52 protein-coding genes, 1 tRNA gene and 1 pseudogene (1 of these 54 running past the window's edge) are annotated in these 55,619 nt (G+C 68.7%); 34 read left to right on the top strand and 20 right to left on the bottom strand.

Going from position 1 to position 55,619, the window contains the following annotated elements; translation table 11 throughout:
- The 4 genes in view from ACSF8R_RS05575 to ACSF8R_RS05560 are tightly spaced (at most 26 nt apart) and all read right to left on the bottom strand, a layout consistent with a single transcriptional unit that may run on beyond the window.
- Positions 1-718, bottom strand: partial view of an ABC transporter permease gene (locus ACSF8R_RS05575; protein WP_434810867.1) — the 5' portion only. The gene continues 185 nt to the left of window position 1, outside the view; only the first 718 of its 903 coding nucleotides appear in the window; it begins with the start codon at positions 716-718; its stop codon lies beyond the left edge, outside the window.
- Complete coding sequence (locus ACSF8R_RS05570; protein ID WP_434810866.1) at positions 715-1,611, bottom strand: ABC transporter permease; 897 nt, start codon at positions 1,609-1,611, stop codon at positions 715-717. The genes ACSF8R_RS05575 and ACSF8R_RS05570 overlap by 4 nt, the downstream gene beginning before the upstream one ends.
- Entirely contained in the window at positions 1,604-2,791 is a 1,188-nt protein-coding gene (locus ACSF8R_RS05565) for an extracellular solute-binding protein (protein WP_434810865.1), read from the bottom strand. Before ACSF8R_RS05565 ends, ACSF8R_RS05570 begins: the two co-directional genes overlap by 8 nt.
- Positions 2,792-2,817: 26 nt before the next feature.
- Entirely contained in the window at positions 2,818-3,987 is a 1,170-nt protein-coding gene (locus ACSF8R_RS05560) for an ABC transporter ATP-binding protein (RefSeq protein ID WP_434810864.1), read from the bottom strand.
- Between the two features lie 242 nt (positions 3,988-4,229).
- Between ACSF8R_RS05560 and ACSF8R_RS05555 the strand changes: the two genes are divergently transcribed.
- On the top strand, positions 4,230-5,402 hold the full coding sequence (locus tag ACSF8R_RS05555) for a PQQ-dependent sugar dehydrogenase (protein ID WP_434810863.1): 1,173 nt from the start codon (positions 4,230-4,232) through the stop codon (positions 5,400-5,402).
- Between the two features lie 87 nt (positions 5,403-5,489).
- On the opposite strand, the gene ACSF8R_RS05550 is transcribed toward ACSF8R_RS05555, so the two are convergent.
- Positions 5,490-6,026 carry a hypothetical protein gene (locus ACSF8R_RS05550; RefSeq protein WP_434810862.1) on the bottom strand — a complete coding sequence of 179 codons (537 nt, stop codon included), beginning with the start codon at positions 6,024-6,026 and terminating at the stop codon, positions 5,490-5,492.
- Positions 6,027-6,194: 168 nt separating this feature from the next.
- Between ACSF8R_RS05550 and ACSF8R_RS05545 the strand changes: the two genes are divergently transcribed.
- The 5 genes from ACSF8R_RS05545 (at position 6,195) to mmsB (ending at position 12,230) form a co-directional block, all read left to right on the top strand.
- Entirely contained in the window at positions 6,195-7,214 is a 1,020-nt protein-coding gene (locus ACSF8R_RS05545) for a LacI family DNA-binding transcriptional regulator (protein WP_434810861.1), read from the top strand.
- A gap of 173 nt (positions 7,215-7,387) precedes the next feature.
- A complete protein-coding gene (locus ACSF8R_RS05540; RefSeq protein WP_434810860.1) occupies positions 7,388-8,122 on the top strand; it encodes an L-ribulose-5-phosphate 4-epimerase in 735 nt (244 codons plus the stop codon).
- A gap of 84 nt (positions 8,123-8,206) precedes the next feature.
- Entirely contained in the window at positions 8,207-9,328 is a 1,122-nt protein-coding gene (chvE, locus tag ACSF8R_RS05535) for a multiple monosaccharide ABC transporter substrate-binding protein (protein WP_434810859.1), read from the top strand.
- 126 nt (positions 9,329-9,454) lie between these two features.
- On the top strand, positions 9,455-10,981 hold the full coding sequence (gene mmsA, locus ACSF8R_RS05530) for a multiple monosaccharide ABC transporter ATP-binding protein (RefSeq protein ID WP_434810858.1): 1,527 nt from the start codon (positions 9,455-9,457) through the stop codon (positions 10,979-10,981).
- 16 nt (positions 10,982-10,997) lie between these two features.
- Positions 10,998-12,230, top strand: coding sequence for a multiple monosaccharide ABC transporter permease (gene mmsB / locus ACSF8R_RS05525; RefSeq protein WP_434810857.1), 1,233 nt, complete (start codon positions 10,998-11,000; stop codon positions 12,228-12,230).
- Positions 12,231-12,256: 26 nt separating this feature from the next.
- On the opposite strand, the gene ACSF8R_RS05520 is transcribed toward mmsB, so the two are convergent.
- Positions 12,257-12,529 carry a metal-sensitive transcriptional regulator gene (locus tag ACSF8R_RS05520; RefSeq protein WP_434810856.1) on the bottom strand — a complete coding sequence of 91 codons (273 nt, stop codon included), beginning with the start codon at positions 12,527-12,529 and terminating at the stop codon, positions 12,257-12,259.
- Positions 12,526-14,190 (bottom strand): FAD-dependent oxidoreductase, encoded by a 1,665-nt coding sequence (locus ACSF8R_RS05515; RefSeq protein ID WP_434810855.1) that lies wholly within the window; start codon positions 14,188-14,190, stop codon positions 12,526-12,528. Before ACSF8R_RS05515 ends, ACSF8R_RS05520 begins: the two co-directional genes overlap by 4 nt.
- A gap of 62 nt (positions 14,191-14,252) precedes the next feature.
- Between ACSF8R_RS05515 and ACSF8R_RS05510 the strand changes: the two genes are divergently transcribed.
- Entirely contained in the window at positions 14,253-14,378 is a 126-nt protein-coding gene (locus ACSF8R_RS05510; RefSeq protein WP_434810854.1) for a hypothetical protein, read from the top strand.
- Positions 14,379-14,387: 9 nt separating this feature from the next.
- Here ACSF8R_RS05510 and ACSF8R_RS05505 read toward each other — a convergent pair whose 3' ends face one another.
- Positions 14,388-15,095: a GTP pyrophosphokinase gene (locus ACSF8R_RS05505; RefSeq protein WP_434810853.1), complete on the bottom strand. Its 708-nt coding sequence runs from the start codon at positions 15,093-15,095 to the stop codon at positions 14,388-14,390.
- Between the two features lie 123 nt (positions 15,096-15,218).
- Between ACSF8R_RS05505 and ACSF8R_RS05500 the strand changes: the two genes are divergently transcribed.
- The gene (locus ACSF8R_RS05500; RefSeq protein ID WP_434810852.1) at positions 15,219-16,091 is read left to right on the top strand and encodes a siderophore-interacting protein; all 873 of its coding nucleotides are present in this window, start codon (positions 15,219-15,221) and stop codon (positions 16,089-16,091) included.
- Between the two features lie 112 nt (positions 16,092-16,203).
- Here the strand turns inward: ACSF8R_RS05500 and ACSF8R_RS05495 are convergent.
- Positions 16,204-17,214 (bottom strand): annotated as a pseudogene (locus ACSF8R_RS05495) (IS481 family transposase).
- 19 nt (positions 17,215-17,233) lie between these two features.
- The gene (locus tag ACSF8R_RS05490) at positions 17,234-18,352 is read right to left on the bottom strand and encodes a hypothetical protein (protein ID WP_434810851.1); all 1,119 of its coding nucleotides are present in this window, start codon (positions 18,350-18,352) and stop codon (positions 17,234-17,236) included.
- A 312-nt stretch (positions 18,353-18,664) separates the two neighbouring features.
- Between ACSF8R_RS05490 and ACSF8R_RS05485 the strand changes: the two genes are divergently transcribed.
- Complete coding sequence (locus ACSF8R_RS05485; RefSeq protein ID WP_434810850.1) at positions 18,665-18,952, top strand: hypothetical protein; 288 nt, start codon at positions 18,665-18,667, stop codon at positions 18,950-18,952.
- Between the two features lie 9 nt (positions 18,953-18,961).
- Here the strand turns inward: ACSF8R_RS05485 and ACSF8R_RS05480 are convergent, their stop codons facing one another.
- Positions 18,962-19,276 (bottom strand): hypothetical protein, encoded by a 315-nt coding sequence (locus tag ACSF8R_RS05480; protein WP_434810849.1) that lies wholly within the window; start codon positions 19,274-19,276, stop codon positions 18,962-18,964.
- A gap of 59 nt (positions 19,277-19,335) precedes the next feature.
- Here ACSF8R_RS05480 and ACSF8R_RS05475 point away from each other — a divergent pair, with 59 nt between their 5' ends.
- Both ACSF8R_RS05475 and ACSF8R_RS05470 read left to right on the top strand, forming a co-directional pair.
- On the top strand, positions 19,336-19,665 hold the full coding sequence (locus ACSF8R_RS05475; RefSeq protein WP_434810848.1) for an ATP-dependent DNA ligase: 330 nt from the start codon (positions 19,336-19,338) through the stop codon (positions 19,663-19,665).
- Positions 19,666-19,669: 4 nt separating this feature from the next.
- A complete protein-coding gene (locus ACSF8R_RS05470) occupies positions 19,670-20,614 on the top strand; it encodes a hypothetical protein (RefSeq protein ID WP_434810847.1) in 945 nt (314 codons plus the stop codon).
- Here ACSF8R_RS05470 and ACSF8R_RS05465 read toward each other — a convergent pair.
- Complete coding sequence (locus ACSF8R_RS05465) at positions 20,592-21,608, bottom strand: magnesium and cobalt transport protein CorA (protein ID WP_434810846.1); 1,017 nt, start codon at positions 21,606-21,608, stop codon at positions 20,592-20,594. The two genes, ACSF8R_RS05470 and ACSF8R_RS05465, sit on opposite strands and share 23 nt — an antisense overlap.
- A 257-nt stretch (positions 21,609-21,865) precedes the next feature.
- Entirely contained in the window at positions 21,866-22,438 is a 573-nt protein-coding gene (locus tag ACSF8R_RS05460; RefSeq protein ID WP_434810845.1) for a DnaJ family domain-containing protein, read from the bottom strand.
- A 96-nt stretch (positions 22,439-22,534) separates the two neighbouring features.
- Here ACSF8R_RS05460 and ACSF8R_RS05455 point away from each other — a divergent pair, with 96 nt between their 5' ends.
- From ACSF8R_RS05455 to ACSF8R_RS05405, 11 genes are all read left to right on the top strand, one after another.
- Complete coding sequence (locus ACSF8R_RS05455) at positions 22,535-23,158, top strand: PadR family transcriptional regulator (protein ID WP_434810844.1); 624 nt, start codon at positions 22,535-22,537, stop codon at positions 23,156-23,158.
- A complete protein-coding gene (locus ACSF8R_RS05450; protein ID WP_434810843.1) occupies positions 23,155-23,871 on the top strand; it encodes an ABC transporter ATP-binding protein in 717 nt (238 codons plus the stop codon). Before ACSF8R_RS05455 ends, ACSF8R_RS05450 begins: the two co-directional genes overlap by 4 nt.
- Positions 23,868-26,732 (top strand): FtsX-like permease family protein, encoded by a 2,865-nt coding sequence (locus ACSF8R_RS05445; RefSeq protein ID WP_434810842.1) that lies wholly within the window; start codon positions 23,868-23,870, stop codon positions 26,730-26,732. The genes ACSF8R_RS05450 and ACSF8R_RS05445 overlap by 4 nt, the downstream gene beginning before the upstream one ends.
- Before the next feature lie 323 nt (positions 26,733-27,055).
- Positions 27,056-27,898, top strand: a complete 843-nt coding sequence (locus ACSF8R_RS05440) for a sulfurtransferase (protein WP_434810841.1) — start codon at positions 27,056-27,058, stop codon at positions 27,896-27,898.
- 99 nt (positions 27,899-27,997) lie between these two features.
- Positions 27,998-28,996 (top strand): Gfo/Idh/MocA family protein, encoded by a 999-nt coding sequence (locus ACSF8R_RS05435; RefSeq protein WP_434810840.1) that lies wholly within the window; start codon positions 27,998-28,000, stop codon positions 28,994-28,996.
- 142 nt (positions 28,997-29,138) lie between these two features.
- A complete protein-coding gene (locus tag ACSF8R_RS05430; RefSeq protein WP_434810839.1) occupies positions 29,139-29,429 on the top strand; it encodes a hypothetical protein in 291 nt (96 codons plus the stop codon).
- A 43-nt stretch (positions 29,430-29,472) separates the two neighbouring features.
- Positions 29,473-31,221 carry a glycoside hydrolase family 35 protein gene (locus ACSF8R_RS05425; RefSeq protein ID WP_434810838.1) on the top strand — a complete coding sequence of 583 codons (1,749 nt, stop codon included), beginning with the start codon at positions 29,473-29,475 and terminating at the stop codon, positions 31,219-31,221.
- Between the two features lie 337 nt (positions 31,222-31,558).
- Complete coding sequence (locus ACSF8R_RS05420; protein ID WP_434810837.1) at positions 31,559-32,551, top strand: LacI family DNA-binding transcriptional regulator; 993 nt, start codon at positions 31,559-31,561, stop codon at positions 32,549-32,551.
- Positions 32,552-32,637: 86 nt separating this feature from the next.
- Entirely contained in the window at positions 32,638-34,227 is a 1,590-nt protein-coding gene (locus ACSF8R_RS05415; RefSeq protein WP_434810836.1) for a xylulokinase, read from the top strand.
- A 19-nt stretch (positions 34,228-34,246) separates the two neighbouring features.
- Positions 34,247-35,749, top strand: a complete 1,503-nt coding sequence (gene araA / locus ACSF8R_RS05410; RefSeq protein ID WP_434810835.1) for an L-arabinose isomerase — start codon at positions 34,247-34,249, stop codon at positions 35,747-35,749.
- Positions 35,749-36,687, top strand: coding sequence for an aldose 1-epimerase family protein (locus ACSF8R_RS05405; protein WP_434810834.1), 939 nt, complete (start codon positions 35,749-35,751; stop codon positions 36,685-36,687). Before araA ends, ACSF8R_RS05405 begins: the two co-directional genes overlap by 1 nt.
- Before the next feature lie 8 nt (positions 36,688-36,695).
- On the opposite strand, the gene ACSF8R_RS05400 is transcribed toward ACSF8R_RS05405, so the two are convergent.
- The 5 genes from ACSF8R_RS05400 to ACSF8R_RS05380 all read right to left on the bottom strand — a co-directional run bounded on the left by ACSF8R_RS05400 (position 36,696) and on the right by ACSF8R_RS05380 (position 40,081).
- A complete protein-coding gene (locus ACSF8R_RS05400; protein WP_434810833.1) occupies positions 36,696-37,238 on the bottom strand; it encodes a hypothetical protein in 543 nt (180 codons plus the stop codon).
- The gene (locus ACSF8R_RS05395) at positions 37,235-37,645 is read right to left on the bottom strand and encodes a DUF4383 domain-containing protein (protein ID WP_434810832.1); all 411 of its coding nucleotides are present in this window, start codon (positions 37,643-37,645) and stop codon (positions 37,235-37,237) included. Before ACSF8R_RS05395 ends, ACSF8R_RS05400 begins: the two co-directional genes overlap by 4 nt.
- A 60-nt stretch (positions 37,646-37,705) precedes the next feature.
- Positions 37,706-38,485, bottom strand: coding sequence for a polyphosphate polymerase domain-containing protein (locus ACSF8R_RS05390; protein ID WP_434810831.1), 780 nt, complete (start codon positions 38,483-38,485; stop codon positions 37,706-37,708).
- Positions 38,482-39,156: a DUF4956 domain-containing protein gene (locus ACSF8R_RS05385; RefSeq protein ID WP_434810830.1), complete on the bottom strand. Its 675-nt coding sequence runs from the start codon at positions 39,154-39,156 to the stop codon at positions 38,482-38,484. The genes ACSF8R_RS05390 and ACSF8R_RS05385 overlap by 4 nt, the downstream gene beginning before the upstream one ends.
- Before the next feature lie 88 nt (positions 39,157-39,244).
- Positions 39,245-40,081 (bottom strand): SDR family NAD(P)-dependent oxidoreductase, encoded by an 837-nt coding sequence (locus tag ACSF8R_RS05380; RefSeq protein WP_434810829.1) that lies wholly within the window; start codon positions 40,079-40,081, stop codon positions 39,245-39,247.
- A 16-nt stretch (positions 40,082-40,097) separates the two neighbouring features.
- Here ACSF8R_RS05380 and ACSF8R_RS05375 point away from each other — a divergent pair, with 16 nt between their 5' ends.
- Complete coding sequence (locus ACSF8R_RS05375; protein ID WP_434810828.1) at positions 40,098-40,778, top strand: asparagine synthase; 681 nt, start codon at positions 40,098-40,100, stop codon at positions 40,776-40,778.
- A 76-nt stretch (positions 40,779-40,854) separates the two neighbouring features.
- Positions 40,855-40,927, top strand: a tRNA-Arg gene (locus tag ACSF8R_RS05370).
- Positions 40,928-40,998: 71 nt separating this feature from the next.
- On the opposite strand, the gene ACSF8R_RS05365 is transcribed toward ACSF8R_RS05370, so the two are convergent.
- The gene (locus ACSF8R_RS05365) at positions 40,999-42,891 is read right to left on the bottom strand and encodes an alpha-amylase family protein (protein ID WP_434810827.1); all 1,893 of its coding nucleotides are present in this window, start codon (positions 42,889-42,891) and stop codon (positions 40,999-41,001) included.
- 86 nt (positions 42,892-42,977) lie between these two features.
- On the opposite strand from ACSF8R_RS05365, the gene ACSF8R_RS05360 reads away from it, so the two are divergent.
- The 3 genes from ACSF8R_RS05360 to ACSF8R_RS05350 all read left to right on the top strand — a co-directional run bounded on the left by ACSF8R_RS05360 (position 42,978) and on the right by ACSF8R_RS05350 (position 45,343).
- Positions 42,978-43,343 carry a VOC family protein gene (locus ACSF8R_RS05360; protein WP_434810826.1) on the top strand — a complete coding sequence of 122 codons (366 nt, stop codon included), beginning with the start codon at positions 42,978-42,980 and terminating at the stop codon, positions 43,341-43,343.
- 77 nt (positions 43,344-43,420) lie between these two features.
- Positions 43,421-43,792, top strand: coding sequence for a hypothetical protein (locus tag ACSF8R_RS05355; protein WP_434810825.1), 372 nt, complete (start codon positions 43,421-43,423; stop codon positions 43,790-43,792).
- Between the two features lie 42 nt (positions 43,793-43,834).
- On the top strand, positions 43,835-45,343 hold the full coding sequence (locus ACSF8R_RS05350) for an L-serine ammonia-lyase, iron-sulfur-dependent, subunit alpha (RefSeq protein ID WP_434810824.1): 1,509 nt from the start codon (positions 43,835-43,837) through the stop codon (positions 45,341-45,343).
- Here ACSF8R_RS05350 and ACSF8R_RS05345 read toward each other — a convergent pair.
- The gene (locus ACSF8R_RS05345; protein ID WP_434810823.1) at positions 45,330-45,770 is read right to left on the bottom strand and encodes a MarR family winged helix-turn-helix transcriptional regulator; all 441 of its coding nucleotides are present in this window, start codon (positions 45,768-45,770) and stop codon (positions 45,330-45,332) included. The two genes, ACSF8R_RS05350 and ACSF8R_RS05345, sit on opposite strands and share 14 nt — an antisense overlap.
- Positions 45,771-45,820: 50 nt before the next feature.
- Between ACSF8R_RS05345 and ACSF8R_RS05340 the strand changes: the two genes are divergently transcribed.
- From ACSF8R_RS05340 to ACSF8R_RS05310, 7 genes are all read left to right on the top strand, one after another.
- Positions 45,821-47,635, top strand: a complete 1,815-nt coding sequence (locus ACSF8R_RS05340) for a DUF2207 family protein (RefSeq protein ID WP_434810822.1) — start codon at positions 45,821-45,823, stop codon at positions 47,633-47,635.
- 539 nt (positions 47,636-48,174) lie between these two features.
- Entirely contained in the window at positions 48,175-48,813 is a 639-nt protein-coding gene (locus ACSF8R_RS05335) for a TnsA-like heteromeric transposase endonuclease subunit (protein ID WP_434810821.1), read from the top strand.
- 2 nt (positions 48,814-48,815) lie between these two features.
- The gene (locus ACSF8R_RS05330) at positions 48,816-50,798 is read left to right on the top strand and encodes a Mu transposase C-terminal domain-containing protein (protein ID WP_193599396.1); all 1,983 of its coding nucleotides are present in this window, start codon (positions 48,816-48,818) and stop codon (positions 50,796-50,798) included.
- Complete coding sequence (locus ACSF8R_RS05325; protein ID WP_193599397.1) at positions 50,795-51,781, top strand: ATP-binding protein; 987 nt, start codon at positions 50,795-50,797, stop codon at positions 51,779-51,781. The genes ACSF8R_RS05330 and ACSF8R_RS05325 overlap by 4 nt, the downstream gene beginning before the upstream one ends.
- 375 nt (positions 51,782-52,156) lie before the next feature.
- Positions 52,157-52,852: a hypothetical protein gene (locus ACSF8R_RS05320; RefSeq protein WP_434810820.1), complete on the top strand. Its 696-nt coding sequence runs from the start codon at positions 52,157-52,159 to the stop codon at positions 52,850-52,852.
- Positions 52,853-53,173: 321 nt separating this feature from the next.
- Positions 53,174-54,514 carry a hypothetical protein gene (locus ACSF8R_RS05315; RefSeq protein ID WP_193599399.1) on the top strand — a complete coding sequence of 447 codons (1,341 nt, stop codon included), beginning with the start codon at positions 53,174-53,176 and terminating at the stop codon, positions 54,512-54,514.
- 72 nt (positions 54,515-54,586) lie between these two features.
- Positions 54,587-54,916: a hypothetical protein gene (locus ACSF8R_RS05310; RefSeq protein WP_434810819.1), complete on the top strand. Its 330-nt coding sequence runs from the start codon at positions 54,587-54,589 to the stop codon at positions 54,914-54,916.
- Positions 54,917-55,619: the final 703 nt, after the last annotated feature.

Raw genomic sequence — 55,619 nt, 5'->3', positions numbered from 1 at the left:
AGACCTGCACGAACGCGGCGATGATCGTGTTGTCGAGGCTCAGCGTGAACGCCAGCAAGAAGCCGGCCAGCACGGCGGGCATCGCCAGCGGCAGCGTCACCTTGAAGAACGTCTTCAGCGGGCGGGCGTAGAGGTCGGCGGATGCCTCTTCGAGGTTCGCCTCCTGCCCGACCAGGCGTGCCCGCACGATGTACGACACGACGGCCGTCGCGAACAGCGACGAACCGATCGACAGGCGCACGATGCCGTCGTTGAACGCGGTGATGCCCATGTCTTGACCGAGGAAGACGTACCAGGGGAGCAGCGAGACGGCGTCGACGATCTCGGGTGTGACCGACACGAGCAGTAGCAGGACGAGGAACCAGCCCACCCATTTGCCGGGGAAGCGTGCCATCGCGATACCGGCGAGCGTGCCCAGCACGGTGGCGATGATCGCCGAGATGACGGCGACGATGAGCGAGATGCGCACCGCGTTCTGCACGGCCGGCTTATTGAGGATCGTCGCGAACGCGTCGAGCCCGAAGCCGTCGAACGACACGAGGAGCCTGCCGGTGTTGAACGAATACACGACGATGACGATGATCGGCGCGAACAGGAACAGCATCACGAGGACGCCCCACACGTTCAGCGCGACGTCCGACCACGAACGGCCCGACGTGCGGCGCACCTTCGTGGTCGAGCGCTCGCGGGCGATCGCCTCGGTGACGGTCTGCGTCATGCGGAGGCCTCCTGTCCGAGCACGAGCCGCTGCCGGGCGCGGAACGGCAGACTCACCAGCCACAGGATGAGCGCGGCGACGCCGATGGTCAGCGCGATCACGAGCATGAGGATGACGGCCATCGCCGATCCGAGCGCCCAGTTCTGCGCCGTCTGGAACTGGCTGGCGACGAGCTGGCCGATCATGTTGCCGCGCGCGCCGCCGAGCACGGTGGCGGTGATGTAGTCACCCATGAGCGGAATGAACACCAGCAGCACGCCGGCGATGATGCCGGGTCGCGAGAGCGGCAGCGTCACGCGCATCAGGGTCGACAGCCGCCCGGCGCCGAGGTCCTTCGACGCTTCGCGGACGGCGGGGCCGACCCGGTCGAACGCGACGAACAGCGGCAGGATCATGAGCGGCAGGTAGTTGTAGACGACACCGATCAGCACAGCCTCGCGGGTGTACAGCAGGTCGAGCGGGCCGTTCGCGAGCCCGATCGACTGCAGCAGCGTCGAAAGCCACCCCTCGGGCGCGATGATCACCTGCCAGCCGATGGTGCGTACCAGGAAGTTCGTCCAGAACGGCACGAGCACGAGCGCGATCAGCAGTCCGCGACGTTCGGGACGCACCTTGAACGCCATCCAGTACGCGACCGGCGCGCCGATCGCGAAGCACAGGATGGTGCCCAGCACGCCCACCCACAGCGTGTTCAGGAACACGCTGAAGAAGGTGGGCGTGAGCGCTTCGGCGTACCGGTCGAACGACAGCACATCGGTGGCGTGCGTGCCGAAGATGCCCGGCTTGTAGCCGAAGCTGAAGTACACCACCATCCCGACCGGGACGATGAAGAAGATGACGAGCCACACCCACGCCGGAACGGCGAGAGCGGCTCCGAAGGAGCGTCTACGCACCCGCAGCGGCCTTCATCTCGTTCCAGATCGCCACACGCGTGGTCTGCGAGTCGTTGAGTTCCTGCTCGTGCATCGCGGCGAGCTGCTCGTCGCTGAAGAAGATCAGCTCGGGCAGGTCGAGCCCGTTCGCCTCTGCTTCGCCTTCCATGTCGGCGCCGCCGACGTTGTAGCCGATGTAGTCGAGGTTGAGGTAGAGGTTCTCGGGCGTCATGGAGTGGTTGATGAACGCGTGCGCGGCCTCGGGGTGCGGAGCGCCCTCCGCGATGGCCCAGTTGTCCATCCACAGTTCGGTCACGGGGCCGGGCAGCACCCACTGCCAGCGCTCGGGCTCGCTCGATTCGAGTAGGCCGAGTCGGGCGTCTCCGTTCCACGCCTGCATGAGCACCTGGGTGCCCTGCGGGATCGCGTTCGTGCCGGGGTAGGAGTCGAACGCCGAGATGTGCGGGGCGATCTCCTCGACGAGGAACTTGCGGCAGGCCTCGAGCTCGTCGGCATCCTCGGTGTTCCAGTCCATGTCGTTGGCCCAGAAGTAGGCGCCGATGATCCCGGCCGGGTCGTCCGACATCGACGTCTTGCCGCTGGCCTCGTTCTTGGCGGCGTCGAAGAAGTCGCCCCACGTCGCCAGTTCGCGGGTGATGATGTTCTTGTCGTAGACGAATCCGGTCGTGCCCCACGCCTTGCACACCGAGTAGTCGTTGTTCGGGTCCCAGGCGCGCCCGAGTGCGGTGGGGTCCATGTTCTCGAGGTTCGGGAGCAGGTCCTTGTTGAACTTCATCAGCAGGCCGTTCTCGATCATCTGCGGAATGAAAACGCCGGTGGGCACGACGATGTCGTAGCCCGACGTGCCCTTGGCCGCGATGAGCTTCGCGATCAGCTCTTCGTTCGAGCTGTATGAGTCGAGGGTGACCTTCGGGCCGAGCTCGGAGGTGAACGACGAGACGACGTCGGGGGAGTCGTAGTCGCCCCACGTGTACACCGACAGGGCGTTCTCGAGTGCGCCTCCCGTCGCCCCGGCGGACGGGGCGGTCTGACCGCCGCCGGTGGAGCAGGCGGCGAGCAGTGCGGTACCGCCGGCGACCGCCGCGAGGCTCAGGAGCCTGCGACGCGAGAGTTCTTTCGCGATGATCGGCACCGAAGCGGAGGGCGCGATGATGCGGATGGGGGTACGGGACTCGGACATGCGGTGCCTCCTGGTCGGGTTCGGGATCACGCGGTGGGTGGTGCGACGTAGCCGCCGGCTTCGGCGGCGGTGTCGGCGGGGAACAGCAGGACGTGCTCGGGCGCCCAGCGGCACACGACGCGGTCGCCGACCGACAGCCCGAGCGCTTCGGGTGTGGGGCGGCGCGCGATGATGCTCTGCGCCTCGCCGGCGGGGCCGGTGAGTTGTACGAGGTACTGCATCGTCTCGCCGAGGTGCGAGATGCCGATCAGTTCGCCGACGGGGGTGTTGACGTCGGTGGTGGCGTCGGATGCCGCGCGCTCCACGCGCACGTTCTCGGGGCGGACCGCTGCTTCGGCGTTGCCCGCGGCGGCCAGCGGCGCGTTCGCCTTGACGACGACGTGGGGCGATTCGACCGCCGAGCCACCCGCGGCGAGCGGGCCGCGGAAGAAGTTCTGCTGGCCGACGAAGGCGGCGACGTATGCGGATGCCGGGCGCGCGTAGACCGTGTCGGCATCGGCGAGCTGTTCGATGCGGCCGCTGCGCATGATCGCGATCCGGTCGCTCATCGAGAGCGCTTCGCCCTGATCGTGCGTGACGAACACGAAGGTGATCCCGAGTCGCGCCTGCAGCAGCTTCAGCTCGAGCTGCATCTCTTCGCGCAGCTGCCGGTCGAGTGCGCCGAGCGGCTCGTCGAGCAGCAGCACCGAGGGGCGGTTGACGAGGGCTCGGGCGAGCGCGACGCGCTGCTGCTGACCGCCCGAGAGCTGCGTGGGCTTGCGGTCGGCGAAACGGCGCATCTGCACCATGTCGAGGGCTGCGGTGACCCGCTCCCGCACCTCCGACTTCGGTGTGCGGCGCTGCTGCAGCCCGTACGCGACGTTCTCGGCGATGGACATGTGCGGAAACAGCGCGTACGCCTGGAAGACGGTGTTCACGTCGCGCTTGAACGGCTGCGTGCCGAGCACGCTGGTGCCCGAGATGCGGATGTCACCGGCATCCGGGTGCTCGAAGCCGGCGATCATGCGCAGGGTCGTGGTCTTGCCGCAGCCGGACGGCCCGAGCAGCGAGAGGAACTCACCCGCTTCGATCTCGAGGGAGAGGTCGTCGACGGCCGTCTGGTCGCCGTAGCGCTTGGTCACGCCGGTGAGGACCACCGTGCCCGTGCTGTCTGGGCCGGACGGCCGTTCGATCGTCGTTTCGGGTGCCGACGTCACGCGTACTCCGCTTCTGCTTCACCATGTCGCCTTGGGGTGATGCGTGTCGGCCATTCAATACGTCCGGGTCGGGGTGCGCAATGGTCACGTGGGTTCACCGGACGGAGTCTCCCGTCGAATCGGCGCGCCCGACAGTCTGTCCGAACGTGCGTAACGGTGCGGAAACACCGTTGTCTCGCGCTCGCCGTCGCGCTATGGCATCGGGGGTTCCGCAGCGAGTGGATGCACGTGAGGATGGGCGTATGCGACGTGCGTGGGCGGGTGCGGTCGCGGTGATCGCCGCGTTCGCGCTCGCCGCGTGCACGACCGAGGCGGAGCCCGTGCCGCGGGGTCCGGATGTTCCGGAGCCTTCGGCATCGGCGACCGCCGATCCTGCCGACACGACATCGTTTGCGGTCGAAGAGATCGATCGCTTCGACGATCCGTGGGCGATGGCGTTCCTGCCCGACGGTGCGCTGCTGATCACCGAACGCACCGGCGCGTTGCATCTGCGCGACATGGATGCCGGGACGCTCGTGTCCGTCTCGGGTGCGCCCGAGGTCGTCGTGGCGGGGCAGGGTGGCCTCGGCGATGTCGTGCCGTCGCCGACGTTCGAGGCCGACGGCGTCGTGTACCTCAGTTGGGTCGAAGCGGGCGACGGCGGCACGGGCGCTGTCGTCGGGCGCGCGGTGCTCGAACGTGCCGGCGATGCCGCCGCGCTCCAGGGCCTCGAAGTCATTTGGCGGCAGCAGCCCAAGACGACGGGCGACGGGCACTTCAGTCACCGCATCGCGTTCAGTCCCGACGGTCGGCACCTGTTCGTCACGTCGGGGGATCGGCAGCAGATGGACCCGGCGCAGGACCGCTCCAACACCCTCGGCACGATCGTGCGGCTCACCCTCGACGGCGAGGCCGCGGCGGATAACCCCTGGAACGACGAGGGCGGGGTGACGGCGCAGATCCACAGCTACGGGCACCGCAATCCGCTCGGCATCGCCTTCGCGCCCGACGGCACGCTGTGGTCGACCGAGATGGGACCGCAGGGCGGCGACGAGCTCAATCTCATCGAAGCGGGCGGCAATTACGGCTGGCCGCTCGCGTCGAACGGCAGCCACTACGGCGGCGGCGAGATCCCCGACCACGCTGCCGGCGACGGATTCGTGGCGCCGAGCGTGTGGTGGAATCCGAGCATTTCACCCGGTTCGCTGCACATCTATCGCGGCGACCTGTTCGCGGGATGGACGGGCGACGCCGTCATCGGCGCGCTGTCGGGGGAGTCGCTCATCCGCGTCGATCTCGAGGGCGAGACGGCGGGCATCGTGGTCGATTGGCCGATGGGCGCCCGCATCCGCGCCGTCACCGAAGACGCCGACGGTGCCATCTGGGTACTGGAGGATGCCGGGTCGGGGCGGCTTCTGCGGCTGACGCCCGAATGACGTGCGTGGTGGGGATGTCGGCGCGACGCGCGGGTGGGCGCACGTAGACTTCGAGGCGTGGCAGCACCCGATGGCAAAGAGCCGACCTCACCCGCGCGGATCGCGATCTGGGTGGTCGTCGGCGCCATCGGCGCGTACATGCTCATCAGCGGCCTGCTTGGCGCGCTGACCTGACGCCTCATCGGTCGCGGGAACAGGCGCGACGTCTGAGACCCCGAGCAGGAACCGCACGATCTGGATCGCCGGCGCTTCGAGCGCCGGGCCGCGCCCCAGTGTCCAATCGGTATCGCTCGCCCTGATGGTGTGCCCTGAGACGACGGCTCGCCGATCGAACGGCAGCCGCGCAGAGGCGAGCATCGCGGTCGTGCCCAGCGCGGCATCCGACAGCGAGACCGGAACGCCTGCAGCATCCGATGCGCGCAGCAGTATCGTCATCGCGCGCAGCAGTTCGGCGGTCGTCCGGCCACGGCCTGCCGCGGCGGCGACGGCTTCGCGGTCGCCGGCAGGCAGCACGCGCGCAGCGGCGACGACCTGCGCGATGAGCGCACGCCGGTCTGTCGTCAGGCCGGACTCGTCGTCGTCCGACCGTTGACTCAGCGGAAGGAAGCGGGCGAAGTCGGGCACGAGCACAGTGTCGCACGACCGCGATCGGCGCGGTGGATGCCGCCCGACGCATGTGACAGTCACATCGCCGCGTCTGCCGGGGCGCGCTCGGAGTCGTTCCTGCGTCATAATCGCAGGACAGCCCCGTGTGACCGTGCACACGGCGAACGTGCGAAGTGAGCCTCATCGATGAGCGGAGACGTCTCCGGACGACGCCCCAGCATTCGCGATGTCGCGCGCGTCGCCGACGTGTCGCATCAGACCGTCTCTCGCGTGCTCAACGACCACCCGAGCATCCGCGAAGAGACGAAGCAGCGCGTACTCGAGGCGATGGAACAGCTCGCCTACCGACCGAATCGCGCGGCACGGGTGCTCGTGACGAGTCGCTCGCAGACGATCGGCATCCTCGCGGCGTCCAGTTCGATGTACGGGCCGGCGTCGTCGATCGCAGCCATCGAGGCCGCGGCACGGGAGCGCGGGTACTGGGTCAGCACCGCCAACATCGATCCGCGCGACCCGAAATCGATCCCCGAGGGGCTCGCGCACCTGATGGCCCAATTGATCGAAGGTCTCGTGGTCATCGCACCGCAGGCCCGCGTCATCCGGACCCTGGCCGCGCAGTCGATCGACATCCCGTACGTGACGCTGCAGTCCGCCGACCTCGATGTCGACCACGTGCTCAACGTCGACCAGATCGCCGGTGCGCGCATGGCCACGCGGCATCTGATCGACCTCGGGCACCGTGACATCTACCACCTGGCGGGGCCGCAGGACTGGATCGAGGCGGAAGGGCGAATGCGCGGATTCCTCGAGGAGATGAGCGCGCGAGACGTCTCGACGACGGCGCCGATCCTCGGCGACTGGACGGCAGACTTCGGGTTCTACGCCGGCCGCGAGATGCTCGGCATGCGCGACTTCACGGCGGTCTTCTGCTCGAACGACCAGATGGCGCTCGGGTTCGTGCACGCCGTCCACGATGCGGGGCTCCGGGTGCCGCACGACGTGAGTGTGATCGGCTTCGACGACATTCCCGAGGCCGCGCATTTCTGGCCGCCGCTGACCACGATCCGCCAGGACTTTCCCGAGCTCGGCAGGCGGTGCGTCGACCTGCTGCTTGGCCCGTCGGACCCGGCGACGACGGCGCGCAGAGCCCCGATCACCCCCGAGTTGATCGTGCGTGGATCGACCGGCGCACCTGCGTGGCGCTGACCGGGCGCACGCAGCGTCGATCGACGGGTCCATCGGATGCCGTGATCATTCCGTGACCTGACGATGTTGGCGTGCTCGCCGACGATGTGGCTATCATCGCCATGTGAACGGTCACATCGCGTGACCATCGATCGCAGCAGACGATCCCGCACCCAGACGAAGGAGTCGACCCCGTGTCAGGCGAAGCCACCGAGCAGGACCGCTACGTGAGCGGTGTGAAGACCGAGGTGGCCATCGCCCGGGTGCGTGAAGAGGTCGCAGCCCTGCACGCAGAGCTCGTCCGCTACGGCCTCGTGGTGTGGACCGGCGGCAACGTCTCGGGTCGCGTGCCCGGCGCCGATCTGTTCGTGATCAAGCCTTCCGGCGTCTCATACGACGACCTCGCGCCGGAGAACATGATCCTCTGCGACCTCGACGGCAACGTCATCGCGGGCACCCCCGGCAGCGAGCGCGCACCGTCGTCCGACACGGCCGCGCACGCCTACGTGTACCGCAACATGCCCGAAGTCGGCGGTGTCGTGCACACCCACTCCACCTACGCCGTCGCGTGGGCCGCGCGGGGCGAAGAGATCCCCTGCGTCATCACGGCGATGGCCGACGAGTTCGGTGGGCCGATCCCGGTCGGGCCGTTCGCGATCATCGGCGACGACTCGATCGGCCGCGGCATCGTCGAGACGCTCAGCGGGCACCGCTCGCGCGCTGTGCTCATGCAGAACCACGGCCCGTTCACGATCGGCAAGAACGCGAAGGATGCCGTGAAGGCCGCCGTGATGCTCGAAGACGTCGCGCGCACCGTGCACATCGCGAAGCAGGGCGGCGAGCTGATCCCCATGGCCGAAGAGGCGATCGACAGCCTCTACGACCGCTATCAGAACGTCTACGGACAGACCACCGACGACCGCCGGTAGCCCACGGGCACGCGGTCACCACCCCCACAACAGAACACACACCGAGGACCCAGAGACAGCGATGTCCATGGAAAGGAACACACAGTGAACGTGAAGAAGATCCTCTTCGCCGGCGTGGCAGCCGGCGCCCTGCTGCTCGCCGGCTGCGCGAGCGGCACCGGCGGCACCGGTGGCGAGGGCGAAGGCGACGGCGGCCTCATCGGCGTCGCGATGCCCACCAAGAGCTCGGAGCGCTGGATCCAGGACGGGAACGCCGTCAAGGCCGCGCTCGAAGAGCAGGGCTACACCGTCGACCTGCAGTACGCAGAGGACGACATCCCCACGCAGGTCTCGCAGATCGAGAACATGATCACGAAGGGCGCCGAGGCGCTCATCGTCGCCTCGATCGACGGCACCACCCTCTCGGAGGTGCTGCAGACCGCGGCCGACAGCGAGATCCCCGTCATCGCCTACGACCGCCTCATCAAGGGCACCGAGAACGTCGACTACTACGCGACGTTCGACAACGAGCTCGTCGGCAACCAGCAGGCGTGGACGGTGCTCAACGGCCTGGGCCTGACGGATCTCGAGGGCAACCCGCTCGACGACGCGCCCGAGGGTCCGTTCAACGTCGAGCTGTTCGCGGGTTCGCTCGACGACAACAACGCGTTCTTCTTCTTCAACGGAGCCATGGACGTGCTGCAGCCCTACATCGACGAGGGAACCCTCGTCGTCCAGTCTGGCCAGACCTCGATCGAGCAGGCCGCGACGCTGCGCTGGGACGGCGAGACCGCCCAGAGCCGCATGGAGGACATCCTCACGGCGAACTACTCCGACGGCTCGCAGGTCGACGCCGTGCTCTCGCCCTACGACGGCATCTCGCGCGGCATCATCTCGGCCCTCACCGACGCCGGCTACTCGGTCGGCGACGAATGGCCGATCATCTCGGGTCAGGATGCCGAGGTCGACTCGGTCAAGGCGATCCTGTCGGGCGAGCAGTACGCGACCATCTTCAAGGACACCCGTGAGCTCGCGAAGGTCGCCGCCGGCATGGCCGTCTCAGTGCTCAACGAGGAGGAGCCCGAGGTCAACGACACCGAGACATACGACAACGACGTGAAGGTCGTCCCGTCGTACCTGCTGGCCCCCGTGCCGGTGGTCAAGGACAACGTCGAGTCGTCGCTGGTCGACACCGGCTACTGGACGGCCGAGGAGCTCGGCCTCTGATCGGCGACCAGCCCTTCGACGCACAGCGGTGACGCGGCGGCGGCGGGAGCACCCCTCCCGCCGCCGCCCGCATCGCCGCTACGCTCCCCACACAGTCACTCAGTCCCCACGAGGAAGTCGGCGAACGTGAACGACAACATCCTGGAGATGCGCGGCATCACCAAGACCTTCCCCGGCGTGAAGGCGCTCTCGAATGTGAACCTCGCCGTGCAGCGCGGCGAGATCCACGCGATCTGCGGCGAGAACGGCGCCGGCAAGTCCACCCTCATGAAGGTGCTGTCGGGCGTCTACCCGCACGGCACCTACGACGGCGAGATCATCTACGCCGGCGAGAACGTCGAGTTCCGCAACCTCCGCGACAGCGAGGCCAAGGGCATCGTCATCATCCACCAGGAGCTGGCGCTCAGCCCCTACATGTCGATCGCCGAGAACATCTTCCTCAACAACGAACGCAAGGTCGGTGGGCTCATCGACTGGAATCAGACCAACCACGAGGCCGCGAAGCTGCTCAAGCGCGTCGGCCTGCGCGAGAACCCGACGACCAAGGTCAACCAGATCGGCGTCGGCAAGCAGCAGCTCGTCGAGATCGCCAAGGCACTGTCGAAGGAGGTCAAGCTCCTCATCCTCGACGAGCCGACGGCCGCCCTCAACGACGAGGACTCCGACCACCTGCTCGACCTCATCCTGAGCCTTCGCGAAGAGGGCATCAGCTCGATCATCATCAGCCACAAGCTGAACGAGATCAAAAAGGTCTCAGACACCGTCACGGTCATCCGCGACGGCAAGACGATCGAGACGATCTCGAAGACCGACGTGACCGAAGACCGCATCATCAAAGACATGGTCGGCCGCGACCTCGAGCACCGTTACCCCGACCACGAGCCGCAGCTCGGCGAAGAGCTGCTGCGCGTCGAGAACTGGACCGCGCATCACCCGCAGGACCCGACCCGCGTCATGGTCGACGACGTCTCGATCACGGTGCGCGCCGGCGAGATCGTCGGCATCGCGGGCCTCATGGGCGCCGGGCGCACCGAGTTCGCGATGAGCCTGTTCGGCCACTCCTACGGGTCGCGCATCTCGGGCAGCGTCTTCATGCGCGGCAAGCCCATCAAGACGCGCACCGTCTCGGAGGCGATCTCCAACGGCCTCGCCTACGCCACCGAAGACCGCAAGACCTACGGGCTCAACCTCATCGAGGACATCAAGCGGAACATCTCGATGGCATCCCTGAAGAAGCTCGAGCGCGGCGGCCTCGTCGACGACAACGAAGAATTCAAGATCGCCAACGAGTACCGCAAGAGCATGAACATCAAGGCGCCGAGCGTCCTCGCCAAGACCGGCAAGCTCTCCGGCGGCAACCAGCAGAAGGTCGTGCTGTCGAAGTGGATCTACTCCGACCCCGACGTGCTGATCCTCGACGAGCCCACCCGCGGCATCGACGTCGGCGCCAAGTACGAGATCTACACGATCATCAACCGTCTCGCGGCATCCGGGAAGGGGATCATCGTGATCTCGTCCGAGCTGCCCGAACTGCTCGGCATCTCCGACCGCGTCTACGCGCTGTCGGAGGGCCGCATCACGGGCGAGCTGCCCATCGAACAGGCCACCCCCGAATCCGTCCTGAAGCTCATGACCATGGAGAAGCCCCGCTGACGGGCAGGAGAACGACATGTCGAACGACACCCTCACCCCCGACACCTCCGCAGGCGGCGGCGTCAACCCGGCCGAGAACCGGTTCACGCGCTGGCTGAGCCACGTGCTCAGCGACCTCGGCAAGAACGGCATCTTCATCGCGCTCATCGCCGTTGTGGCGCTGTTCGCGATCCTGACCAACGGCATCCTGCTGCGGCCGCAGAACATCTCGAACCTGATCGTCCAGAACGGCTACATCCTGGTGCTGGCGATCGGCATGGTGATGATCATCATCGCCGGCCACATCGACCTGTCGGTCGGGTCGGTCGCCGCCTTCATCGGTGCCGTCTCGGGCGTGCTCGCCGTCAAGATGGGGCTGCCGTGGTGGCTCGCGATCATCCTGTCGCTGCTGATCGGCGCCCTCGTCGGCGCCTGGCAGGGATTCTGGGTCGCGTACGTCGGCATCCCAGCGTTCATCGTGACGTTGGCGGGCATGCTGATCTTCAGAGGGCTCGCCCTCGTCGTGCTCGGCAACGCGAACATCGGTTCGTTCCCGACCGAATACCGCGCGCTCGGCAACGGCTTCTTGTCGGGGCTGTTCGGCGAGACGGATCCAGACGTGTTCACGCTGCTCATCGGTGCCGTCGCGATCGTCGCGCTCGTCGTGCAGCAGGTGCGCACGCGCGCCGCCCGTCAGAAGTACGACCAGGAGGTCGAGCCCTTCGTCTGGTTCGTCGTCAAGCTCGCCCTCATCGGCGTCGTCATCGCGTGGTTCACGTGGGCGCTCGCCTCGTACAAGGGCATCCCGGTGACACTCATCGTCCTTGCCGTGCTCGTGATGGTCTACGGCATCGTCATGAACCGCACCGTGTTCGGCCGTCACGTCTACGCGATCGGCGGCAACCGTCACGCGGCTGAGCTGTCGGGCATCAAGACCCGTCGCATCGACTTCTGGCTGTTCGTGAACATGGGCGTGCTGGCTGCCCTCGCCGGCCTCATCTTCACGGCGCGACTGAACCTCGCCGGCCCCAAGGCCGGTGACGGCTTCGAGCTCGAGGCGATCTCGGCGGCCTTCATCGGCGGCGCCGCGGTGCAGGGCGGTGTCGGCACGATCGGCGGCGCGATCATCGGTGGCCTCATCATCGGTGTGCTCAACAACGGCATGTCGATCATGGGCATCGGCATCGAGTGGCAGCAGGCCGTCAAGGGGCTCGTGCTGCTGCTGGCCGTCGCGTTCGACGTCTACAACAAGCGCCGCAGCGGCCACTGAGGCACCGCGCGATTACCGCCCCGCGGTCAGGCGAGCGAGAGGAACAGCTTCTCGAGCTCGGCGACCGTGGGGCGGCCGTCGTCGGTCTCGGTCTCGTCGTCGGTGAGGCACTCCTGCATGGCGTGGGCGATGATCATGAATCCCGCCCGGTCGAGGGCGGAGCCCACGGCGGCGAGTTGGGTGACGACCGCGCGGCAGTCCGCATCCGCCTCGACGGCGCCGATGACGGCGGCCAGCTGACCCTGCGCGCGTCGCAGCCGGTTGATCACGGCTTTGCGGGTCGTCTCATCGGTGCTCATGCGCCGACCTCCTCGCGGATGCGATCCGCGGCACGTGCGGAGGTGCCGGCGAGCCAGGTGCGGTAGCCGCCGTCGAGGTTGACGGCGTCGATGCCGTGGCCCGCCAGCAGGCGTGCGGCGGTGTGGCCGCGCTGGCCGACCTGGCAGTGCACGACGAGCCCGCCGTGGGGGAGTTCGGGCAGTTCGTGCAGGCGGTCGCGCAGCTCGTCGACGGGGATGTTGATCGCGCCCGGAATGGCTCCTGCGGCGAACTCTCGCGCCGTGCGCACGTCGATGACGGGGCGTTCGTCACCGGCGAGTTCGTGCCACTGGATGCTGCGGCTCGACCCGGCACGCAGATTGTCGGCGACGTAGCCGACCTGGTTGATCGGGTCTTTGGCCGACCCGAACTGCGGTGCGTAGGCGAGCTCGAGCCGGGTCAGGCCCGATGCGGTGATGCCGCCGGCCATCGCGACGGCGATGACGTCGATGCGCTTGTCGACCCCGTCGCGGCCGACGATCTGCGCGCCGAGGATCGCGTCGGTGTCGGCGTGGACGAGCAGTTTGATCGACATGCCCTGCGCGCCCGGGTAGTAGGTCGCGTGCGAGGCGGGGTGGGTGTGGACGATGCGGTGGGGGATGCCGGCGGCCACCAGTTGCTGTTCGCTCCAGCCGGTTTTGGCCGCAACCATGCCGAGCACGGCGACGATGCTGGTGCCGAGGGCGGGCGTGTTGCGCTCGTCGCGACCCGCGATGATGTCGGCGACGGTGCGGCCGTGCCGGTTGGCGAGTCCTGCCATCGCGATGAGTGCGGGTGCGCCGCCCACCGCGTCGACCTTCTCGACCCCGTCGCCGACGGCGAACACGTTCGGGTCGCTGGTGCGGTTGTCGTCGTCGACGGCGATGCCGCCGGTCGCGCCGATCGCGAGGCCCGCGGCGACGGCGAGGTCGGTCGCGGGGCGGACGCCGGTGGCGTCGATCACGAAGCGTGCCGTGATCGTCGTGCCGTCGCTGAGCGTGACGCCGTCGGCGGTGACGGCCGTGACCACGGTGCCGGTGCGCACGTCGACGCCGCGTGCGAGCAGGTGCTCGTGGATGGGCTGCGCCATTTCGGGGTCGAGTGGTGAGAGCACGTGCGCGCCACGCTGCACGAGGATGACATCGAGGCCGCGTTCGACGAGGTTCTCGACCGCTTCGAGCCCGATGAACCCGGCGCCGGCGACGATGACAGGCCCGCTGGCCGCGGTGTCGTCGAGCAGTGCCGTGATCGCGTCGACGTCGTCGATCGTCCGCAGTGTGTGCACCGGCACGCCGGCGTCGGTCGGCAGGGTGCCGCCGGCGGCACCTGTCGCGATGATGAGGTGGTCGTAGCGTTCGATCTGTTCATGCCCGGTCTGCGTGTGGCGGACGGTCACGGTGCGCGCGTCGCGATCGATCGCCGTGACCTCGTGGTGCACACGGACGTCGAGCCGGAAGCGCGCGCCCAGGGACTTCGGGGTCTGCAGCAGCAGACTGCTGCGGTCGGTGATCGCGCCGCCGACATAGTAGGGGAGGCCGCAGTTGGCGAACGAGACGTACGGCCCTCGCTCGAGCACGACGATCTCGGCCTGTTCGTCGAGCCGGCGGAGTCTCGTGGCGGCCGACATGCCTGCGGCGACGCCGCCGATGATGATGGTGCGCATGTCCGCTATTATACCCCTGGGGGTATGTTGAACGCCCCGCCGACGACGAAAGAAGATGCCCCATGTGTTACCCCGTGACCTGCCCGACCTGCGGCAAGACGACCTGGGACGGCTGCGGTCAGCACGTCGACAGCGTGCGCGAGCAGGTGCCCGCCGCGCAGTGGTGCGAGGGCCACGCGGCGCGCTGAGCGCCCGCGTCAGACGGCGGTGAGCCTGGGCGATGCGCCCGGCTCGCCGTGCAGTTCGCGGTGCAGCCGCTCCATGCGCGCGTCGAGTTCAGCGGCGGTGCCTGCGGCATCCGTGAGCTCTGCCAGGAGTCCCGCGGGCACGTCGCCGTCGTACTTGTAGTAGATCTTGTGCTCGAGGCTCGCCCAGAAGTCCATCGCGATTGTGCGGAACTGCACCTCGACGGTCACCTCGACCCGGCCCGACGACAGGAACACCGGAATCTGCACGATCGCGTGCAGGCTCTTGTACCCGTTCGCCTTCGGGTGCGCGATGTAATCCTTCACCTCGAGCACCGTGATGTCGTCCTGCTGGGTCAGCAGGTCGAACAGGCGATACGCGTCCTTCACGAAACTGCATGTGACCCGCACGCCCGCGATGTCGGTGATGTGTCGACGGATGCTGTCGAGGTCGGGTTCAACGCCCTTGCGCACGACCTTCTCGACGATGCTGTCGGCCGACTTCACACGGCTCGAGACGTGCTCGATCGGGTTGTAGTCGTGCATCGTCTGGAACTCGTCGCGGAGAATGCCGATCTTCGTCTCGACCTCGCGCATGCCGAAGCCGTATTCCATGAGGAAGCGCTGGAACTCGTCGCGCATCGCGCGCAACTGCTCCGGCGAAAAGGTCGCCGCTCCCGCTCCGGTCGTGACGGTCAGAGACTCCGGCGTCGCACGCATGCTCCGAACGTACCCGCCGCCGTTCTGCGGTGGCTGTGAATCACGATCCGCACGACTGTCTTGCACGCCGCTCGGCCCGCGCAGTGGGCGTGATCTGATGGACTGTGGGTGGAGGAATCACCCATGACGACAGTTCCCGCGGCATCCGCACCCGCCGGCCGCGCCCGCGGTGCGCAGACCGTGCTCGAAGTGGTCGCCACCGAACAGCTCACGCCGCACCTCGTGCGCGTGCACCTCGGCGGTCCCGGCTTCGCGGCGTTCGTCACCGGCGCCGACCCCGCCAAGCTCGCGCTCACCGACAAGTACGTGAAGCTGCTGTTCGCCGACCCCGCGCTCGGCCTCGAGCCGCCCTACGACATGGAGGCGCTGCGAGAGACGCTGCAGCCGCACCAGATGCCGACGCGACGCACCTACACGATCCGATCGGTCGGCCCGCAGTCGCTCGCCATCGACTTCGTCGTGCACGGCGACGAGGGCATCGCGGGGCCGTGGGCTGCGCGCGCCGTCGTCGGCGACAAGATCGCCTTCAGCGGTCCCGGCGCACAGTTCGCACCGCGCCCCGAGGCCATCGAGCGGCGCTACCTGGGTGATGACTCGGCCATCCCCGCCCTCGCGGCCGCGCTCGAAGCCCTCCCCGCAGACGCGACGGGAATCGCACTCATCGAGGTGGACAGCGCCGCCGACGAGGTCGACCTCCAGGTGCCCTCCGGCATCGAGCTCACGTGGCTGCACCGACGCGGCGACGACGGCGAAGTCGCGCCGTACGGGCAGCGGCTCGTGGATGCCGTCGCTGCGCTGCCGGCACCCGACGGCCCCGTCGAGGTGTTCGCCCACGGGGAGCGCGAGGCGATGAAGCGATTGCGCCCCATCGTCAACGGTGAATGGGGTGTGCCGCGAGCAGACCTGTCGCTGTCGGCGTACTGGGCGTTCGGCCGCGCAGAGGACACGTTCCAGGCCGAGAAGCGCGCGCCCGTCGGGCAGATCTTCGAGGACTGACCGCCCAGACCCCGTGGTCGTTCGGGGTGCGCGGCGCCGACTGCCGACCGAAGCCGAGTGGGAGGCCGACTGGTTCCGCACCGTCGCGCTCGGCGCCGGGCGCCCGCGACGGCTAGCTGTAGGAGGCCAGGACGTTGTTGACGCGTGCCGGAGTTGCGGATGCGGGCGGCTGTCCTTTATGAGCGCCGTGGGGTCGGTGGTAGTTGTAGTGGCGGTTCCAGGCGTTGAGTGCGGTGGACCGTTCGGCCTCTGAGTGCCAGGTGCGGGCGTAGAGGAATTCTTCGGCGAGGATTCGGTTGTAGCGCTCGATCTTGCCGTTGTGCCGTGGGGTGTACGGAGTGATGCGCTGGTGTCTGCTCGTGCCCACCGCTTCGCGGAACGCGTTCGCTCGATAACAGGCGCCGTTGTCGGTGACGATCCGCTCGATGGTCAGGATGCCATGGCGGGCGAACCATTCACGGGCGCGGTCGAGGAAGGCGACGGCGGTGGCGGCCCTCTCATCGGGCAGCGCTTCGGTGTAAGCGAGGCGCGAATAGCCATCTATCGCGGAGTGCAGGAACACGTAGCCGGCTTTGGTGCCTCGGGTCTTGGTTCGAGCGATTGCTCTGGCCTGCTCGCTGTGCTTCCCGTGGACACGCCACCCACCACCATCGGGGATTCGGCCGACCTTCTTCACGTCGACGTGGATCATGTGTCCTGGCCTCTCGGCCGTGATCCGTTGCGGCTGGCGGTTGCTGTCGCCGTTCGGGTCGATGAACCTTCGTCTGTTCAGGCCGAGCTGCGCGAGCAGCCGGGTGACGGTGCGCCGACTGACTGGCGTTCCGGCTTGATGAAGCTCGTGCGAGATCCGGGACGCTGACCACTTGCCCTCTCGGCGCATAGTCTCGATTCGATCGATGAGACGGCCGGGTGTGGCTGTCGATTGCAGCGTCGGCGCCGATGAACTGTCGAGGAGGCCGATGTCCCCCTAGCGCCGGTATCGATTGACCCATTTGGATGCGGTCGCTCGGGAGATCCCCATCTCGGCCGCGACGTGCGCGATGGGGCGTGTTCGGCAGCGTTCGACAAGTCGTCTCCGCCCTTCTGGGGAGAGCGGGGCGTTGGAGTGCCCGCGGTTTGCCACGATGATCCGATTCCGACGCTCAGATCAGTTCCATCACCGGCCCCTCGTGTACGGCCCGGTAGATATCGTTGCGGATCTTGTTTGCCTCATCGGAGGTGAGGGTGCGATCGATGGGTCGCAGCACGATCCGTAGCAGCACATTCACCTGCCCGGCGCGGGTGTCCAAGCGGGTCTGAGCGGCCTCGGGGAGCTCGTCGTGCGGGGTGCGGCTGAGCACTTCGACGGACTCGATCACGTCGGCGTCGTCGCCGAGCGCTGTGCGGATCCGATCACCGAGCGTCTCGTCGTCCTCATGCTCCCCGAGGACGACGGAGATGTCGCGGCGGGTCGCGGGCAGCGGTGAAACGTGCTGCCAGGGCTCGAGTGTGAGCATTTGCTCCGCGATCCGGGGCTCTGCCGCCCGGAGGTACCGGATGTCGGGGATGGACTTTCGCAGCATGAGGGCTCGCTCCAACCCCATGCCCAGCGCGAGCCCGGACCAGTGAGCGGGGTCGAGGCCTGAGCCGCGCAGCACGTCGGGGTGGATGCGTCCGCACTCTGCGAGTTCCAGCCACTCACCGTTGTGGAGCACGTCGATCTGCCGGCCACCGAGCGTGTACGGGTGGGTGACGTCGGTGACTGTCCACTCGGCGCCGGGGAGCACCGCCTCAACCAGCTGGCCGATCATCGTGAGCATGTCGCCGTCGTCGATATCCGGCGCGCTACAGATGCGCCACAGATCCACTTGATGCGGTTCGCCGACGTGGCTGCGGTCGACGACGTCACGTCGGTAGACGAGGCCAGGGGCGACGATCAACTCGTCGACGTCGGCATGCCCCGCGTAAGCGTCGAGCGCGGAAGGGAGCTTCGCGCTCGTGTGACTGCGGAGCATCACCGTCGGGCTGATGTAGCGGGTGTATCGCTGCGCCCGGGTGACGTCGCCGGGTTCGTAGCCCAGGCGATCGTAGTTCTCCCGGACGGGCACAATCGGGGAGCTGCGCACGTAGCGGACGGTGTTGCCCCACGTGGACTGAAGCGCCGAGACGACCGCATCGAGGAGGGCTTGGATGGCGTGCGTGCCCTGCGCGGGATCGGTCAGATCACGCATCGTCAGTGCGCGGTGGAGCTGGTCAGAAGTCAGATAGTCGGCATGCGACATGAGAGGGTCTCCGTTTGGTTGAAGGCTGGCTGCGAGGAGAACTTCCCCCGGCCGCGCCTACGGAGACCCAAGTGCTACTGGCGCACGTCGATGACCCCGCGGCCATATCCCGGCCGGGGGCTACAAAATCGCTGCTGCCAACGCACGGTCCCAGAGTACATGGCGAGGTGGGTCACATCGACCTGCCGCCAACAACGTCATGGCCAGCAACAGCTAGCAGGTCGGCGCGCGGGCGGCAAGGCCCTGGGCGGCCGGCCCGGCGTCGGCGATGATTCGAGCGAGCCCGAAGGAGCATCTTCCGGAAGGAGGGCCATGAAGCACCTGCACCTCGCCGGCCTCGATCTGCAGACCACCGACGACCTCGCCGACGCGACGCTGCGCTACGCGTTCGAACTCGGGCAGCGCGGCTCGTCGGATGTCGTCGAGATTCCGGGGGTCGTCGACGGACAGTTCGCCCGCTGCACGCTGCTGCTCAGCGGTGCCGGGGTCATGGCCACCGTCGCCCCCGCTCGCGGCAGACCGGACTCGCTCGACGGTGCCGATGAGGCGTGCGCCGACATCCGGCGACGACTCGGGGAGCTGTGGCCGGAGGTCACTTGAGAGCGGTCGTCAGCCCGTCGCCGACTCGACGTGCTCCTCGGTGAGTGTGATGCCGCCCGACGTGTTGGCCGAGTTGGCGAGCTCCTCGATCCACTGTCGGCTGAGGGTCGGCGGCTCGGTGTCGGCGAAGTCGAATTGCAGCGGGATCGCCGGGTGCAGCCAGATGCTCGATCGACCGACCGGTCCGCCATCGGTGTGCCGCCATGACAGCGTGAAGCTCTCGTTGCGACGGAGCTTGGTCGCGATGACGACCTTCAGATGTGCGAGGGCGCGATCCTCGATGTCGATCGGCAACGCCGATCCGCCGTAATAGAGTGTGCCCACGTCCGCTGACGCTACTACGTCACCGGCGACACTCCCGGTAGCCCCGACGAAGGATGTGCATGGGCAAGCTCACATATGAAGGCAACGTGTCGATCGACGTCGAAGACCGCACGCTGCTGCACCTCCAGGTCGTGATCGGTGCGAAGCTGCGCCGCGGCGAGGCGTTCCACTTCACGTGGCGCGACGACCCGAGCATCGGCGACGGGCGCACGACCGTGTGGGTGCACCCCCGGTCGTCGCTGGTCTACAAGTTCTACGGCAGCCGCACCCCGCGCCTGAACCGCGCATGGGTCGACGCGCTCGCGCAGACCGCGAACGCGCCCGGCGGACTGTTCATCGTGTCGGAGCCGCCCGAGCCCGCCGCCGGAGACGACCTCACGGGGGAGTGATCGTGTGAGCGAGCCCGCCGAGATGTCGGTCGCGCAGCGCACCCATACGTGGTTGCGGCTCTCGCTCGTGGGTGTCGTCGTGGTCGTCTTCGCGGCCGTCGCGGTCGAAAGCGTGCGCATCGGCGGCATCTTGCCCTCGGTCAGCCACTACTACTACTCGCCGGCACGCAATGCCCTCGTCGGTGCGCTGATCGCGGCATCCATGGCCTTGCTGGCGCTGTCGGGCCGCAACATCGAGTCGGCGCTGCTCGACCTGGCGGCACCGCTCGCGCCGCTGGTCGCGCTCGTTCCGACGCGTGTCGTGATCACCGACGTGCCCGGTGCGGTCGCGACCTGCCCCGCCGGACGGGACGAGTGCGTGCCGCAAGAGGTGATCCCGGATGTCGTCAACGGCGTCACCGTCTACCTCGCGGTGCTGGGCATCCTCGTCGTGACGGGCGTCGTGCGGGCGGTGAAGGCGGGGCCGTCGCAGCCCGGCGAATTCGGTCCGCGACGACGGATCACGGTCGCCGTCGTCGGTGGCGCCGTCGTCGGGGTCGGGGTGCTCGTCGCGGCGGTGATCCCCGCGGCGACCGGGCAGCCGCCGCTGCTCACGCTCGTGCACTTCGCGGCCGCAAGCCTCTTTCTGCTCGCGGTGGGGTCGGTCGCGATCCTCAATGCGTTCTGGCGCACCGACGCCCGCCAGGCGGCGGGGTGGGAGCGGGTCGTCTACATCGTGATCGCGACGCTGCTGCTGGTCGATCTGGCCGTCGCAGTGTGGGCGGTCTGGTTCGCGCCGGCCTCGACGGCCGTGTTCTGGGTCGAGATGGTCGCGCTGGTCCTCATCGCCGCCTTCTTCACCGTGCAGACGGTGCAGCGCCGCGGCGACGAAGACCCGCCGTCACTGCGGGCGCACGTGCAGCGACTCGCGCCGCTGCGCCCCTCGCTCAGAGCCAGCCGCGGCGCTTGAAGATCGCATAGAGACCGCCCGCGAAGGCGAGCATGAGCGCGATCGAGGCGGGATACCCCCAGGGCTGTTCGAGCTCGGGCATGTAGGTGAAGTTCATGCCGTAGACGGCCGCGATGAGACTCGGTGCGAAGATGATCGCCGCCCAGCTCGAGATCTTCTTCGACTGCTCGCTCTGCGCGAGCGCCGTCTCGGACAGGTTCTTCATCTCTTCGTTCTGCCGCTGCGCGACGAGCGTCGAATGCACCTGCAGCGCGTTCTGCAGCAGCTGCCGGAACCCCTCGCCGCGCTCGACGATGCGCAGAACATGGTCTTTCACGTCGCGCAGGTAGCGCTGCAGTTCGAGGTCGACCGCGTACTTCTCGAAGCCGCGTTCCAGCCCGTCGAACATGGCCACGAGGGGCCGCGTCGCTCGCTGGAACTCCATCACCTCGCTCGCCAGCGCGTAGATGCGCCGGGTCACTTCGGGGTCGCCCGAGAACAACTGCTCCTCGATCTCGTCGATGTCGTTCTCGAGCCCGGCGTCGACGGGTGCGTACTCGTCGACGACTTCGTCGAGCACGGCGTAAAGCACCGCCTCAGGCCCCTGCGCGAGGAGGTCGGCGGCCTCTTCGAGCCGCCGCCGTACGCGGGCGATGTCGGGCGACTCGGAGTGGCGGATCGTGATGGCGAAGTCGGGCCCGATGAACACGTGCAGTTCACCGAATTCGACCTGCTCGCGGTCATCGAGGTAGCGGGCGGGTCGCAGCACGACGAACAGGGTGGTGCCGTAGCGCTCGAGCTTCGCGCGCTGATGGCCCTTCTTCGCGTCTTCGACGGCGAGCGGATGCAGGTCGAACTCGCCCGCGAGGGCGTCGATCTCGGCATCCGTCGGCCGGTACAGGCCGATCCACGCGAACCCGCCGTGCGCGGCGCGGGTCTCGAACGTCTCGGTGAGCGAGGCGGGCGTCGCGACCCGCCTGCCCTCGCGGTAGATCGCATTGTCGACGACGGGCATGGCGGCAGTCTCGTCGGCTTCGCGCGCGGCGGCGTGCGGACACGCCGCCGCGCGAGCGCGTCAGAACGGGCTCGATCAGCTCGCGCGTCGGCTCGTGGAGTCAGCGGTCGCGCACGCCCGGCTGCCCCGTCGCGGTCGGAAACACGCCTGCAGACATGGTCGGCGTCGTCTGAGCGTGGCGCCTGCGCGTCGCGAGACTTCACGAATGTCACGTTTTGATCGTTCACAACGAGACATTTGTGAAGTCTCGCGGGCTATCAGCGGCGGCGGAACCAGCGGCGGCGCGGCGGGGGAGGCGTGGCCGGAGCGGGGGTGGATGTCGGGGCCCGGCGGGCGCGCCACGCGGCGACTTCGGCATCGACGTCGCGCAATGGGGTGACGACGGGCGGGCCGCCCTGCAGTTGACGACGGGCGTCGACCACGCGCCGGTTGAAGTCGTCGACGTACTCGCGCACCTGCTCCTCGCGGGTGAGCGCATCGACGCGCTCGTCGAACTCTGCGTGCTCGGTGCGCAGCAGCAGTGCCGGCGGTCCGAGCCCGGTGAGCTGCTCGGTCTGGATCTTGCGCCGGATCCACCAGTCCGGGTCGTGGTGGGTGCCGAGGCCTTCGAGGGGCTTTCCGGCACCGGGCAGGTCGTCGAAGTCGCCGCGCCGGATCGCCTGCTGGATCGCGGTCTCGACGTACATCGCGCGGTCGGCCGCTGTCGGGGTTCCCGCGGTGCCGCGCGGTTCGGCGGGTGCCTCATCGGGCTCGGCGAATCCGGCCTCGCGGGCGGCCTGCTCGGCGCGGTAGCGTGCCGCTTCGAGCTTCGCGTCGCGGTCGGCATCCATGCCTCAACGCTACGCCGCGTGGGATGGTTGAGGTTGCATGCGCAGTATGCATATACTCGGAAATTACATACTGCGTATGGGTGATGGGAGATGTGGATGTCGGTGCGACAGAGCCTGCTGGCGATCCTCGATCAGGGGCCGTGCTACGGCTATCAGCTGCGGGCGGAGTTCGACCGTCGCACGGGATCGACCTGGCCGCTGAATGTGGGGCAGATCTACAACACGCTCGACCGACTCGAGCGCGACGGGCTCGTCGAGAAGGGCGAGGTCGACGAGCAAGGCCACGTCTACTGGCAGATCACGGATGCCGGTCGCACCGAGGTGCGCACCTGGCTCGCCTCGCCGGTCGAACGCGCTCAGGGCACGCGCGACGAGCTCGCGATCAAGCTCGCACTGGCGGCCACACTGCCCGGCGTCGACGTCGCGCAGGTGATCCACACGCAGCGCATCTCGTCGCTGCGGCAGCTGCAAGAGCTCAATCGCGCCAAGTACGCCGGCAGCAACCCCGACGGCGCCGAAGAGCTCGCCTGGTCGCTCGTCGTCGACTCGATGATCTTCCAGGCCGAGGCCGAGATCCGCTGGCTTGACCACACCGAGGCCCGCCTCGCGCAGCATCCGCAGCACACGCTCGCACTCGAGCTCTCGACCGACCGGCCCAAGCGCGGCCGACCGGCGAAGGCGGATGCCGCGGTCGGCGGCGACGTGCAGGCCGGCGCATGACCGCGCCCGTGCTGCAGCTGGTAGGGGTGACACAGCAGTACGGCGAAGGCGCGACGAGCGTGTCGGCGCTGTCGGGCGTCGACCTGCAGGTCGACAAAGGCGAACTGGTCGCCATCATGGGCGCGTCGGGTTCGGGCAAGTCGACGCTGCTGTCGATCGCGGGCGGCCTGCAGAAGCCGACCACCGGCGAGGTGATCGTCGAAGGCACGTACCTGTCGACGGCATCCCCTCGCGAGCTGGCGGCGTTGCGCCGCCGATCCCTGGGCTTCGTGTTCCAGGACTTCAATCTCATCCCGACCCTCACGGCCCTCGAGAACGTGACGCTGCCGCTGGAGCTCGACGGCTTCCGAGCCCGCGCAGCGAGCCGTGCGGGTCGGGATGCCCTTGCCTCGGTCGGCCTCGAGGACAAGCTCGCCTCCTATCCCGATGACCTGTCGGGCGGGCAGCAGCAGCGGGTCGCGATCGCCCGCGCCGTCGTGGGCGGACGGCGACTCATCCTCGCCGACGAGCCGACCGGGGCGCTGGACTCGGTCACCGGTGAGGCGGTCATGAAGATGATCCGTACCCGCGTCGACCAGGGCGCCGCCGGCATCCTCGTCACGCACGAGGCACGCCACGCCGCGTGGGCCGACCGCATCGTGTTCCTGCGCGACGGTCGCATCGTCGACGAATCGCGCCGCGACGGCGCCGAGACGCTGCTGGCCGCACGATGACCGGGGTGCTGGAGCGGCCGAAGGCGGATGCCGCGGCCGTGTCATCGGGGGAGCGCAGGCGCATGCGCTCGAGGTTGCGGGTCGACCTGCGCCTTGCTCGCCGACAGGTGATGCGCACGAAGGGATCGAGCCTGCTGGTCGGGCTGCTCGTGGCGATCCCTGTCGCCGGCATGGTGGCGGCGGCGGTGTACTGGCAGAGTCACGTGCCCACCCGTGCGCAGGAGGTCGGTTTCGAGCTCGGCGGGATGGCCTCGCGCGTCGAGATCGTCGGCGGCGAAGACCCGAGCCGGTGGCAGGCGGTCGACTCGACCTGGGACTACGGCGTCGACTACGACCAGAACACCGGGCAACCGTTGAACCCCGAGCGGCCGATGCCGGAGAATCCCGACGGCGTCATCCCCGCAGCCAGCACCGTGTACCCGGTCGAGGAGTATGGCTCGGTCGTGGTCGAAACGGCGACCGGCATCGGCCGCGTCGATGTGACCGCAGGCGACGTCTGGGCGCCCGCGTTCGAAGGACGATTCGTCGATCGCACGGGCGAGACGCCCACCGGCCCCGACGAGGCGATGGTCACGCCGGGCCTACTCGACCGCCTCGGCGTCGGCATCGGCGCCGAGGTCGTGCTCACCGACGGTAGCCCGAGTTTCACGATCACCGGCACGATCCGCCGCGCCGACATGCGCCCGAGCGAGCAGATGCTGTTCCTGCCCGCGGCGGCGGGCGATGTGATCCAAGGGAACACGATCTGGTTCGTCGAGGACTGGCAACCGACCCTCGCCGAACTGGCGGATGCCAATGTCGCCGGCTTCATGATCTACGCGCGTGATTTCGCGCTCGACCCGCCCGCTGGTGCCCGAACGACCGAGTACCGGGCCGACACCCAGCAGGGGTGGGCGATGCTCGTCACGGGGTCGATCGTCGGGACCTTCGCCGGGTACCTTGTCGTGCTGCTCGCGGGCGCCGCGTTCGCGGTCGCCGCGCGCCGTCAGCAGCGCACCCTCGCCGTCGCCGGCAGCGTCGGCGCCGACAAACCCGACATCTTCCGCATCGTCGTGCTGCAGGGGACCGTGCTCGGGGTTGTGGGAGGTGTCGTCGGTGCCGCGGTCGGTGTCGGACTGGCCGCCGGGGTGATCGCCGCGACCGACGACGGTGCGGTCGGCGGGTTCTGGGGCGCGTGGGGGTTCAACGTTCCGTGGATGCTCGTCATCGGCATCCTCGTGTTCGCGACGGTCGTGGGGACGATCGCTGCGATCGCGCCGGCCCGCTCGGCGACGAACGGCGACGTGCTGGGCGCCCTGCGGGGCTCCCGGCGCCCAGCCACGCTCAACACGAAGCGCCCGCTCGCCGGGGTGGGCATGATCGTCGGCGGTCTCGCGGCCACCGTCGGATCGAGCCTGCTGCTCGTCGCACTCATGCAGTGGGCACCGCAGGACTACGGAAACCCACTGTGGATCGTGCTGCAGTTCGGGATCGTGCTCGGTCCGATCGTCTTTCAGATCGGGGTGCTCGTCGCGGGGCACTGGATCATCAGCATGATCGCGAAGGTGCTGTCACGACTCGGCCTGGCGGCCCGCATCGCGGCGCGGGATGCCGCGGCGAACCCCTCGCGCGTCGTGCCTGCGTTCGCGGCGATCGCCGCGTGTGTGTTCATCGCCTCGTTCGCACTCTCTGCGGTTGCGATCACGTCGGCGTCCAGCACGCGCAACTACTACTGGAGTGCGCCGCTCGGGTCGCTGTCGGTCAACATGTGGAGCGCGACCGGTGATGAGGACGCGGCTCTCGAGGTCGCCCGGGAGGTCGTCGCCACCTTCGACGCGGATGGCGCGGTTGTCGTCTCGGTGCCGAAGAATCCGGTGTGGGATGAAGACACGGGCGCTGCCGTCGATCCGGAGGCGCCGGTCTTCTCGATCGCCTGGCCCGAGGGTGAGCGATGCGCAGGATGCCTCGAACGGCAGTCGCTGGCAAACGGGCAGCTGTACATCGTCGAACCTGACGACGTGGTCGCACTGCTCGGGGCCGACGTTTCCACCGACGCGCTCGATGCGTACCGGAGCGGCGCAGCGCTTGCTGTTGGAGACGAGGCGGAGTACCTCGTGTCAGCGGCCGGCACGTTGTCGATCACGGAGTGGACGAGCGAGTCATCCGACGCATACCACGACGCTCTCGGCGACATGTGGAATGCGTCGAACGGCGGCGATCCGACCGACGCTCAGCTCGACGCCCTTCCGGGGCCGGATCGCGTCCATGCGGTCGACGCCGTCCATGTCGATCTCGGGTACCCGGTGCAGCACGGCACGCTCATCGCCCCCGAGACCGCCGAGGGCATCGGCATCGACCCGGCCCCCTCGACGCTCATCGCGCTCTTCGACGAGGTGCAGTCGACCGCCGATTACGACCGGATGATGGCGGAGGCCGAGAGTGCGCCCGTACCGGACGGCGCTTTGCACGCGTACCCCGAGCGTGGACCGGAATCGTCGGATCCGTGGCTGTGGCTCATCGCGGGCGCCGCCGTCGTGCTGGTGGTCGGCGCCGGTGCCGTCTGCCTCGGCCTCGCGCGCTTCGAGCGTCGACCCGACGACGCGACACTCACCGCAGTCGGCGGGAGCACCGGCATCCGTCGTCGCATCAACGCGTGGCAGGCGGCGATCATCGTGGGGATCGGTGCGGTCGTGGGGACGATCGCCGGTCAGATCCCGATGTGGGGCATCGCGCAGACGTCGACCTCGATCCGCTACTGGCAGGACGCGCCCTGGTTGTGGCTCGCCGTGCTGGCCGTCGGTCTGCCCGTGCTCGTGACGGTGGTGTCGTGGCTCGTGCCGCCGCGCAAGCCCGAGCTGACCCGCCGCACCGCGATCGCGTGATGGAATGGGGGCCACCCACCGGCGCAGGCCCCCATGTCAGCCGGCGCCCTCGTCACCGGCGCCTCGTCGGGGATCGGCGCAGCCACCGCGCTGCAGCGGCTCGGCTCGGCGCCCGAGCTCGTCGGCCGGCTGCTCGCCTGACCGGGCGAGCGTAGCCTCCCGTTCGTTCGCGCCCAACTGTCGCCCCGCCCCTGCACAGGCAGCACGACGGCGCGAATGAACCTGGCATCCATCTGTTCATTCGTGCCCAACTGCGCGCTGAGTTCCGCAGACCCAGCACTTCGGCGCGAGCGAACCGAACGCCCCGGCGTAGCCTCGGGAGCATGGATGAGAACGGGATGCTGATCACCTCCGCCGAACTGGCCGATGCGCTCGCCGGTGGCGCGCCGCCGCGGGTGCTCGATGTGCGGTGGCGGCTCGACCGGCCGGACGGGCGCCCCGAGTACGAGGCCGGCCACATCCCCGGCGCGGTGTACGTGTCGCTCGACGACGACCTCGCTGCTCACGGTGAGCCGACGGACGGCCGGCATCCGCTGCCCGCCGTCGCCGACCTGCAGGCCGCGGCGCGCAGGTGGGGGCTCGACGACGGCGACGAGGTGGTCGTCTACGACGACTGGTCGTCGTTCTCAGCCGCGCGGGCCTGGTGGGTGCTCACGGATGCCGGGGTCGCCCGGGTCCGCATCCTCGACGGCGGGCTCTCGGCGTGGCGCGCGGCCGGACTGCCGCTCGAGACCGGCGACGTGCAGGCTGCGCGCGGCGACATCAGCCTCGCACCCGGCCACCTGCCGCAACTGACCCCCGACGAGGCGGCCGAGCTTGCGGCATCCACCGGCACCCTGCTCGATGTGCGGGCGCCTGAGCGCTACCGCGGCGAAGTCGAGCCGATCGACCCGCGTGCGGGGCACGTGCCCGGCGCCGTCAACGCACCGACCGGTGGCAACCTCGACACCGACGGACGGTTCCTGACACCCGCCGCGCTGCGCGCCCGGTTCGAGGCCCTCGGTGTCGACGGCGCGGTCGGGGCGTACTGCGGGTCGGGGGTCACGGCATCCCACACCGTCTTCGCCCTTCGCCTGGCCGGCATCGACGCCGCCCTCTACCCCGGCTCGTGGAGCCAGTGGTCGAACCTGTCCGACCGCCCCGTCGCGACCGGCGCCACCCCCTGAGTCCACGATTCCAGCGCGAGTCACCCGCTCAGACGGGCGGACTCATGGTCGAAGCCCGGACTCACCGGCCAACGCACGGCGACGCGGCAAGATGGGCGCATGGGCAGCAGCGACACGAGCACGGCGCGGTGGGCGATTCTCGGGGCGGGCGGCATCAGCCGCGACTTCGCGGCGGGACTGCGGCATGCGCAGCGCGGTCGGCTGCATGCCGTCGGCGCGAGGGATGCCGCGGCTGCACGGGCGTTCGCCGACGAGCACGGCGCTGACATCGCCGGCACGTACGACGAGGTCATCGCGCGCGACGACATCGACGCGGTCTACATCGGCACGGTGCACACGACCCACGCCGAACTCGCGATCGCAGCGCTCGAGGCCGGCAAAGGCGTGCTGTGCGAGAAGCCGCTGACGGCAACCCCCGCCGACACCGACGCCGTGCTCGACGTCGCGGCGCGCACCGGGATGCCGCTGCTCGAAGCGTTCAAGTACCGTTTCGGTCCCTTCCCGACAGCGCTCGCCGAGCTGATCGCGGGCGGGGCGCTCGGCGCCGTGCAGCGGGTCGATGCCGAACTCGGGTTCGCGGCCGCCGAGCGCACGGGGCGCCTGTTCGACCCCGCGGTCGCGGGCGGGGCGATCCTCGACGTCGGCTGCTACCCGGTCTCGCTCGCCGTCGGTGTGGCGGCCTGGGCGGGCGCGCCGGTCGAGCAGGCGGCCGTGGTCGACGCGACAGGTGTGATCGGCCCGACGGGGGTCGACGAGACGGCGACCGCGTCCCTTCGGATCGGCGGCGTCGACGCGCACGTGCACACCTCGATCGTCGAGCCCACGCCCCGCGCCGCGCGGATCACGGGCGACGAGGCAGTGCTCGAGATCCCGAACGCGTGGGGGAGTCGCACCGCCAGCACCGACACCGCGACGCTGCGCCGCGCCGACGGGTCGGTCGAGACCCTCACGTTCGGCACCGTCGAGCCGATGGCGGCCGAGGCGGATGCCGTCATCCTCGCGCTGCTCGAAGGTCGCACCGAGGTCCCCGAAATGCCGTGGGTGCAGACGCGTGCCGTGGCCCGCCTGCTCGCCGACTGGCGCGCCGGACTCGGCTGAACCGTGTTCGGCTGAACCGCGCTCGACGGAACTGCGCTCGACCGGACCGACCCGCCAGGCGCCGTCAGGCGCGCGGCGCCGCCGTGGTGTCGCGCACGATGAGCCGGGGGCTCAGCTGCACGCGGTGTGCGGGGCGGTCGGGGTGAGCGATGCGCTTGGCGAGCAGGCCACCCCCAGCGAAGTGCAGGCGGCGCTCGGCCTCGGGCTCACCGGGCTGGAGGCGTTCCCCGCGCAGTGGCTCGGATCGGCGTGGTTCCGCCACATCCGCGGGCCGTTCCCGCAGGCGCGCTTCATCGCGACCGGCGGGATGGATGCCGGCTACGCCGCCGAGTTCCTCGATGCCGGTGTGCGGGTCGTCGCCGTCGGATCGGCGCTCGAGGACGAGACCCAGCTGCAGCAACTCGCCGGGCTGCTCGCCGCGCGCCGCGGCTGAGTGTCTGACCCGACCGCCCATCCACACCCGCCAGGATTGACGCATGACCCGTTTCGAGATCGGTGAGACCGACTTTCTGCTCGACGGCAGCCCCCACCGCATCCTCTCGGGGGCGCTGCATTACTTTCGTGTGCACCCCGGGCAGTGGGCCGACCGCATCCGCAAGGCCCGGCAGATGGGCCTCAACACGATCGAGACCTACGTCGCGTGGAACGCCCACGAGCCCGTGCGCGGGCAGTGGGATGCAACGGGTGCCAACGACCTCGCGGCCTTCCTCGACCTCGTCGCCGCCGAAGGCATGCACGCCATCGTGCGCCCGGGGCCGTACATCTGCGCCGAGTGGGCGAACGGCGGGCTGCCGGCCTGGCTGACCGCGATCCCGGGCATCGGCCTGCGCCGCTCCGAGCCGACGTACCTCGCCGAGGTGACGCGATACCTGCAGCGCGTGTACGAGATCGTCGCGCCGCGGCAGATCGACAACGGTGGACCCGTCATCCTCGTGCAGATCGAGAACGAATACGGCGCGTACGGCGCCGACAAGGCCTACCTCGCCGAACTCGTCCGCATCACGCGGGATGCCGGCATCACGGTGCCGCTGACGACGATCGACCAGCCCACGCCGCAGATGCTCGGCGACGGCTCGCTGCCCGAACTGCACAAGACCGGCTCATTCGGATCGCGCGCGACCGAACGGCTCGCGACGCTGCGCGAGCACCAGCCGACCGGGCCGCTCATGTGCGCCGAGTTCTGGGACGGCTGGTTCGACTGGTGGGGCGGCGTGCACCACACCACGACGCCCGCGGTCTCGGCCGCCGAACTCGAGAGCCTGCTCGCGGCGGGTGCGTCGGTGAACTTCTACATGTTCCACGGCGGCACCAACTTCGGCCTCACGAACGGCGCCAACCACAAGGGGCGTTACCTGCCGATCACGACGTCGTACGACTATTCGGCCCCGCTCGACGAGCGCGGCGGCCCCACCGACAAGTACTGGGCGTTCCGCGACGTCATCGCCCGATACGCCCCCGTGCCTGACGACGTGCCGCCCGCATCCGGCCCGGCACCGGCGCTCGAGGTCGAACTCGCCGACGTCGGCGACCTCATCGGCGACGTGCCCACCGACACGACGGTGCGAACCGTGCCGCCGACGTTCGAAGACCTCGCCTTCCCCGGTGCCCTCGTGCGCTACGAAGCGACCCTGCCCGCGGGCGACGGCGCACGCCGCTTCGAAGCCGGCGAGGTGCGCGATCGCGCGTGGATCGAGGTCGACGGCACGCCGGTCGGCGCCCTCTCGCGCACGCACGGTGAGCGCTCGCTGCCGATCCCGCCGGGTCGGACCCTGCGGGTGCTCGTCGAAGAGCAAGGCCGCGTCAACTACGACGAGCGCATCGGAGAGCCCAAGGGGCTCATCGGTCCCGTACGCGTTGGCGGTATCGAGCCGACCGAGTGGACGGCAACCCCGATCGACCTCGACGCCATCGCGGCCGCCGCGCTCGAAGCTGCGGCATCCGACGGGCCGGCGCGTGCCGGCCGCACCTGCCTGCGGGCCGCGTTCGATCTTGACGAGCCGGCCGACCTGTTCCTCGACACCACCGGATGGGGCACCGGCTACGCCGTCGTCAACGGCTTCGTGCTCGGCCGCTACAACCGCACTGGACCGCAGCGAACCCTGTACGTGCCCGCCCCGGCGACGAAGTCCGGCGCCAACACGCTGGTCGTCATCGAACTCGCCGACGCGCCCGACCCGGTCGCCCGCTTCGTGCCCGCGCCACTCCTCGGTCCCATCGAGGAGTAACCCGCCGTCCGGCGCGCCCCGCCTGGTACGCCCCGCGCGTGCCCCGCGCGTGCCGAACTCCTGAGTATTGGTCTCCGAGCCCCCGAAAGGCCCGGATTCTGGGCGCCCGGTGGCGAAAACTCATGAGTTACGCGCAAGGGGCGCTTGGCGATGTCGAGTCGAGGATGTCCGGGCATGTGTGGCCTGAGCGCTCTGGACAAGCCGCCACCGCGTGCCGAACTCCTGAGTTTTGGTCTCCGAGCCCCCGAAAGGCCCCGATTCTGGGTGCCCGGCGGCGAAAACTCAGGAGTTACGCGCAGGGCGTGAGTGGCCGCACCGGCCGCTAGCCTTGTCGATCATGAGCGAGACGACCGAGGCGGCCCCGCGCGCACGGGTGGGTGTGCGAGAGGTCGCGGCGGCGGCGGGCGTGTCGACGCAGACGGTGTCGCGCGTCATCAACGATCACCCGCACATCCGCCCCGAGACGCGCGAACGGGTCGAGGTCGCGATGGCCGAACTCGGTTATCGCGTCAACAACGCGGCCCGCGCGCTCGGCACTGCCACGACCCGCACGATCGGGGTGCTCGCGTCCGATTCCGATCTGTTCGGCCCGGCGGCGGGCATCGCGGCGCTCGAAGCGGCGGCCCGCGTGACGGGGCGATGGATCTCGACCGCGTACGCCGACGGCGCCGACACGGATGCCGTGGTCGCAGCGGCAGAGCATCTGCTGGTGCAGGGGGTCGACGGCATCGTCGTCGTCGCGCCCCACGCCGGCACGCTCGACCAGTTGGCGGCGGCGAAGCTCGGCGTGCCGCTCGTTTCGCTGCACGGCGACGCGAGTGGGCAATCGGCGGCCATCGCGCTCGCGGTCGATCACCTCGTCGAACAGGGGCACCGCCGCATCGCGCACCTGAGCGGGCCGGGCGCGTGGGTCGAAGCGGCCGCGCGTGCCGGCGGCGTCACGGCGGCGCTTGCACGGCACGGGCTCGAGCCCGGAGGGGTGTGGGAGGGTGATTGGTCGGCGCGTTCGGGCGCAGCGCTCGCCGCCCCGATCGCCGACGCGCTGCGCACACCGGACGCGCCGACCGCGATCGTCGCGGGCAACGACCAAATGGCGCTCGGGCTGGTCGCGGGGCTCGATGCCCTCGGCATCCGCGTGCCAGAGGACGTGAGCGTGACGGGCTTCGACGACAACCCCGACGCCGCGTTCTATCGTCCCGCGCTGACGACGGTACGACTCGACGTGGCGGGAGAGGCCCGGCGCTGCATCGAGGCGTTGACCTCCGGTGGTGCCGCGCCCGCCGCAGCCGAGGCGCGGCTCGTCGTGCGCGCCTCGACGGCACGGGCCTGATCGGTGCGGGCGGTCGTGCTGGCATCCACAGCGTGTTACCGGTAACATAGCTACGTCTTCACGGCACGAGACCAATGGAGGAACCCGTGACCCGCACCGACGACGTGCGCGAGGCGATCGCCGCAGGCCGCACGAGCCTCGGTATCGAGCTCGGCTCGACCCGCATCAAGGCCTGCCTCATCGGCGCCGACCCGTCAGATGTGCTCTCCGTCGGCGACCACGCGTGGGAGAACAGTTTCGAGAACCGGCTGTGGACCTACCCGATCGACGAGGTCTGGGCAGGACTTCAGGCCGCGTTCGCGGCACTGGCATCCGACGTCGCCGACCGCTACGGCGTGCCGCTGCGCACGGTCGGCGCCCTCGGTGTCTCGGCGATGATGCACGGCTACCTCGCATTCGATGCCTCAGGTGACCTGCTCGTGCCGTTCCGCACTTGGCGCAACACCAACACCGGTCCTGCCGCCGCCGAGCTCACCGATCTGCTCGGCGTGAACATTCCGCTGCGGTGGTCGATCGCGCACCTGCACCAGGCCGTCATCGACGGCGAGGCCCACGTGTCGCAGATCGCGAGCATCACGACCCTCGCCGGCTACGTGCACCGCGCGCTCACCGGCCGTCACGTGCTCGGGGTCGGCGACGCGTCTGGCATGTTCCCGATCGACTCTGCCACCGCCGACTACGACGCAGATCTCGTCGCCCGCTACGACGCCCACGCCGCCGGTCGCATCCCGGGCCTGCGCGACCTGCTGCCCCAGTCGTTGCCGGCCGGTGCGGATGCCGGCACGCTCACCGCCGAAGGGGCGGCGCTGCTCGATGCGACCGGAACGCTGCAGCCCGGCATCCCGCTGTGCCCGCCCGAGGGTGACGCCGGCACCGGCATGGTCGCCACGAACGCCGTCGCGCCCCGCACCGGCAACGTGAGCGCCGGCACCAGCATCTTCGCGATGGTCGTGCTCGAACGGCCGCTGACGCAGGTGCACCACGAACTCGACCTCGTCACCACGCCCGTCGGCGATGTCGTCGCGATGGTGCACTGCAACAACGGCGCCAGCGAGCTGGCCGCGTGGGTCAGCATGTTCACGCGGTTCGCCGAGGCCGTCGGCACCCCGGTCGGCGCGGATGCCGCGTACGACACGCTCTTCCGCGAAGCGCTCGCCGGCGACGCCGACGCGGGCGGACTGCTCGCCTACAACCACCTCGCCGGCGAGCCGATCGCGGGGCTCACCGAGGGGCGGCCGCTGTTCGTGCGCACGCCCGACAGCGCGTTCACGCTGGGCAATGCGATGCGCGCACAACTCTACGGCGTGTTCGGCACGCTCGCCCTCGGCATGGAGGTTCTCGCGGGGGAGGGCGTCGCCCTCGACCGGATGTATGCGCACGGCGGCATGTTCCGCACGGCCGGGATTGCGCAGCGGTTCCTGGCCGGAGCGCTCGACGCACCCGTGGCTGTCGGCGAGACGGCATCCGAGGGTGGCGCGTGGGGCATCGCGGTGCTCGCCTCGTACCTCGCGCACACCGACCGCCCCCTGCCTGTCTATCTCGACGAGACCGTGTTCGCGTCGGCGCCCGTCACCGTCGCCGACCCCGACCCTGCCGATGTCGCGGGCTTCGCCACCTACCTCACCCGCTACCGCGCCGGCCTCGCCGTCGAAGCCGCCGCCGTCTCCGCCCTCTGACCATGAAAGAAGACACGCCATGACGCTCACCACCAGCCTCGACCAGTACACGGTCTGGTTCGTCACCGGCAGCCAGAACCTCTACGGCGAAGAGACGCTGCGCCAGGTCGCCGAGCAGTCGCAGGCCGTCGCTGCCGGGCTCGCGGGGCTGCCGGTCAAGGTCGAGTGGATGCCGGTGCTGAAAGACGCCGACAGCATCCGCCGCCTGGCCCTCGACGCCAACGCGGATGACAGCGTCATCGGCGTGATCGCCTGGATGCACACGTTCAGCCCCGCGAAGATGTGGATCTCGGGCCTCGACGCGCTGCGCAAGCCGCTCCTGCACCTGCACACGCAGGCCAACGTCGAACTGCCGTGGGCAGACATCGACTTCGACTTCATGAACCTGAACCAGGCCGCGCACGGCGACCGCGAGTTCGGATACATCCAGACCCGCCTGGGCGTCTCGCGCAAGACGGTCGTGGGGCACGTGTCGAACCCGGCCGTCGTGCAGCAGATCGACGACTGGCAGCGCGCCGCCGCGGGTTGGCAGGCGGCCCGCACCCTGAAGCTCGCCCGCTTCGGTGACAACATGCGCTACGTCGCCGTCACCGAGGGTGACAAGACCGAGGCTGAGCTCGCGTTCGGCGTGCAGGTGAACACGTGGGGTGTGAACGACCTGGTCGAGGCGGTCGAGCAGGCATCGGATGCCGAGGTCGACGCGCTCGTGCGGGTCTACCTCGACGAATACGACGTCGCGCCCGAGCTGCTGCCCGGCGCCGAGCGACACCAGTCGCTGCGTGACGGCGCCGCGATCGAGCTGGGCCTGCGATCCTTCCTCGAAGCGGGCGGGTTCGGGGCGTTCACGACGACCTTTGAAGACCTGGGCGCGCTCAAGCAGCTGCCCGGCCTCGCGGTGCAGCGGCTGATGGCCGAGGGGTACGGGTTCGGCGCCGAGGGCGACTGGAAGACCGCCATCCTGGTGCGCGTCGCGAACGTCATGGGGGCGGGGCTGCCCGGCGGGGCGAGCCTCATGGAGGACTACACGTACGACCTCGCACCGGGTGACGAGAAGATCCTCGGCGCGCACATGCTCGAGGTCTCGCCGTCGCTGACCACCGAGCGCCCGCGTCTCGAGGTGCATCCGCTCGGCATCGGCGGCAAGGAAGACCCCGTCCGTCTGGTGTTCACCGCCGACCCCGGCCCCGCGCTGGTGGTGGCGATGAGCGACATGCGCGACCGGTTCCGCCTGGTCGCGAACGTCGTCGAGAACGTCACGAGCCCCGACCTGCCCAACCTGCCGGTGGGGCGCGCGGTGTGGAAGCCGGCGCCCGATTTCGCGACGAGCGCGGCGTGCTGGCTCGCCGCCGGGGCCGCGCACCATACGGTGATGACGACGGCCGTCGGCATCGAGGTGTTCCGCGACTTCGCCGAGATCGCGAAGACCGAACTCCTCGTCATCGACGACGACACGACCACGCGCTCGTTCCAGCGCGAACTGCGCTGGAACCAGGCCTACTACCGACTCGCCCAGGGATTTTGATGACACCGCTCTCCGGAACGCAGTACACACTCGAAGCAGGCGACTACCGCGCCGACATCGCCTCGGTGGGTGCGTCGCTGCGTACGCTCACCTTCCGCGGTCGCGATCTCGTCGTGCCGTTCCAGGCCGATGAGGTGCGGCCCGGTTCGCGGGGCGTGCTGCTCGCACCGTGGCCGAACCGTGTCGTCGACGGCAAGTACTCGTTCGACGGCGTGGACTACGTGCTGCCGCTGACGGAGCCGGCCCGGCAGCAGGCGCTGCACGGCTTCGTGATGTGGCAGGAGTTCACCCCGGTGGCGCAGTCGCAGACCGAGGTGACCCTCGCGACGGTGATCGAGCCGCGTCGGGAGTATCCGTGGCGCATCTTCCTCGAGACGACGTTCTCGCTCACCGCGGAGGGCCTCACCCAGTCGGTGCGCGCGTCGAACCTCAGCGCGTCGGCGGCCCCCTTCGGCACCGGCCCCCACCCGTACCTCGTGGGTGGCACGTCGCCGCTGGATGAGTGGACGCTCGAGCTGCCGGCATCCGATGTCATCGAGGTGACGCCCGACCGGCTCTCGCCGGTGGCGCTGCACGCAGCCGCAGACCTCGACGCCGAGCGGTTCGACTGGCGTGAGCAGCGGGTGCTGGGTGAGGTGAAGATCGACCACGCGTACACGGGGCTGACCCGCGACGCCGACGGCATGGCGACCGTCCGGGTGACCGACGCGTCGGGTTCGGGTGTCGCGATGACGTGGGATGCGCGGTGCCCGTGGGTGCAGATCCACACCGCCGACCTGCCGAACGGCCGTCAGCCGAACCGGGTCGGACTCGCTGTCGAGCCGATGACGTGTGCGCCCGACGCGTTCAACGACGCGAACTACCCGTTCGACACCGGTCTGCAGGTGCTGCAACCGGGTGCGAGCCTCGACGCCGGCTGGACGATCACCGCGATCTGAGTCGGGGCTCAGTGCCCGTCGTGCGTCTCGACCCGGTGCTCGGAGTGATCGGGCGCGGCAAGCCCCGCCTGCGTTGAACCGAGCGCCGGGGTCGCGATCGCGGCGACCGCGACGGCCGCGATGAGCACGCCGGGAACGGCTGAGCGGCTGCGCCGAGGGGTGGATGCCGCGCGCTCGCGCAGCGTCAGCCCTGCTGCCGCGGCGACGGCGAGCAGCAGCACGGCTGCGGCGCCGGCGGCGGGCAGCCCTTCGGTGCCGTTCGAGGCGGCCAGCAGCGCCACGAGGGCGACGAGCCCGGCGACGGCGCCGATCGTGGCTGCGGCCGGGCGCACCGGGCGACCGGCGGCGAGGGTCGCGACGCCCCACGCGATGGCTGCGACGGCCGCGATCAGCACAGCGACGCCCGACGCACGCAGGGCTGGATCTGCGGCGGTGACGGCGGACGCACCGAGCGCGCCGAGCACGAGGCCGGCGCCCCAGGCGGCGATCGCCGCCCAGGGGCGCACGGCGCCCGATGTCACCGTGGGAGCGGTCACGGTGCGTTCGCTCATGCCGCGACCGTGGTGCGCGTGGTCCGCTCGGCGCCGATGCCGACACCCAGCAGCACGAGGGCGCTGGCGAGGTGCAGGAAGTGGTCGAACGTGTTCAGGGCGAGCACGTTGAGCGCACTGTCGGCGATGAAGAACCCGACGACACCGAGCAGCAGGTAGGCGGCACCGACGATCGTGTTGACCGTTTTGGCGGCCCGTGGTGAGGCGAGTCCTGCGATGAGCAGGGCGGCGCCGATCAGCAGATGGGCGACGTTGTGCAGCGGGTTGACTTCGAAGATGCCGAGGAGCATGCCGCCCTCGGTGGCGATGAATCCGACGCCGCCGGTCACGGCGAAGCCGAGCAGACCGACGAGCAGGTAGACCGCGCCGAAGATCGTCGCGACGAGTCGGTTGGGAGACGTGCGCATGAGAAACCTCCTGGTTCGTGCGCGGCGTGTGCCGCGTCTGGAGGTTGTTCGCGCGGCCCGTCAGATCGGATTGCCCGCGAAGTGCCGGGTGAGCACGCGACGCCACTTGTTCGACGGCAGCGCGGGGTCGAGGGCTGCCATGCCGGTGCCGTACTTCGAGATGGATGCCGGGCGATGCCCGCCTCGCCACAGTGCACGATCGAGGGCGCCGGGGCGCTGACCGGACTTGGTTTCGACGATCACCGACCCGGGCAGTTCGATCGTGCTGCCGTCGGCGCCGATCCAGGTGAGGTCGACGTCGATCGTGCCGCGTGAGGCGTCGCCACCCGCCACCGCCGGCAGGAGCACGGTTGCGCGGCGGTAGCGGGTGACGAGCACCGGTTCGAGCCGCTCTGCGAGGTCGGCGGCACGGGGGATGCCGGCATCTGCCAGCAGGTCTCCGGCGTAGGTGACGGCGTCGTCGTCGAGGGTGTCGCCGTCGACGGGCACACGCTCTTTGACGGTGGCCGAGCGTCCGCCGCGGGTCTTCACTTCGAGGAACGACCCGCCGGAGTCGACGTAGGTGCGGGCGCGCACCTTGAACCGGCGGCGGCGGCCGCGTGCGGCACCGAGATAGCTGTCGAGCTCGGGGGTGTCGAAGTACTGCGACGCGTACTGCAGGGCGGTCGAGCCGTTGATGTCGAGCACTTCGGCGCCGACGGGCAGCTCGCTCAGCACGCCCGGCAGGCTCCGCATCGGAATGATGTACTTCCGGTCGACGCGGGTCTGCAGCTGGGCGGCACTGTTGAGGCCCTCGAGGTCGATGGTGCGCAGTTCGTCGAGGTGGGCGAGGGCGTTCATCGGGTCACCTCGAGCGTGGCGGCTGCGCGGGATGCCTGGCCTGCGGCGCTGGCGCCCGCGCGGGTCGCGGTGACCTCACCGACCTCGGCGACAGCGGGGGAGGAGGCGGCATCCGACCGGCTTCCCGCACGGGGCGCGCTGTAGCGGATGTCGACGAGGGTCGTGTCGGAGACGAGGTCGAGCGAGCGCACCGAGACGACGTGGGGGCGCACCCCGATGACGCGTTCGACGGCGTCGAAGAGTTCGGTCTCGTCGGTGTAGGCGCGGTCGAGCACGAGTGCCTGCTCGCGGGAGCGGCGCAGCAGCGCGGGGCTGTCGACGATCGCGATCACCGCGACGATGAGGGCGATCAGGCCGGCCGAGATGAGGGTGAGGGTGCCCGAGAGGCCCGCGATCAGACCGATCGCGAGCGATGCGAGGTAGTAGGCGACTTCGCTCTGCTCGATCTCTCGCGAGCGCAGTCGGATGATCGACAGCACGCCGAACAGGCCGAGGCCGAGGCCCGCGCTGACGGTCGAGGAGCCGAGCACCATCGACACGGCCAGCACGCCGACGTTGACGCCGACGAAGGCGATCGCGAGGTCACGCCGCCGATGGCGGGGGTAGTACACGCCGAAGGCGAGCAGGGCGATGGCGAGAAGGTCGAGGCCGATGATGGCGAACTGATCCATGAGAACTCCAGAGGTGAATGTCTGGTGTCCATTCAGGGGCCACTGGCTATGCGAACCCTATGACGCGCATAGCCTCCGGGTAGGAGTCTCAGATCGGCGTCGTCGTGTCGATGGCCTCTTTCATGGGGCGCCGCATGGCCGACCAGTACCGCGTCGGTGTGAGGCGCGCGAGCAGATCGACCAGTCTGGCTTCGCGTCCGAGCATGGTGCGTGCGCGCCGTCGCACCGTGGCATCCACGATCGTGCGCGCAGCGTCGGCGGGCTCGGTGTGGTACATCTGCGCCTGTGCCTGCGCGGCGCGATCGGCGACGGCCGGATCGATCGCCGCGGCGTAGCGGCCGTGCAGGATGATGCCCGTCTTCACGCCTGCGGGGTAGATCGCCCCGACACTCACCGACGAGCCCTCGAGCTCGTGCCGCAGTGCCTCGCTGAAGCCGCGGACGGCGAACTTGCTCATCGCGTATGGGATGCGACCGGCGGGTGCTGCCAGCCCGTAGACGGAGGCGAGGTGGGTGATGTGCGCGGCCGGTTCGCGGCGCAGCGCGGGCAGCAGGGCCTGCGTGATGTTGACGGTGCCCCACAGATTGACGTCCATGAGCCAGCGCATCTCGGCCATCGTGAGCTGGTCGATGCTGCCGAGCATCGACGAACCGGCGCACGTGATGAGGGTCTGCAACCGCGGGTGGGCGGCGATGAGGTCGCCCGCGAGTGCGGTGACGGCGTCGTCATCGGTCAGGTCGACGACGTGCACCGTGTGCCCGGTGCCCGAGAGGGATGCCGCGACGGCCGCGAGCCCGTCGGCGTTGCGGTCGACCAGGGCGACGCGTGCCCCGCGCGCGGCGAGCTGTCGGGCGACGGCGGCGCCCATGCCGCTTGCCGCACCGGTGATGACACTGGTCGCGCCGCGGACATCGAGAGGTCGCATCCCTCGATTCTCGTCGATGCTCGCCCGTAGGATCGAGGGGGAGGATCCCGTGCCCGAGAAGCAGAAGCGTGCCCGTACGCGCGATGTCGTCGCCGAGGGGCTCTACATCGCGTCTGCGGCGACCCGGCTGAGCCTCAAGAACAAGATCCTCGTGCACATCCTCGTCGACGGAGATGACTTCGACGCCGACCGCTTCCTCGGCGACGCACGAGAAGCACTGCTCGCGCTGGCAGACGAGGCAGAGCAGGATGCCGCGCGCACCGAGCGCGAGCGCAAGGCGGCCCGGGGGCGGCACGCGGACTCTGACGGCACCCACGACTACCGCAGCCGCGACGTGCGCAATCTGCGGCGGCGGCAGAAGCAGTCGCTGCACGTCGCCGCCGAGTTGCGCAAGCGCGCCGCCGAAGACGACGAACTGCGCAAACTGATCGCCGACGCGCGGGATGCCGCGTGGGGTGAGGTCTCGAAGAACATCGACCGCACCCTGCGCATCGAGGCGGCCCGGCCCGATCTCGAGCCCGACTACGAACGCATGCGCACGGCCCGCATGCAGGCCCTGCGGCTGGTCGATCTGCCCAAGCTGCGCGCACATCGCCGCAGCTCGCAGAAGCAGTCCGAACTGCGTGAACAGGGTGTCGAACCGGGCCCCGTGCTCGAGGCTTCGTCGGCCGACATCGACCCCGGCGAACTCGAATAGACGCCCGAGCGGCTCGATTCGTCTGATCCGCAACGGTCATGTATTCTGGACGCTGGCCTTCGAAAGAATCGGCCGGGCGCCTCTAGCTCAATGGATAGAGCATCTGACTACGGATCAGAAGGTTGGGGGTTCGAGTCCCTCGAGGCGCGCACTGTGTTGAGACAGTCCTGAACTCCCTCGGTCATCGACCGGGGGAGTTCGTGTTTGTCCCGACCTCTCGTCAGAGGGCCCGCACCCGAAGCCACGCGAAACCGTGGGGTGAGAGCACGAGGCCTTCGTCGAGGTCGATGTCGACGGCGTGCACGATGTCGCGTGCGGTGCGGTCGAAGCCCGACAGGGTGAGCGGGTCGACCACGACCTGTTCGTCGCCGACGTTCGCGAGCGCCAGCACGACCTGGCCGTCGGTCCCGGGTCGCTGGTAGCCGAGCACGGAAGCCTTCGGCACATGGAAGCCGACGAGGTCGTTGCCGCCGAACTCGGGGGTCTGGTGCCGCACTGCGATCAGGTGCGTGAGTCGCGAGAACACGCGCCCCGCATCTGTCTCGAGGTCGGTGCGCTGAAAGTAGCGGTCGCGCGGTCGCTGCCCGCGGTGCACCCAGCGGGTGTCGTCGCGGCGTGCCGGGTCGTCGGCGTAGCTCGGGTCGTTCAGCTGGGCGACCTCGTCGCCGAGGTAGAGCAGCGGGATGCCGCCGGTCGACATCGCGATGGCGTGCGCCAGCACGACGCGGTCCACTCCGGCCGGGTCGCCCGCCTCGATGCCGGCAAGGGACGCCGTCGTTCCCGCGACGCGGGCATCGCCCGTCTTCGGGTTCTCTTGGAAGGGCACACCCCGCGCGAACGAGTCCTCGTGACGTCCGTTGTAGAACGCGTTCAAGAAGCGGCGGTGTGCGCCGCCCTCGATGCCGAGCTCAGCGGCATCCTCGTCGGCGAAGGTCCACCCGATGTCATCGTGACTGCGCACGTAGTTGACCCACGCGGTGCCGGCGGGCAGGCTGTGACGGCGTTCGAGTGCCTGCTGCAGCAGTCGCGCGTCACGGGTGGCGAGCGCCTCCCACGTGAGCGCCATCTGCAGCGGGTTGTACGACAGGCGGCATTCGTCGGCCGAGATGTACTCGATGACCTCGTCGGGGTGCACGATCGCCTCCGACTTGAACTCGACGCCGGGCGCAGCCATCGCCAGCACCGCGTTGAACGCCTGCAGCAGCAGGTGCGCCTCGGGCAGCGACTCGCACGCCGTGCCCAACTGCTTCCAGATGAACGCGACGGCATCCATGCGCAGGATGTCGACGCCCTGGTTCGCGAGGAACAGCATCTCTCCCGCCATCGCCGTGAACACCGCCGGGTTCGCGTAGTTCAGGTCCCACTGGTAGCGGTAGAAGGTCGCCCAGATCCAGCGGCCGTCCTCCAGCTGCACGAACGAGCCCGGGTGGTCGTCCGGAAAGATCTCGCGCGTGGTCTGCTCATAGGCATCGGGCATCTCGCGGTCATCGAAGATGAGATAGAAATCTTCGAACGCAGGGTCACCCGCGACCGCCTTCTGCGCCCATTCATGGTTGCTGGCGGTGTGGTTGAACACGAAGTCCAGCACGAGCGAGATGCCGGCCAGGCGCAGCTCTGCAGCGAGCTCGGCAAGCTGTTCCATCGAGCCGAGGCTCGGGTTCACGCGCCGGTAGCTCGAGACGGCGTACCCGCCGTCGTTGTCGCCGTCGGGGGTGTCGAACAGCGGCATCAGGTGCAGGTACGTCAGGCCCAGATCGCGGAAGTACGGAATCTGATCGCGGATGCCGGCGAGATTTCCGGCGTAGCGGTCGACGTAGCAGACGCCGCCCAGCATCCGCTCCGACGTGAACCAGTCGGGCTGGTCGAGGCGGGCGCCGTCGCGCACCTTCAGCTCGAGCGGACGTCGACTCCAGCTCGTCGAGGCGAGGGCGATGAGCTCGCTCAAGCGGTCCTGACCGTCATCGCGCCCGCCGTACAGCTGCGTGAAGAGTCGGTGCAGCCGGGGAAACTGCTCGTCGAAGCGTCCGAGGAACGCGTCGTCGACGCGACCGGCGTCACCGGCGGCCGCGAGCGCGGCGGTGCGGTCGTCTTCGAGGGTGCTCAGCGGGGTCATCGTTCTCCTCCGCGCCCCAGCCTAAGCGGCGGCGCTACGCTGAGCACACGACGGCGCGCGCCCGCCCGACGCGGAGGGGAACATCGATGGAGCTGCGACAGATCGCCCAGCGGGCGACCGACCTGGACCGTGCATCCGACTTCTACACGGTGCTGCTCGAACGGGCGCCTTCGGCCCGGTTCGCCGACCCCGACCTGTTGTTCTTCGACCTCGACGGGGTGCGACTGCTGCTCGACGCGAACGCGCCCTCGGCGCTGCACTACTTCGAGGTCGACAACGTGCACGAGACGATCGAGCGGCTCGGCGGGGCGATCGAGGTCGTCACGCCGCCGCACGTCATCTTCGTGCACGACACCCACGCGATCGGCCCCGAAGGGCACGAAGAATGGCAGGCGTTCGTGCGCGACACCGAGGGCAACACGATCGGTCTGATCGCCTTCCAGAAGCCGTGACGGTATCAGCGGGAGCGTTGCCGCCTCTTCTGATGTGACCCGCACCGCGCGGGCCCTCGCTCCTTGAGGAGGCCGACATGGCCGACACCGCCGCACTCATCGCCGTCGCTGCGCAGATCCATCCCGCCAGCTGCGACCTGCTCTTTCCGCGAGGCGAGCGCACCGCGCCGCCGCCCGTGCCGCTGCTGATCGGCATCGACGCCGGATCGCGCGCCGGACACGAACTCGTGCGGGGTGCGGCAGCCGGCCACACCGTCGGTCCGACGCTGTCGACCGTGCCGCAGTCGGGCAGTGCCTTCGCCTACGGGTTCTCGATCGGGCTCGGCGTCGTACTCGCGGCGCTCGCCCCGTCGTGGCAGTCGACGCCGAGCGCCCACGTGCTCGCCGCGCTGGTGCGCAGGCAGGTCGAGATCGTGGTCGACGAGAGCGAGTGGTTCCGCGCCGCATAGTCGCTCCCCGCCGCGGTGATCGTGCCGCGTAGGCTCGATGCCATGAGCGCGTACATCTCAGCGTTCGAGCTGTTCTCCATCGGGGTAGGACCGTCGAGTTCCCACACAGTGGGACCGATGCGCGCCGGCCGCGACTTCGCAGCTCGGTTGCGGGCAGCAGGGCAGCTGCCGAACGTCACCGCCGTCGCATGCACGCTGTACGGGTCACTCGGCGCCACCGGCATCGGCCACGGCACCCCCGACGCCGTCGTCGCGGGGCTGCAGGGTCTCGAGCCCGAGACCGTCGACCCCGCTGCCGTCCGCTCCGCGTGGACCGACTGGCCGACGGGTGAACCGTTGCTGCTCGACGGCGATCACGCGGTGGCCTTCCGCAAGGAAGACATCGTGTTCGCGCCGCGTGAGCGGCTGCCCGGGCACCCCAATGCGATGACCCTCGTGGCCCGCGACGCGGGCGGGCAGGTGCTCGCCGAACAGACCTACTACTCGATCGGCGGCGGGTTCATCCGACGCGACGGTGCAGACGAGCAGGTCGCGGCGGCGCCGTTTCCGTTCGCCTACGACTCGGCCGACGAACTGCTGCAACTGTGCGACCGTCACGGCCTCACGATCGCCGAGGTCGCGCGCCGCAATGAAGAGTCGCTGCGCTCCGAAGACGAGGTCGCGGCCGCGCTCGACGCGGTGTGGGATGCCATGGCCTCCTGCGTCGTCGCGGGCCTGCACGCCGACGGGGTGCTGCCCGGCATCCTCAAGGTGCGCCGCCGGGCCGGTGCCATCCGGGCGCAGCTCGAAGAGGCCGAGGCGGACGGGCGACGCGAATTACCAGGGGAGTGGCTGGGCGCGTTCGCGCTCGCCGTCAACGAAGAGAACGCGTCGGGCGGGCGGGTCGTCACGGCCCCGACGAACGGTGCCGCCGGCATCCTCCCCGCCGTCGCGATGTACTGGTGGCGGTTCATGGCCGACTCCGGTCTCGGCGGCGGCAACGCGGTCACGCCGTACGGCGAGCTCGTCGGGTCGGCGCTGCTGGGCTTCCACCCGCCGACCGCCCCCGAGCTCGCCCTGCCGGCGGTCGACGCGGCGGCAGACGAGGCCGCGATCGCTGAGGCGAATCGTCGCCGCGGCATCCGCCGGTTCCTGCTGACGGCGACGGCGCTCGGTTCGCTCTTCAAGGCGAACGCGTCGATCTCGGGCGCCGAGGGCGGATGCCAGGCCGAGGTCGGGTCGGCGTGCGCCATGGCCGCCGGGGGCCTGACCGCGGTCATGGGTGGCACGAACCGGCAGATCGAGAACGCCGCCGAGATCGCGATGGAGCACCATCTGGGGCTCACGTGCGACCCGGTCGGCGGGCTCGTGCAGATTCCCTGCATCGAACGCAACGCGATCGCGGCATCGACGGCGGTGACGGCGGCGCGGCTGGCGCTGCGCGGCGACGGCACGCACTACGTCTCGCTCGACACGGTCGTCGAGACGATGCGGCAGACCGGCATCGACATGTCGACGAAGTACAAGGAGACCAGCGAGGGCGGGCTCGCCGTCAACGTCATCGAGTGCTGACAGGCCCACGCAGTTTGCCGGTGAGCCGCTGCAGGTCGCGCAGCTCGTCGTCGGTGAGCACCGACATCCGGCCCGCAATGGATCGCCCGTGCGTCGTCGCGACCCGGCGAAAGATCGCCAGCCCCGTCTCGGTCGCCCGGACGATGGCGCCGCGGCCGTCGCGGGGATCGGGACACTTCTGGATGAGGCCGCGCGCGACCATGCGGTCGACCAGGCGCGAGACGCTCGGCTGGCTGATCAGCATGTTCGCGGTGACATCGCGCAGTCGGGCCGCGTGCTCGTCGCCGCGGGTCACCGTCAGCAGCACGTCGTATTCGGGCTGGCTGAGGGTGTCGTCGTCGAAGTCGGCCGAGATCTCTCCGAACACCTCGTGCTGTGCGCGGAACAGGCTCTCCCATGCCGCGATCGCGAGGTGCCGGTCGGTCATGGGGTCCAGACTATCCCCGGCACCGCTCGCCGCCCCGTAGCGTGGATGGCATGGCACAGACGGGGTGGCGCAGGTGGTCGACGGTTGTGGGTGTGTTCGCGCTCATCCTGCTCGCGGGTGCCGTGTTCGGTGGGCCGGTGCTCGGTTCGGCTCAGCCCGCGTACGCCGACGTCGATGACTTCACGTTCGAGTCGATGACGGCCGACTACACGCTGAGCACGGCCGACGACGGTACGAGCCGGCTGCACGTGGTCGAGACGTTCGTCGCCGTCTTTCCCGAGACGGATCAGAACCGGGGGATGCGTCGCGTCATTCCCGACCGGTACAACGGGCAGCCCCTCAACCCGACGCTGATCTCGATCACCGACGAGCGCGGTGCGAGCCGTCCGTCCGAGGTCGACACCGACGGCGACTACGCCATGACCTCTCGCGCCACCGGCTACGTGCACGGCGCGCAGACCTACGTGTTCACGTACACACTCGAGCACGTCGTGTGGGACTTTCCCGACACTGGTCTGGAGTTCTACTGGGACGTCAACGGCGTCGACTGGGCGCAGCCGTTCGGGCAGATCACGGCGCGACTGCACCTCGATGCGTCGCTCGCCGATGAGCTGACCGGCAACCTCGCCTGCTACCAGGGGTCGCAGGGAGCTGAGACCCCGTGCGCCGACATCGCGCAAACCTCGGATGCCGCGGGCGTCGTCGTCACGGCACGCGCCGAGCAGGTCGCGCCCGGCGAGACGTTGACGATGGCGGTCGGTCTCGACGACGACGCGTTCGAGGCGTTCGACACGTCGTTCGCCGCATCCGGGTGGAGCTGGCTGCAGACCGGGGCGCTCGCGCTCAGCGCCGGCGCGGTCGGCACCGCGGTGTGGACGCGACGCCGGTTCTTGCGCGATGCGCCGGGGCGGCCGACGATCATCGCCGAGTACACGCCGCCGCGCGGTGTCGACGCGCTCGAGAGCGCCGTGCTGCTCGGCAAGCGCGCGAAGGGCATTCCGGCCGAAGTGCTCGAGCAGGCCGTCGTGGGGTCGATCCGCATCCTCGAGGGCGAGAAGACCTGGTACGGGCGGGTGCCACTGGTCGCGGAACTCGTCGATGCAACGCGCGCCGACGCCAACGGGCAGATCCTGCTGCGCGGGCTGTTCGGCGGTGGCGGGCCGGGCACGCGGTTCACGTTCGGCCGTCAGGATCGTGGCCTGTCGAGGGCCGCGCAGTCGATCCTCGCCGACGCGTCGAAAGACCTGCGCGAACGCGGCTTCGTGCGCCCGGTGTCGGCGTGGGCGTACGCCAGGGCGCCGTTCTTCGCGTTCGTCGCGTTGGCAGGCGTCGTGGTCGCCGGCATCCTGGCGATGGAGTCCGGGGTGTCGTCGGCGCTTCCGGGTGTGCTGATCGGTGTCGCGGTGGTCGCCACGATCGCCGCGATCATCGTGATCGCGAAGCAGCCGCTCACGGCCGCGGGTGCCGAAGTGCGCGACCACCTCGCGGGGCTGCGCGAGTTCATCGAGTGGGCCGAGGCCGACCGCATCCGCATGCTGCAGTCGCCCGGAGGAGCCGAGCGGGTGGGCGTCGACGTGTCGAGCCCGACCCAGATGCTGAAGCTGTACGAACCGCTACTGCCGTACGCCGTGGTGTTCGGGCAGGAGAAGGAGTGGTCGCAGCTGCTGTCGCAGCTCTACACGAACACCGGCGCGGTCGGCCCCGTTTGGTACGTCGGCGCGGCGGGATTCAACGCGTCGTCGTTCGCGTCCGGCATCGGGTCGCTGTCGGCCGCCGCGTCCGCCTCGTCATCGACGTCGGGCGGTTCCGGTGGCGGCGGAGGAGCCGGTGGTGGCGGCGGCGGAGGCGGTGGTGGCGGCGTCTGACCCGGTGAGTCCGCCCCGTCGCGCTGCGGGCTTCGGGCAAGAGTAAGCCCCGGTCAGAGAGGCTTCCGACCGGGGCTTGTCCCTTGCACCAAGAGTGTCCTGCAATCACATGCCGGTAGCTGCCACAGCAAAACAACTACCGTGCTTGCACTCTATAACGGGAAGGTAACGACGGCAAGGGTTTGTCGTTATCTTTTCGTGATGGGCGCTCGTGTTGTGTCCGATGATGTCCGATGACATTGATTCTGTGTCTGTGCCATTGATCTTGTGTCGGTGACGTTGATTCTGTGTCTGCGCCGTTGATTCTGTGTCTGCGCCGTTGATTCTGTGTCTGGAGTCGGGCGACACGCGGCCGCGGTCGGCGGGCGTCTCGGGTGGATGGTCGTACTCTGGCGCCGTCAGGTTCCCTTCTTCAACTGAACATCCATCAGTGAGGGGGTGGGCGAGTGAACGGGATCCAATCTCCGGCGCCGAGCATCGACGTGGCTCGTGTCGAGATCGAGTGGGTTGCGTCTGGTCGCCGGGATCGTCGGAGTGCTGTGGACGTCGCCGGGGTTCTTTTCGAGGTCACGGATCGTGTGCGCCAACCGGAGTCGTGGAAGCACAAGAAGAACTACGAGGGCTTCTACTGGGCGGCGACCACCGGTCGGCACGTGTGGTTCGAGTCGTTGTACGAGCGCGCCGCACTGATGCGGTTCGACCGTGACCGGCGGGTGCTCGCCATCGCGTCGCAGCCGATGACGGTTCATTGGGGAGTCGGTGCGCGGTGGCATGTCCCGGACTTCTTCGTTCGATACCGCGACGGTCGCGGAGTTGTCGTCGACGTGAAACCTGCCAAGCGTATCGATGAGCGGGATGTCGAGACGTTCCGGTGGACCGCTGCGCTATGCGAGGGTCTCGGCTGGGGCTATCAGGTGGTGAGCGACATCTCAACGATGGAGGACCGCAACCTCCGATTTCTCTCCGGGTACCGCTACGACCGGTGGGTTTCCACCGGCGCGGACGTGTGCCTCGGCGCGCACGTGGGGGAGGAGCGGACGTTGCAGGATTGGGCGTCAGAACTCAACGACGCGTGCCCGGAACCACTGGGTGCCGTCTACTCCGCTGCGTGGTGGCGGCGGCTTCAAGTCGACCCGGACGATCGATTGTCGCTGCGTTCGATGGCGAGGGCGGTGTAGCGATGCGCGCCGGGATCGGGACACGGCTGACGTGGGACGATCACGACTTCATCATCATCGCGATCGACTACCGACATGCGGTGCTGCGATCCCTGAAAGAGGACTTCGTCCGACAGGTTGTCATTGAAGAGTTGCTCCGCTTGCCGAATGCCTCCTGGCATGACGTGCGGCCGCCGTCGTCCGAACCGTCAGATCTTCAGCTGATCGCTGAGCTGCCTGCGATTGAGCGACGTCTCGTCGAGGCGTGGGTAGAGCAATTCGAAGCGATGAAGCTCCTCCTCGACAAGGGCGCGCCTCTGGGGTCACTGCTCAACGATGTACGGACCGCGATGCAGCCCCACCTCGATGCCTCGACGGAGACCGTGCGCCGAAAGTTCCGTCGCTACCTGGCGGAGGGAGTGATCGGGCTCGTCGACGGCCGACGCTTGAACGGGCGCAAGCCTGGCATTGACGCGCGGATTAGTGCGGCGTTGAGCGAGCTCGGCGCGGCCGGCATCAAGCGTTCATCGGGGACTCGCACCCGCACGGTCGACAACCTGAAGTGGATGCTTGAGGAGGACTTTGGCGACGATCTGGAGCTACCGAGCGACCGGACGCTGCATCGGCTGATCGCGGCGCACCCGACCGCACGGAAGCTGAATAGCTCCGCGCGGGCGAGAGAGACGGCGGCGAACAAGCCGGGTCGCGCGTTCGAGTTGCATGGGTCGTTGCGGCCGGGGGAGCATGTGCAGATCGATAGCACGGTGATCGATGTGCCGTCCCGGTTGCTGGATGGCCGGCTGAATCGTGCGGAGTTGACGATCATCCATGATGTCGCGACGAGGTCGATTCTCGCGGCGTTGGTCCGTGCGATCGCGACGAACAGTGCGGATCTGGCTGGTGTGCTCGCGCGGGCGCTGACGCCGTACGAGTTCCGTCCCCCGGGGGCACGGGAGCAGCGGGAGCGGGTCGCGGCGTCGTGGGCGGGGCAGTTCATGATCGAGCAGGACAAGCTCGATCAGTACCGGTTGGCGCAGCCGTACATCTTCCCGGAGACGATCACGACCGACAACGGCAAGATCTACCGTTCCGAAGCGTTCCGGTCGGGATGCGCACGGGTGGGGATCTCGTTGATCTTCGCGGGGAAGGAGACCCCGACGGACAAGCCCCATGTGGAGCGGACGTTCGAGTCGATGGTGACCCGTTTCGTGCAGTACCTGGAGGGGTTTACCGGTGGCAGTGTGGACAGGCGGGGTCGGGCGGAACCGACCGATGATGTCCTCGCGGTCGCGCAGTTGCAGGAGTTGTTGGAGGACTGGGTTGCGATCGAGTGGCAGAACCGCCCCCATGACGGGCTGACCGACCCGCTGCTTCCGGGTCGGTCGTTGACACCGAACGAGATGTTCCGCGCGTACCGACGGGTCGCGCCAGAGATTCACGTGCCGTTCGGGGTAGATGACTTCATCGGGCTGCTCCCGTCGAAGAAGGTGACGTTGCAGGACTACGGCATCAACCAGAACCGGCGGGTGTACCGGTCGAAGCGACTCCCCGACCTCCGCGCGGCCGGCTCGCGAGGGGAAGGGGCGACCCGTCCATGCGTGATCCGGTACGACCCGCACAACCCGCTGTATGTGTGGGTCGAGCATGACGGCGCGTTCGTTCCGTTCCGCGCCACACCGGACCTCCTCGACGAGCCGATGGGCGGCGACATCTGGCGGGAATCCCGCGCTACTGACGCCGATGCCGACCGCGTGACCCGGGAGGACGCTGCCCAGCTCGCGGATCGGATGAAACGCGCCCAGTGGGTCCGCCCGGGCACGAAACGTAACCGGGCGGCGCGATCCGCGGAGGTCAACCGCGATCCGATGCACTACACGAGCGCCGCGCAAGCCGACGCCCGCGACGACGCAGCCGAGGAGCAGGTAGAAGACGAAGTGATCTGGGAGCGCGGCGGTGGGTTCTCGCTGCTTGACGATGATGACGGGGTGTGGGAGCGGTTGACATGACGCAGGCGATCAATACGAGGGAGGGGTGGTCCGCGTTCGTGAGCGAGACCGTCGACCAGCCACTACCAGTCACTCGCGAGGAACTGGAGGCGATGTCACCAGCGGACCGTGCGCTGCACCGTGAGGCGCGGAAGCAGTTCATGGTGCGTGGGTCGGTGGTCGCTACCGGTCAGTTCGCGGCGATCGAGGCTGAGATCCGCCGCCGGCTGATGTTGAACACGTACAAGTCGCACGGGAAGCTCGGTGTGATCGTTTCGGGCGAACCGAACATCGGGAAGACCACGACCGTCGCGCACATCGCCCGCCGGTTCGAGCGGCGCCGTCGCGATGTCGGCGGGTCCGGGTCCGGGTCGATCCCGGTGATCTACGTGTCGGTGCCGCCGTCGTGCACCCCGAAGCTGATGCTGGGCGAGTTCGCGCACTTCCTGGGCCTGCCGGTGCGGACCCACTACAACACGGGTGAGCTGATGAACACGGTCGCGAGCGTGATCGCGACGTGTCGGACCGAGCTGATCATCGTCGACGAGATCCACAACATCAACCAGAAGTACAAGCAGATGAGTGAGGCGTCCGACACGCTCAAGCAGCTGTCGGAGAAGTGCCCGGGCACGTTCGTGTACGCCGGCGCGGATGTCGAGGGCAGCGGGCTCCTGGATGGCACGAGAGGCCGGCAGATCACGAGCAGGTTCCAGATCATGCGGCTGCACAAGTTCGAAGCCACCGGCAAGGCCCGCGCCGCGTGGGCGGACTTGTTGCTCGCGGTCGAAGCGTCGCTGGGGCTGATCGATCAGGAACCCGGCGCGATCCTCCGCCACGTTCGCCATCTCCACACCGCGACCGGAGGGGTCATTGGGGATCTCACCGGGATGGTGCACATGCTCGCGATCGACGCGATCGACACGGGTACCGAACGCCTCGACCTCGACACCGTATTCGGGACCACCCCCGCGCCCGATCCAACACCGGCCGTAGTCGAGGTGTGAGGGATGCGGCAGGGGCAGGCACCCGTCGCTGATGTCCGCGCCCTGCCCGTCCCGGTCCGCACGGTTCCGGGGGAGACCGTCACCTGCTACCTGGCCCGCCTCGCCGAAGCGAACACGCTCACCGAACGTGACCTTCGGCTTCATGTCACGGATATCGCCGGCCTGTCGCCGTTCCGCCCGAACCTGGAGAATGCGGGACCGTGGGCAGAGCGCCTCGGGTCGCTACCCGTAGGGCACTTCGACCGCGAAGCCCGCCGGAACGCGATGTATGTCCGCTGTCAGCACTTCGCGTGGCAGCCCGGCAACTGCACACGCTGCGGGTACACCCAGCAACCTCGCACAGCGTGCCGACGGTGCGCCCGCGGCGCGTCCACGATGGTCCGGAGTCGTGGGGGTGCGGTCTGCAACCATCATCGCCGTTGGCACCTTGACGGTGTCGACATCGACCTGACCCGTCACCCCGACTACGCGCACGCGGAGCGATGCCTCTCTGGCACGCTGTGGAAGCGAGGCATCGGCCTGCACACCGGCGAACTGCAACTCGCTGCCACCCTCATCGAACACTGGGCGAGAGACGCGAAGCCCGCGCGACGCGTTGCTGACCGGATGGCAGACCTCGGCATCGGCGAGTTGGGCCGCGACACCGTGCTCCTCGCGGCATATCCCGAGGTCGTGCGACTCACGGCCGTGCTGACCGACCTGTCGTTCGCGTCGTACCTCCTCAGCTCCCGGTTCAAACTCGCTGAACAGGTATGGGCGCTTGAAGCCGCCGTCGTCACGATCATGCAGGGCACCACAACCACTCACCTCCACGACATCGCCGAACGCATTGTCGCCCGCGGAAAGGCCGCAGTCGAGACCGCGTTCAGCATGCGCCTCAACGCCGGCTGCAAGCGCCCCGCCGCGCTCGAGAAGGCCCTCGTGGCATCGTCGCAACGGCATCGCATTTGCTTGCTCCGACACCTCAGCACCGTGCGCATCCAGATCATCCCCTACACCCCCGGTATTGCTGTGCCAAGGAACCGAACTGTGGTCGCGCGCGGAGGTCTGTCAGACGCGCCGCTGACCTGACGTATCAGACGATCGGCCGCATCGAGGTCGTGTAGTGCTGGGGCAAACGACCAGCAGGGCTGAGGTGGCTTTGGGCGTTCGAAGTACTCACGCATACGATCGACGTCGCCGATCGGAATCAAGGGTGTAGGTGGGGTCTGAAGCCGGCGGCTCCCAAGGTGACGGTGCCATGTCATGCCGCGCTCTCCAACCCAACGAAGCGTCGCGCGGGCGGCGCCCCGACGGGGCACGGCGCGCTCAACGCCTCTCCCGTCGTGGCCCTCTTGACATCGAGTACGCGCCGCTGATTGCATTTCACCAATCGGAAGTGGGTGGGTAGACATGCCGCGACACCTGATCGGGAGGACAGCGGTCCGCGGAACCATCCTCGCTCTCGCCCTCGCGAGCCTGCTCTTGTCCGAACGAGCGCAGGACACTGAACCATCAACTTCCTCGACCTCGAGCGTTACGGCCGTCGACTTCGCCGCCGCAGGCGCGGCGGCGGCCCCGGCCGAGACGGAATCGATGTCCATCGCGGAATCCTATGCAGCGGACTATGGCGTGAGCGTCGAGGATGCAAGCAAGATCCTCGACCTTCAAGTCATCTCGGGAGATCTGGTATCCACACTCGCCGAGCGCTTCGGCGAAACCTCGTTCGACGCATGGCGGGAAGTCAGTGCGGGAGCGGCCACGCTCGTTGTGCGAACGGATGACGTCGAGATAGTCCGCACCGCCGAACGTCTCGCGGATGCCGCGGGGGTTCCTCTCTCCACGCTGCACGGGGTCGCCTTCTCCTCGCAAGGTGATGTCCTGGTCGATCTCATCCCACGGATTCAGGATGTGTACGCGGGTGATACTTCAGCGCTTCAGGGTGCCTACATCGACGCGAAGACCGGGCAGATCGTGCTCGACGTGCGCTCATCATCGGCAGCGCAAGAGTCGTCGGCCGAGAGTCTCGTCGGCTCAGCTGTCCGAGGTCTTGACGCATGGTCCTCGCTGGGGGCGGATGACAGCATCCTCCGCGTGCAGGCCACGAACGGCGAGGTGGGAGATTCCGCGATCCTTCGAGGGGGAAACGCGACGGTGCCTGCGTGCACCGTTGGTTTCACCGCACAGATAGGCACGACCTCGATCTCGTCAAGGGGATTCTGGACAGCGGCGCACTGCCTGACCTCGATTCCTTGGTTCGCCAACCCCGGCGGATCAGGCACGAGCTATGCATCGTCGTACAGCCACCGCAACTGGAACGGGTACGCGGATATTGCCTACTTCACGATCAACACATCATCGCATAGCGCCTACACGACGTTCTACGGCGACTCCCTGACAACTCCACGCCAGAACCCCAGTTCGTACACATTTGCGGTGGCAACCGACTACCTCTGCCATCGTGGAGAGACGAGCGGGCAGCGTTGCGGCACAGTATCCAGCACCTCGTACGCACCGACTTGGAGCAATGCATGCAACGGGGCGATATGCCAGCCCGTGTTCGTCCGAGTCAACGGTGCGGGCCAGGATAGCGGAGACAGTGGTGGCCCCTGGTACTACACGAACGGCGCTGGCACGAATCGCGCGTACGGCATTCACAAGGGCGGAACCTACCCGGGCACGACACCGACGTTCAGTGTCTACTCGAAGTTGCTCTATCGGCCGCTTGAGACCCGTCTGCGCTACAACTACTGATCTCGACAGACGACGATGCGAGCAACGAGACGACGACCCCTGGCGTCGGCTGGCGGTTTCCTCGTCGCTGCGGTGCTATCCGGCTGCGGGACGATCGAACCGGAGATCGTCGTCGCCACCTACGATCCGTCGGGAGAGGGCGGATTCGGATCGGGCATCGAGGGCCGTCTGGTCGTCGATGTCGATGGTTGCCTCGCCGTCGATCTGGAAACCGGTGAGCGCGTCGTTCCTGTGTTCCCCGCGCCCGAGATCGCCGTCGACGGAGACCTCGTCAGCTACCGAGGCGACGACCTAACCGGTGGTGACGCCGTAACGCTGCCGGGCGGGTTCTCGGAGGTCTCCGAGCTCCCGGACGCCTGCGAAGGCGCGGGCGAGACATTCGTGGTCGGCAACCGCGGCTGACTGTGACGATGGCGGTGGGAGTCCCGCAGCGGTCTTCCTGACTCAGCGGCTGAGTGCCGCGCTAATAGATCCGGGGATTCCCGTCGTCGAGTTCGCGTCGCGGTTCCGAGAACCTACAGGTTGAATGGCAAGGACCGGCGCAGACGAGCTGCTGGGATTCAGTGCGGTCGACGGGAACCTGCGGATTCTCGACACAGAATCAATGGCAGGGACGACAGAATCACTGTCATCGGACAGATGACAGTGATTCGGTGCTGGGTGCCATTGATCTTGTCTGCGACACGCGGGCGGCACCGCGGGTGCGCGATGGTTCGCGGTCGTACTCTGGCGCCGTCAGGGTCGTTCTCCAACTGAATATCTGCAGTGGAGGTGACCATGGAAGCGATCGCCGGACTCGGCACTCGGTTGATTACTCAGGTGCAGATCGAGTTCGTCCTCGACGGGCGTCCGGATCGGCGCGACGGCGACGCTATCGACCTTCCCAGCGAGCTTCTGATCAAGCCATCGGAGTGGGCAGGGTCGGCGCCGGCACCCACCCGGTCGGACAGATCCTGGGAAAGGCATCCCGCCGAAGCGAGAGGCCAGGCGATTCAAGAGTCACGACCAGACGGAGCACCAGCACCCACTCTGCCAGCCGACCCCAGGCCAGCCATCTCAGAGACTTACAGGTGATTCAGTCACCAGTTCGTTCGTCACGCCCCTC

Origin of the sequence: Microbacterium sp. bgisy189 (assembly GCF_965345345.1) — a bacterium.
Classification (GTDB): Bacteria; Actinomycetota; Actinomycetes; order Actinomycetales; family Microbacteriaceae; genus Microbacterium.
The sequence above is the reverse complement of the archived record's forward strand: the minus strand, read 5'-3'. Positions and strand labels throughout refer to the sequence as shown.

What these genes read in the sequence shown, in the direction of transcription:
- ACSF8R_RS05565 (WP_434810865.1), bottom strand. Translation starts at nt 2,791, where the DNA reads ATGTCCGAGTCCCGTACCCCCATCCGCATCATCGCGCCCTCCGCTTCG.
- ACSF8R_RS05405 (WP_434810834.1), top strand. Translation starts at nt 35,749, where the DNA reads ATGACACCGCTCTCCGGAACGCAGTACACACTCGAAGCAGGCGACTAC.
- ACSF8R_RS05450 (WP_434810843.1), top strand. Translation starts at nt 23,155, where the DNA reads ATGACCGCGCCCGTGCTGCAGCTGGTAGGGGTGACACAGCAGTACGGC.
- ACSF8R_RS05435 (WP_434810840.1), top strand. Translation starts at nt 27,998, where the DNA reads ATGGGCAGCAGCGACACGAGCACGGCGCGGTGGGCGATTCTCGGGGCG.
- ACSF8R_RS05360 (WP_434810826.1), top strand. Translation starts at nt 42,978, where the DNA reads ATGGAGCTGCGACAGATCGCCCAGCGGGCGACCGACCTGGACCGTGCA.
- ACSF8R_RS05345 (WP_434810823.1), bottom strand. Translation starts at nt 45,770, where the DNA reads ATGACCGACCGGCACCTCGCGATCGCGGCATGGGAGAGCCTGTTCCGC.
- ACSF8R_RS05395 (WP_434810832.1), bottom strand. Translation starts at nt 37,645, where the DNA reads ATGCGCACGTCTCCCAACCGACTCGTCGCGACGATCTTCGGCGCGGTC.
- ACSF8R_RS05465 (WP_434810846.1), bottom strand. Translation starts at nt 21,608, where the DNA reads ATGCCCGTCGTCGACAATGCGATCTACCGCGAGGGCAGGCGGGTCGCG.
- ACSF8R_RS05510 (WP_434810854.1), top strand. Translation starts at nt 14,253, where the DNA reads ATGTGTTACCCCGTGACCTGCCCGACCTGCGGCAAGACGACCTGGGAC.
- ACSF8R_RS05375 (WP_434810828.1), top strand. Translation starts at nt 40,098, where the DNA reads ATGCTCGCCCGTAGGATCGAGGGGGAGGATCCCGTGCCCGAGAAGCAG.
- ACSF8R_RS05445 (WP_434810842.1), top strand. Translation starts at nt 23,868, where the DNA reads ATGACCGGGGTGCTGGAGCGGCCGAAGGCGGATGCCGCGGCCGTGTCA.
- ACSF8R_RS05355 (WP_434810825.1), top strand. Translation starts at nt 43,421, where the DNA reads ATGGCCGACACCGCCGCACTCATCGCCGTCGCTGCGCAGATCCATCCC.
- ACSF8R_RS05420 (WP_434810837.1), top strand. Translation starts at nt 31,559, where the DNA reads ATGAGCGAGACGACCGAGGCGGCCCCGCGCGCACGGGTGGGTGTGCGA.
- araA (WP_434810835.1), top strand. Translation starts at nt 34,247, where the DNA reads ATGACGCTCACCACCAGCCTCGACCAGTACACGGTCTGGTTCGTCACC.
- ACSF8R_RS05475 (WP_434810848.1), top strand. Translation starts at nt 19,336, where the DNA reads ATGGGCAAGCTCACATATGAAGGCAACGTGTCGATCGACGTCGAAGAC.
- ACSF8R_RS05490 (WP_434810851.1), bottom strand. Translation starts at nt 18,352, where the DNA reads ATGTCGCATGCCGACTATCTGACTTCTGACCAGCTCCACCGCGCACTG.
- ACSF8R_RS05515 (WP_434810855.1), bottom strand. Translation starts at nt 14,190, where the DNA reads ATGCGCACCATCATCATCGGCGGCGTCGCCGCAGGCATGTCGGCCGCC.
- ACSF8R_RS05350 (WP_434810824.1), top strand. Translation starts at nt 43,835, where the DNA reads ATGAGCGCGTACATCTCAGCGTTCGAGCTGTTCTCCATCGGGGTAGGA.
- ACSF8R_RS05555 (WP_434810863.1), top strand. Translation starts at nt 4,230, where the DNA reads ATGCGACGTGCGTGGGCGGGTGCGGTCGCGGTGATCGCCGCGTTCGCG.
- ACSF8R_RS05380 (WP_434810829.1), bottom strand. Translation starts at nt 40,081, where the DNA reads ATGCGACCTCTCGATGTCCGCGGCGCGACCAGTGTCATCACCGGTGCG.
- ACSF8R_RS05390 (WP_434810831.1), bottom strand. Translation starts at nt 38,485, where the DNA reads ATGAACGCCCTCGCCCACCTCGACGAACTGCGCACCATCGACCTCGAG.
- ACSF8R_RS05340 (WP_434810822.1), top strand. Translation starts at nt 45,821, where the DNA reads ATGGCACAGACGGGGTGGCGCAGGTGGTCGACGGTTGTGGGTGTGTTC.
- ACSF8R_RS05485 (WP_434810850.1), top strand. Translation starts at nt 18,665, where the DNA reads ATGAAGCACCTGCACCTCGCCGGCCTCGATCTGCAGACCACCGACGAC.
- ACSF8R_RS05325 (WP_193599397.1), top strand. Translation starts at nt 50,795, where the DNA reads ATGACGCAGGCGATCAATACGAGGGAGGGGTGGTCCGCGTTCGTGAGC.
- ACSF8R_RS05545 (WP_434810861.1), top strand. Translation starts at nt 6,195, where the DNA reads ATGAGCGGAGACGTCTCCGGACGACGCCCCAGCATTCGCGATGTCGCG.
- ACSF8R_RS05385 (WP_434810830.1), bottom strand. Translation starts at nt 39,156, where the DNA reads ATGGATCAGTTCGCCATCATCGGCCTCGACCTTCTCGCCATCGCCCTG.
- ACSF8R_RS05505 (WP_434810853.1), bottom strand. Translation starts at nt 15,095, where the DNA reads ATGCGTGCGACGCCGGAGTCTCTGACCGTCACGACCGGAGCGGGAGCG.
- ACSF8R_RS05320 (WP_434810820.1), top strand. Translation starts at nt 52,157, where the DNA reads ATGGTCCGGAGTCGTGGGGGTGCGGTCTGCAACCATCATCGCCGTTGG.
- ACSF8R_RS05365 (WP_434810827.1), bottom strand. Translation starts at nt 42,891, where the DNA reads ATGACCCCGCTGAGCACCCTCGAAGACGACCGCACCGCCGCGCTCGCG.
- ACSF8R_RS05400 (WP_434810833.1), bottom strand. Translation starts at nt 37,238, where the DNA reads ATGAGCGAACGCACCGTGACCGCTCCCACGGTGACATCGGGCGCCGTG.
- ACSF8R_RS05460 (WP_434810845.1), bottom strand. Translation starts at nt 22,438, where the DNA reads ATGGATGCCGACCGCGACGCGAAGCTCGAAGCGGCACGCTACCGCGCC.
- ACSF8R_RS05455 (WP_434810844.1), top strand. Translation starts at nt 22,535, where the DNA reads ATGTCGGTGCGACAGAGCCTGCTGGCGATCCTCGATCAGGGGCCGTGC.
- ACSF8R_RS05425 (WP_434810838.1), top strand. Translation starts at nt 29,473, where the DNA reads ATGACCCGTTTCGAGATCGGTGAGACCGACTTTCTGCTCGACGGCAGC.
- mmsB (WP_434810857.1), top strand. Translation starts at nt 10,998, where the DNA reads ATGTCGAACGACACCCTCACCCCCGACACCTCCGCAGGCGGCGGCGTC.
- ACSF8R_RS05500 (WP_434810852.1), top strand. Translation starts at nt 15,219, where the DNA reads ATGACGACAGTTCCCGCGGCATCCGCACCCGCCGGCCGCGCCCGCGGT.
- ACSF8R_RS05315 (WP_193599399.1), top strand. Translation starts at nt 53,174, where the DNA reads ATGCCGCGACACCTGATCGGGAGGACAGCGGTCCGCGGAACCATCCTC.
- ACSF8R_RS05520 (WP_434810856.1), bottom strand. Translation starts at nt 12,529, where the DNA reads ATGAGCACCGATGAGACGACCCGCAAAGCCGTGATCAACCGGCTGCGA.
- ACSF8R_RS05330 (WP_193599396.1), top strand. Translation starts at nt 48,816, where the DNA reads ATGCGCGCCGGGATCGGGACACGGCTGACGTGGGACGATCACGACTTC.
- ACSF8R_RS05440 (WP_434810841.1), top strand. Translation starts at nt 27,056, where the DNA reads ATGGATGAGAACGGGATGCTGATCACCTCCGCCGAACTGGCCGATGCG.